62 protein-coding genes, 1 pseudogene and 1 riboswitch (2 of these 64 only partly in view) are annotated in these 57671 nt (G+C 42.5%); of the genes and pseudogenes, 12 read left to right on the forward strand and 51 right to left on the reverse strand.

What is annotated here, in order from left to right; all coding sequences use genetic code 11:
- The 10 genes from RsY01_RS07110 to pfkB form a co-directional block, all read right to left on the reverse strand.
- On the reverse strand, positions 1-1034 hold the 5' end (the start) of the coding sequence (locus RsY01_RS07110) for a beta strand repeat-containing protein (protein WP_274519420.1). The gene continues 2578 nt to the left of window position 1, outside the view; the window shows 1034 of its 3612 coding nt (coding positions 1-1034); it begins with the start codon at positions 1032-1034; its stop codon lies beyond the left edge, outside the window.
- Positions 1035-1601: 567 nt separating this feature from the next.
- A complete protein-coding gene (locus tag RsY01_RS07115) occupies positions 1602-3116 on the reverse strand; it encodes a bifunctional metallophosphatase/5'-nucleotidase (protein WP_094784866.1) in 1515 nt (504 codons plus the stop codon).
- Positions 3117-3123: 7 nt separating this feature from the next.
- Positions 3124-3933, reverse strand: a complete 810-nt coding sequence (gene phnE / locus RsY01_RS07120) for a phosphonate ABC transporter, permease protein PhnE (RefSeq protein WP_094784867.1) — start codon at positions 3931-3933, stop codon at positions 3124-3126.
- A 10-nt stretch (positions 3934-3943) separates the two neighbouring features.
- The gene (phnE, locus tag RsY01_RS07125; RefSeq protein ID WP_094784868.1) at positions 3944-4759 is read right to left on the reverse strand and encodes a phosphonate ABC transporter, permease protein PhnE; all 816 of its coding nucleotides are present in this window, start codon (positions 4757-4759) and stop codon (positions 3944-3946) included.
- A 1-nt stretch (position 4760) separates the two neighbouring features.
- Positions 4761-5501 (reverse strand): phosphonate ABC transporter ATP-binding protein, encoded by a 741-nt coding sequence (phnC, locus tag RsY01_RS07130; RefSeq protein ID WP_094784869.1) that lies wholly within the window; start codon positions 5499-5501, stop codon positions 4761-4763.
- Positions 5502-5655: 154 nt separating this feature from the next.
- Complete coding sequence (locus RsY01_RS07135) at positions 5656-6708, reverse strand: phosphate/phosphite/phosphonate ABC transporter substrate-binding protein (protein WP_094784870.1); 1053 nt, start codon at positions 6706-6708, stop codon at positions 5656-5658.
- A 258-nt stretch (positions 6709-6966) separates the two neighbouring features.
- Positions 6967-8322, reverse strand: a complete 1356-nt coding sequence (locus RsY01_RS07140; protein ID WP_094784871.1) for a UDP-N-acetylmuramoyl-tripeptide--D-alanyl-D-alanine ligase — start codon at positions 8320-8322, stop codon at positions 6967-6969.
- 228 nt (positions 8323-8550) lie between these two features.
- Positions 8551-9534, reverse strand: a complete 984-nt coding sequence (gene lacD, locus RsY01_RS07145; protein ID WP_094784872.1) for a tagatose-bisphosphate aldolase — start codon at positions 9532-9534, stop codon at positions 8551-8553.
- Between the two features lie 7 nt (positions 9535-9541).
- Positions 9542-11464 (reverse strand): PTS fructose transporter subunit IIABC family protein, encoded by a 1923-nt coding sequence (locus RsY01_RS07150; protein ID WP_094784873.1) that lies wholly within the window; start codon positions 11462-11464, stop codon positions 9542-9544.
- Positions 11465-11478: 14 nt separating this feature from the next.
- On the reverse strand, positions 11479-12417 hold the full coding sequence (gene pfkB, locus RsY01_RS07155) for a 1-phosphofructokinase (protein ID WP_094784963.1): 939 nt from the start codon (positions 12415-12417) through the stop codon (positions 11479-11481).
- A 169-nt stretch (positions 12418-12586) separates the two neighbouring features.
- Here pfkB and RsY01_RS07160 point away from each other — a divergent pair, with 169 nt between their 5' ends.
- Entirely contained in the window at positions 12587-13336 is a 750-nt protein-coding gene (locus RsY01_RS07160) for a MurR/RpiR family transcriptional regulator (protein WP_094784874.1), read from the forward strand.
- Positions 13337-13408: 72 nt separating this feature from the next.
- Here RsY01_RS07160 and RsY01_RS07165 read toward each other — a convergent pair whose 3' ends face one another.
- The 13 genes from RsY01_RS07165 to RsY01_RS07225 all read right to left on the reverse strand — a co-directional run bounded on the left by RsY01_RS07165 (position 13409) and on the right by RsY01_RS07225 (position 26673).
- On the reverse strand, positions 13409-14458 hold the full coding sequence (locus RsY01_RS07165) for a D-alanine--D-alanine ligase (protein WP_094784875.1): 1050 nt from the start codon (positions 14456-14458) through the stop codon (positions 13409-13411).
- A gap of 141 nt (positions 14459-14599) precedes the next feature.
- Positions 14600-15199 (reverse strand): recombination mediator RecR, encoded by a 600-nt coding sequence (gene recR, locus RsY01_RS07170; RefSeq protein WP_094784876.1) that lies wholly within the window; start codon positions 15197-15199, stop codon positions 14600-14602.
- A gap of 23 nt (positions 15200-15222) precedes the next feature.
- Positions 15223-17346 carry a penicillin-binding transpeptidase domain-containing protein gene (locus RsY01_RS07175; protein WP_094784877.1) on the reverse strand — a complete coding sequence of 708 codons (2124 nt, stop codon included), beginning with the start codon at positions 17344-17346 and terminating at the stop codon, positions 15223-15225.
- Positions 17347-17436: 90 nt separating this feature from the next.
- Complete coding sequence (locus RsY01_RS07180; protein ID WP_094784878.1) at positions 17437-18198, reverse strand: sortase domain-containing protein; 762 nt, start codon at positions 18196-18198, stop codon at positions 17437-17439.
- Between the two features lie 97 nt (positions 18199-18295).
- Positions 18296-19177: a hypothetical protein gene (locus tag RsY01_RS07185; protein WP_094784879.1), complete on the reverse strand. Its 882-nt coding sequence runs from the start codon at positions 19175-19177 to the stop codon at positions 18296-18298.
- A gap of 708 nt (positions 19178-19885) precedes the next feature.
- On the reverse strand, positions 19886-20581 hold the full coding sequence (locus tag RsY01_RS07190) for a phosphoglycerate mutase (protein ID WP_094784880.1): 696 nt from the start codon (positions 20579-20581) through the stop codon (positions 19886-19888).
- A 203-nt stretch (positions 20582-20784) separates the two neighbouring features.
- Entirely contained in the window at positions 20785-21690 is a 906-nt protein-coding gene (locus RsY01_RS07195) for a LysR family transcriptional regulator (protein WP_094784881.1), read from the reverse strand.
- Between the two features lie 166 nt (positions 21691-21856).
- Positions 21857-22138 (reverse strand): helix-turn-helix transcriptional regulator, encoded by a 282-nt coding sequence (locus RsY01_RS07200; RefSeq protein WP_094784882.1) that lies wholly within the window; start codon positions 22136-22138, stop codon positions 21857-21859.
- A 404-nt stretch (positions 22139-22542) separates the two neighbouring features.
- A complete protein-coding gene (gene msrB, locus RsY01_RS07205) occupies positions 22543-22983 on the reverse strand; it encodes a peptide-methionine (R)-S-oxide reductase MsrB (RefSeq protein WP_094784883.1) in 441 nt (146 codons plus the stop codon).
- Between the two features lie 52 nt (positions 22984-23035).
- A complete protein-coding gene (locus tag RsY01_RS07210; protein ID WP_094784884.1) occupies positions 23036-23713 on the reverse strand; it encodes a methionine ABC transporter permease in 678 nt (225 codons plus the stop codon).
- The gene (locus tag RsY01_RS07215) at positions 23710-24753 is read right to left on the reverse strand and encodes a methionine ABC transporter ATP-binding protein (RefSeq protein ID WP_167373243.1); all 1044 of its coding nucleotides are present in this window, start codon (positions 24751-24753) and stop codon (positions 23710-23712) included. The genes RsY01_RS07210 and RsY01_RS07215 overlap by 4 nt, the downstream gene beginning before the upstream one ends.
- Positions 24754-24886: 133 nt before the next feature.
- Positions 24887-25729 (reverse strand): MetQ/NlpA family ABC transporter substrate-binding protein, encoded by an 843-nt coding sequence (locus RsY01_RS07220; RefSeq protein ID WP_094784886.1) that lies wholly within the window; start codon positions 25727-25729, stop codon positions 24887-24889.
- Positions 25730-25842: 113 nt separating this feature from the next.
- On the reverse strand, positions 25843-26673 hold the full coding sequence (locus RsY01_RS07225) for a lactate/malate family dehydrogenase (protein ID WP_094784887.1): 831 nt from the start codon (positions 26671-26673) through the stop codon (positions 25843-25845).
- Positions 26674-26768: 95 nt separating this feature from the next.
- Positions 26769-26861, forward strand: a riboswitch (TPP riboswitch).
- 54 nt (positions 26862-26915) lie between these two features.
- Between RsY01_RS07225 and thiT the strand changes: the two genes are divergently transcribed.
- The 5 genes from thiT to RsY01_RS07250 all read left to right on the forward strand — a co-directional run bounded on the left by thiT (position 26916) and on the right by RsY01_RS07250 (position 30083).
- The gene (thiT, locus tag RsY01_RS07230; RefSeq protein WP_094784888.1) at positions 26916-27458 is read left to right on the forward strand and encodes an energy-coupled thiamine transporter ThiT; all 543 of its coding nucleotides are present in this window, start codon (positions 26916-26918) and stop codon (positions 27456-27458) included.
- A 74-nt stretch (positions 27459-27532) separates the two neighbouring features.
- Positions 27533-28372 carry a DUF368 domain-containing protein gene (locus tag RsY01_RS07235; RefSeq protein WP_094784889.1) on the forward strand — a complete coding sequence of 280 codons (840 nt, stop codon included), beginning with the start codon at positions 27533-27535 and terminating at the stop codon, positions 28370-28372.
- Positions 28369-28836 (forward strand): aminoacyl-tRNA deacylase, encoded by a 468-nt coding sequence (locus RsY01_RS07240; protein WP_094784890.1) that lies wholly within the window; start codon positions 28369-28371, stop codon positions 28834-28836. Before RsY01_RS07235 ends, RsY01_RS07240 begins: the two co-directional genes overlap by 4 nt.
- Before the next feature lie 196 nt (positions 28837-29032).
- Positions 29033-29650: a biotin transporter BioY gene (locus RsY01_RS07245; protein ID WP_094784891.1), complete on the forward strand. Its 618-nt coding sequence runs from the start codon at positions 29033-29035 to the stop codon at positions 29648-29650.
- A gap of 88 nt (positions 29651-29738) precedes the next feature.
- On the forward strand, positions 29739-30083 hold the full coding sequence (locus RsY01_RS07250) for a DUF3397 family protein (protein WP_238594961.1): 345 nt from the start codon (positions 29739-29741) through the stop codon (positions 30081-30083).
- Between the two features lie 36 nt (positions 30084-30119).
- On the opposite strand, the gene RsY01_RS07255 is transcribed toward RsY01_RS07250, so the two are convergent.
- Entirely contained in the window at positions 30120-30332 is a 213-nt protein-coding gene (locus tag RsY01_RS07255; protein ID WP_003138959.1) for a YdbC family protein, read from the reverse strand.
- A gap of 135 nt (positions 30333-30467) precedes the next feature.
- Here RsY01_RS07255 and RsY01_RS07260 point away from each other — a divergent pair, with 135 nt between their 5' ends.
- Positions 30468-30746, forward strand: a complete 279-nt coding sequence (locus RsY01_RS07260; RefSeq protein ID WP_133063197.1) for a hypothetical protein — start codon at positions 30468-30470, stop codon at positions 30744-30746.
- Between the two features lie 8 nt (positions 30747-30754).
- Here RsY01_RS07260 and RsY01_RS07265 read toward each other — a convergent pair whose 3' ends face one another.
- From RsY01_RS07265 to RsY01_RS07275, 3 genes are all read right to left on the reverse strand, one after another.
- The gene (locus tag RsY01_RS07265) at positions 30755-31897 is read right to left on the reverse strand and encodes a nicotinamide-nucleotide adenylyltransferase (protein ID WP_094784964.1); all 1143 of its coding nucleotides are present in this window, start codon (positions 31895-31897) and stop codon (positions 30755-30757) included.
- A gap of 182 nt (positions 31898-32079) precedes the next feature.
- Positions 32080-33369, reverse strand: a complete 1290-nt coding sequence (locus RsY01_RS07270) for a peptidase U32 family protein (RefSeq protein ID WP_094784894.1) — start codon at positions 33367-33369, stop codon at positions 32080-32082.
- A gap of 402 nt (positions 33370-33771) precedes the next feature.
- The gene (locus RsY01_RS07275; RefSeq protein WP_094784895.1) at positions 33772-34701 is read right to left on the reverse strand and encodes a peptidase U32 family protein; all 930 of its coding nucleotides are present in this window, start codon (positions 34699-34701) and stop codon (positions 33772-33774) included.
- A 191-nt stretch (positions 34702-34892) separates the two neighbouring features.
- On the opposite strand from RsY01_RS07275, the gene RsY01_RS07280 reads away from it, so the two are divergent.
- Positions 34893-35183, forward strand: a complete 291-nt coding sequence (locus tag RsY01_RS07280) for a DUF3270 family protein (RefSeq protein WP_094784896.1) — start codon at positions 34893-34895, stop codon at positions 35181-35183.
- Positions 35184-35272: 89 nt separating this feature from the next.
- Here RsY01_RS07280 and tpiA read toward each other — a convergent pair whose 3' ends face one another.
- From tpiA to RsY01_RS07300, 3 genes are all read right to left on the reverse strand, one after another.
- Positions 35273-36031, reverse strand: a complete 759-nt coding sequence (tpiA, locus tag RsY01_RS07285; protein WP_094784897.1) for a triose-phosphate isomerase — start codon at positions 36029-36031, stop codon at positions 35273-35275.
- A 334-nt stretch (positions 36032-36365) separates the two neighbouring features.
- Entirely contained in the window at positions 36366-37193 is an 828-nt protein-coding gene (locus tag RsY01_RS07295; protein WP_167373244.1) for a putative RNA methyltransferase, read from the reverse strand.
- Positions 37194-37538 carry a hypothetical protein gene (locus RsY01_RS07300; protein WP_094784899.1) on the reverse strand — a complete coding sequence of 115 codons (345 nt, stop codon included), beginning with the start codon at positions 37536-37538 and terminating at the stop codon, positions 37194-37196.
- A gap of 544 nt (positions 37539-38082) precedes the next feature.
- Here RsY01_RS07300 and RsY01_RS07305 point away from each other — a divergent pair.
- Positions 38083-39564: a helix-turn-helix domain-containing protein gene (locus RsY01_RS07305; RefSeq protein WP_094784900.1), complete on the forward strand. Its 1482-nt coding sequence runs from the start codon at positions 38083-38085 to the stop codon at positions 39562-39564.
- Positions 39565-39667: 103 nt separating this feature from the next.
- Here the strand turns inward: RsY01_RS07305 and RsY01_RS07310 are convergent, their stop codons facing one another.
- Genes RsY01_RS07310 through RsY01_RS07335 form a run of 6 tightly spaced genes read right to left on the reverse strand, consistent with a single transcriptional unit; the run spans position 39668 to position 45571 of the window.
- Positions 39668-40636 carry a glycosylasparaginase gene (locus RsY01_RS07310; protein WP_094784901.1) on the reverse strand — a complete coding sequence of 323 codons (969 nt, stop codon included), beginning with the start codon at positions 40634-40636 and terminating at the stop codon, positions 39668-39670.
- A gap of 18 nt (positions 40637-40654) precedes the next feature.
- Positions 40655-41167, reverse strand: coding sequence for a GrdB-related putative oxidoreductase (locus tag RsY01_RS07315; RefSeq protein ID WP_094784902.1), 513 nt, complete (start codon positions 41165-41167; stop codon positions 40655-40657).
- Between the two features lie 21 nt (positions 41168-41188).
- A complete protein-coding gene (locus tag RsY01_RS07320; protein ID WP_094784903.1) occupies positions 41189-42592 on the reverse strand; it encodes a PTS sugar transporter subunit IIC in 1404 nt (467 codons plus the stop codon).
- A gap of 33 nt (positions 42593-42625) precedes the next feature.
- The gene (locus RsY01_RS07325) at positions 42626-43957 is read right to left on the reverse strand and encodes a Sapep family Mn(2+)-dependent dipeptidase (RefSeq protein ID WP_094784966.1); all 1332 of its coding nucleotides are present in this window, start codon (positions 43955-43957) and stop codon (positions 42626-42628) included.
- 15 nt (positions 43958-43972) lie between these two features.
- On the reverse strand, positions 43973-44701 hold the full coding sequence (locus RsY01_RS07330; RefSeq protein ID WP_094784904.1) for a GntR family transcriptional regulator, LSA1692 subfamily: 729 nt from the start codon (positions 44699-44701) through the stop codon (positions 43973-43975).
- Positions 44702-44716: 15 nt separating this feature from the next.
- Positions 44717-45571, reverse strand: a complete 855-nt coding sequence (locus RsY01_RS07335) for a YitT family protein (RefSeq protein ID WP_094784905.1) — start codon at positions 45569-45571, stop codon at positions 44717-44719.
- 256 nt (positions 45572-45827) lie between these two features.
- Between RsY01_RS07335 and RsY01_RS07340 the strand changes: the two genes are divergently transcribed.
- On the forward strand, positions 45828-46460 hold the full coding sequence (locus RsY01_RS07340) for a copper homeostasis protein CutC (protein ID WP_094784906.1): 633 nt from the start codon (positions 45828-45830) through the stop codon (positions 46458-46460).
- 45 nt (positions 46461-46505) lie between these two features.
- Here RsY01_RS07340 and RsY01_RS07345 read toward each other — a convergent pair whose 3' ends face one another.
- The 3 genes from RsY01_RS07345 to RsY01_RS07355 form a co-directional block, all read right to left on the reverse strand.
- Positions 46506-47144, reverse strand: a complete 639-nt coding sequence (locus RsY01_RS07345) for a carbonic anhydrase family protein (RefSeq protein WP_094784907.1) — start codon at positions 47142-47144, stop codon at positions 46506-46508.
- Between the two features lie 222 nt (positions 47145-47366).
- Complete coding sequence (locus tag RsY01_RS07350) at positions 47367-48392, reverse strand: ABC transporter permease (RefSeq protein ID WP_157905799.1); 1026 nt, start codon at positions 48390-48392, stop codon at positions 47367-47369.
- Positions 48385-49128, reverse strand: coding sequence for an ABC transporter ATP-binding protein (locus RsY01_RS07355; protein ID WP_094784909.1), 744 nt, complete (start codon positions 49126-49128; stop codon positions 48385-48387). Before RsY01_RS07355 ends, RsY01_RS07350 begins: the two co-directional genes overlap by 8 nt.
- Before the next feature lie 79 nt (positions 49129-49207).
- On the opposite strand from RsY01_RS07355, the gene RsY01_RS07360 reads away from it, so the two are divergent.
- Together RsY01_RS07360 and RsY01_RS07365 are read left to right on the forward strand one after the other, a co-directional pair.
- On the forward strand, positions 49208-49609 hold the full coding sequence (locus RsY01_RS07360; protein ID WP_094784910.1) for an HIT family protein: 402 nt from the start codon (positions 49208-49210) through the stop codon (positions 49607-49609).
- A 62-nt stretch (positions 49610-49671) separates the two neighbouring features.
- Positions 49672-49902, forward strand: coding sequence for a hypothetical protein (locus RsY01_RS07365; RefSeq protein ID WP_094784911.1), 231 nt, complete (start codon positions 49672-49674; stop codon positions 49900-49902).
- Positions 49903-49929: 27 nt separating this feature from the next.
- Here RsY01_RS07365 and RsY01_RS10920 read toward each other — a convergent pair.
- From RsY01_RS10920 to RsY01_RS07425, 12 genes and pseudogenes are all read right to left on the reverse strand, one after another.
- A pseudogene (locus tag RsY01_RS10920) lies at positions 49930-50409 on the reverse strand (IS630 family transposase); the annotation flags it as partial.
- Positions 50410-50423: 14 nt separating this feature from the next.
- Complete coding sequence (locus RsY01_RS07375; RefSeq protein WP_094784913.1) at positions 50424-50786, reverse strand: IS630 transposase-related protein; 363 nt, start codon at positions 50784-50786, stop codon at positions 50424-50426.
- A 100-nt stretch (positions 50787-50886) separates the two neighbouring features.
- Positions 50887-51213 carry a hypothetical protein gene (locus tag RsY01_RS07380; protein WP_094784914.1) on the reverse strand — a complete coding sequence of 109 codons (327 nt, stop codon included), beginning with the start codon at positions 51211-51213 and terminating at the stop codon, positions 50887-50889.
- 408 nt (positions 51214-51621) lie between these two features.
- Positions 51622-52308: a 50S ribosomal protein L1 gene (gene rplA, locus RsY01_RS07385; RefSeq protein ID WP_094784915.1), complete on the reverse strand. Its 687-nt coding sequence runs from the start codon at positions 52306-52308 to the stop codon at positions 51622-51624.
- A 172-nt stretch (positions 52309-52480) separates the two neighbouring features.
- Positions 52481-52906, reverse strand: coding sequence for a 50S ribosomal protein L11 (gene rplK / locus RsY01_RS07390; protein ID WP_003139488.1), 426 nt, complete (start codon positions 52904-52906; stop codon positions 52481-52483).
- 191 nt (positions 52907-53097) lie between these two features.
- On the reverse strand, positions 53098-53667 hold the full coding sequence (locus RsY01_RS07395; RefSeq protein WP_094784916.1) for a hypothetical protein: 570 nt from the start codon (positions 53665-53667) through the stop codon (positions 53098-53100).
- Between the two features lie 2 nt (positions 53668-53669).
- The gene (locus RsY01_RS07400) at positions 53670-54179 is read right to left on the reverse strand and encodes a hypothetical protein (RefSeq protein ID WP_094784917.1); all 510 of its coding nucleotides are present in this window, start codon (positions 54177-54179) and stop codon (positions 53670-53672) included.
- A 39-nt stretch (positions 54180-54218) separates the two neighbouring features.
- On the reverse strand, positions 54219-54752 hold the full coding sequence (locus RsY01_RS07405; RefSeq protein WP_133063198.1) for a hypothetical protein: 534 nt from the start codon (positions 54750-54752) through the stop codon (positions 54219-54221).
- A gap of 16 nt (positions 54753-54768) precedes the next feature.
- Positions 54769-55368 (reverse strand): PA14 domain-containing protein, encoded by a 600-nt coding sequence (locus RsY01_RS07410; RefSeq protein ID WP_094784919.1) that lies wholly within the window; start codon positions 55366-55368, stop codon positions 54769-54771.
- Between the two features lie 24 nt (positions 55369-55392).
- The gene (locus tag RsY01_RS07415; RefSeq protein ID WP_094784920.1) at positions 55393-55965 is read right to left on the reverse strand and encodes a hypothetical protein; all 573 of its coding nucleotides are present in this window, start codon (positions 55963-55965) and stop codon (positions 55393-55395) included.
- A gap of 73 nt (positions 55966-56038) precedes the next feature.
- On the reverse strand, positions 56039-56608 hold the full coding sequence (locus RsY01_RS07420; RefSeq protein WP_094784921.1) for a hypothetical protein: 570 nt from the start codon (positions 56606-56608) through the stop codon (positions 56039-56041).
- Between the two features lie 65 nt (positions 56609-56673).
- Positions 56674-57671, reverse strand: the 3' portion of a protein-coding gene (locus RsY01_RS07425) for an RHS repeat domain-containing protein (protein ID WP_094784922.1). 4663 nt of this gene lie beyond the right edge of the window; 998 of the gene's 5661 nt are visible here — the last part of the coding sequence; its start codon lies beyond the right edge, outside the window — the gene reads right to left on this strand; its stop codon occupies positions 56674-56676.

The raw sequence follows: 57671 nt of genomic DNA on the forward strand, positions 1-57671 counted from the left end.
ACATTGATTGAAGCACCATTATCATACTTATCGGCATCAGAGGTCGCCATAGCGATGCTATTGGCCGTGTAATTGGCCGATGGTAGATAGATATAGACCTTACCCCCATCACGAGTTACAACATCATTCATGCCATAATTTTTGCTAATCTTACCGTTCAACCCATATCCTGCAGCAGTGAACTCTAATCCGTTTGTACCACTCCCCACCGTGAGCGTTGTAAGATAGAGGTTATCTGTGCCATTTGTTGCTTGGGTCGATGTACGTCCCTTGATGCTACCGCCATTAATAATAACCTGGCCATTAGGAGTCATAAGATCTCCAGAACCTATATTTTTTTTATCACCACCCGCAGATGTAACTGTCCCACCATTGATAAGGATGGTACCCCCTGAACCAGCACCTCCGCCACCGATATCTGCGCCAAGCACACCACCTCTAGCTGTAATCACACCGCCATTAATGGTGATTGAATCATTTGAGCCGTTAGCACCTCCACCAATACCCGCACCATTACCAAGTGTCATACCTAAATAACCAGGAATAGAATCTCCAGCTAAGGCTGTAACTTCACCGCCATTGATAGTAATGTTTCCTCCCGAGCCTCTATTTCCTCCACCAATACCCGCACCAAATCTAGCACCTTCCGCTGTAATCTTTCCACCATTAATGGTGATGATACCACCCTTATCATACTCATTGCCACCTATTCCAGCGGCACCAGTTCCAGAACGAGCTATTGCGGTCAGTCTACCAACATTACCTTCTATTGTGAGATAATTATCTGAGCCACATTCTATGCCACCACTTATCGTGACATTAGCATCATCATTCAATATGAGGTGGACATCACCACTGATAGTCAATCGGCCGTTATTGGTAAAATTTCCTTGCAACTCGTAATAACCAGAGGTCAGTGTTGCTTCTCCTTGGTCAGCATTAAGAATCGTCGGGTTATCACTAGTTCCGCCTGTTGCTGCATAAACTGGTATGGAAAAACCAGATAAACTACCGAAAAGTAATATAAGTACCATGAGTACCTTACCTAGTTTTTGTACAAGCATTCGACTCGTCCTCTTATTATTTTTCATATGATGTTCCCTTTCCTATGACTATTTCTTATCCTGTTTACTAACAAATGATACCTCTCAAAATAAACCGTTAAACTTTTTCTATGTTCCTTAGGAGAATTCAAAAAATACAGATTTTTTTGTGTTCGTTACTTAAATCCACCTCTCCTTACAATATCTAAAAAAATCCAAAGGTTATTTTATTTTTTAATATAAAAACTCTAACTATACTATTATAGTATAGCATGATGTCCTTAGCTTACAAAACAATATGGAAATTATATTAATTTTATTAAAATCGTAGTCCAAGTAGCGTCTCAAAAATATCTGAATGAAACAAAATAGGTTGTTTTTGTGCGAAATTGATATTCTTTTGCCAAAACAATACGAAATTGGTAAAAATAATGTGTTTTCTCGATAAACTCGTACTCTTCCTACGATACAATACAAAAAAATAGAAAAGCAAACCGGTAGGTTTACTTTTCTATTTTCTTAACTGAGGACTTTTGTCCCAGACTTTATTTATTTTATTTATGATGATACAACTTCAAACTGCAACACTTCATCCACCTGCAACTGACCTGTTTTTTCCAAATAGGTAATCATCAAGTCTTGAATTGTCAGACCTGTGTCTTGGACAACTTCTGCTACTTTATAAGCATTGTACTCGCCACCACCGACTGCTCGATAGTTATTGAGCGCCACACTCAAGACATCCGTGTCTTGAACTGGCTGACCTTTGTAAGTCAGCTCACGCACACGACTACCGACTGGCTGTGACACATCCAGTGTATAGTCCAGACCGTAATAGAAATCGTAATTATAATGCTCCGTTTTCGGCACCAACCACTTAGGATTAATGACGATTTGACCCGCTTCTAAAGCAAAATACTCCGCAGTCTTCTCAAGATTTTGCTTGAGTTGCTCCCCTGTAACCTTCATCAAAAAGAGGGTATTATCATAGGGATAATTTCTCAGAATATCCCGAACTTTCACGTCTTGCGGCAAATACAGGGTATTGTTATTCATGCTGACGATTGAAAGTTCAGCCCCTGTCGCAAGCCTTTGAACATGGGCAGTGAGCGCGAGGATAACGTTGCTGGTTTGCGCCAAGTCCAAATGACTTTGCGCCGCAACTTCGGTATCGAGATGAACGATAGGTCTATCCAAGTAACGATTGACCTCAGTCTGGAGGTCGTCCAAGGCTGCTTTCAAGTCAGGAGACTGATTAACCCCTGGCGTTTTCAGCTCACTCGTGATGCTCGGTTGCAGCTTATCGTCAAAATTCACGGTAATCTCGAAGTATTTACGTGCCATGTTGGGTGGCTGTAAAGTATAAGTTCCGTGGATAGATTGTCCCTCGATTGTTGCATGCTGATGGCCAGTCAAAAGCAGGTCAAAATTTAGTTCTTCTAGGAGTTGATAGCCGACATTTTCGCCGGTATCAGACAAGCGCTCACCTGTTGCCAAGTCAGCCTCAAAGCCACCGTGATAAATCCCAATGACAAAATCAATTTGTGGTTTCAAGCGTTCAAGCTCAGCTTTCATGGCTGGAAAGACTGGTGTGATTTGAATATCTGCGATATTTTCTGGATTTTCCCAGATATTGACATAATCCGTGACGGCACCTATCAAACCAATTTTCAAGCCATTGCCAAGTGTCTTAATCTGAGCTGGAAAGAGTTGCACACCAGACTTGTCTAAGATATTGACCGCTGTGACTTGGGCATTTAGGTTTGAGAGATTTTCTTTTAGAAAATCAAAACCGTAGTTAAAGTCGTGATTGCCTAGTGTGATGAGATCATAGCCACCGGCATTCATGACTTTAGCGATGCCATTATCAGACCGTTTTTGATTTTGAAAATAATTGATAAACGGCGAGCCTTGGAAAATATCGCCGCCATCAATCACGAGGGTATTCTCATCTTTGTCAAAGTCAATAATCGCCTGCATGAGCCCCATGCCTTGTGCCTCATCTGAGAGGTAATCGGTTGGGTAGAGATAGCCATGCACATCACTGGTATAATAAATCTTCATTTTTTTCATGAAAAGATTATCCTTTCAACAAATAAGACCGAATTTGATCAGAAATTTGCTCAATCACAAGGATTAAGACAAAGAGACCAATCAAGATAGAACCAACCTGTGGCCACTTATAAGCACTCATGGCGAAAATCATCGGTGCGCCGATACCGCCCGCGCCAACAAGACCTAAGATACTGGCATCCCGCAAGTTCATATCTAAACGATAGAGCAAGATAGACAAGAAATCAGGCATGAGCTGAGGCATGACGCCAAAACGGATTTTTTGGAAGGTTGTTGCACCTGCTGCCTCCATGGACTCCAAAATTCCTTGGTCCAAGTCTTCAATAGTCTCGATAAAGAGTTTAGAAATCATCCCGATTGACATGAGTCCTAAAGTCAAAGCACCAGCAGATGGTCCAGGCCCTGTCACACGGATAAACATCAAACCATAAACGAAAGGTGGAACAGTCCGCAAAGCCATAATGAACAGACGAATCAGATAAGCAATCCAGTTCGGCATCATATTGGTTGCTGATAAAAATGATAAAGGTATGGCGATAATCGCGCCAATTAAAGTCCCCAAAATGGCAATGGCAATGGTTTGGAGCAAAAGGTAGCCAACGCCAGATGTATCAAGGGCAAAGAGGAATTTTAAATCTGGGTGAAAAATTCCCTTGAAGATATTGCCTGCAATCGCTGTGCCTTTTTCTGACATTCCTGACATCTTCATCACGGTCATTGACCAGACGAAAATGCCTGCCACAATGGCGAAAATCAACAAATAGTAAGGCCAGCGACGAGGACGCTGTGCATATTTTTCTTTGATTAAATCTGTCATGTCAGCCTCCTTAGGTCAATTTCCGACGAATGACTTGACTCACCAGCTCAATCGTCATTACGGTCACAAGTAAAGCAAGTAAAATCATGCCCACACTGGTATAGTCTCGATTATTCACTCGGTCATTCAAAATCATCCCGATACCGCCGGCACCGACATAACCCAAAATCGCAGCATATCTGACGTTTCCTTCAAAGTTAAAGAGGGTTGTTGACAGATAAATCGGCATAATTTGTGGCACAATGGCAAAAGTGAAGGCTTTAATTTTAGTCGCCCCCATTGATTCCATGGCTTCAAAGGCACCCATATCAACGGTTTCAATGACTTCAAACATCTGTTTACCCATGTAAGAAAATGAGAAGATGAAAATGGCAAGCGTTCCTGCAAAGGTGCCCAGACCAAAGATATAGGTGGCGATTAAAGCCGTCACAAGCGTTGGCAATGTCCGCAAGAAAGTAAAAATTACCCGCACAATTTTGTTAAGCCAAACGTTATGCACGATATTGCTAGATGCCAAAATCGCAAATGGAATCGCCAGAACACTCCCAATAATCGACCCGATAAAACTCATTTTTATCGTGTCAAGCAAGGGTTTGATGACCTTAGGCAAGTAACCTGTATCAGGCGGCATCATTCTTTTGAGCATATCAAAGAAGTTTGAGCCACGCTCAATGAGTGCCGAAAATTGAAAACTCGTAAACTTGAGCGAAAAAATCAAAAGACCAATGACAATAAGCCAGATAATCGGTGTGCGGGTCGCTTTTTCGTAAACGACCTCGCCCGATTCCAAGACTAATTTTTTAGGCTTAAAAATTTTATCATACATCCTAAGCCTCTTTTCTGTAAACTTCATCTAAAATGGCTTGCGTCACGCTACTAGATGGGCCGTCGAAAACGATTCTACCTTTTTTCACAGCGATAATGCGGTCTGTATATTCAAGCGCCAACGCCACATGGTGGATATTGATCAGGACTGTTTTATTTAACTCTTGGTTGATGCGTTTGAAATCATCCATGACTTCCCGGGCTGTCACGGGATCAAGTGCAGCAACCGGCTCGTCCGCCAAAAGAATGTCAGCATCCTGAGCCAAAGCCCGTGCCAATGATACCCGTTGTTGTTGGCCACCAGAAAGCTGGTCTGCGCGGATATAAGCCTTGTCCAAAATACCCACACGATTTAAAGCATCGAGAGCCTTGAGTTTATCCTCTTTAGAAAAGAGACCAAAACAGACTTTGAGAAAAGACATATTGGGCACACGAGAGCTGAGGACATTCCGGATAACGGACACACGTGGCACAAGATTATAAGACTGAAAAATCATCCCGACATGTTTACGGAATTCACGCAGTCCCTTACCTTTGAGTTTGGCAACATCAGTATCATTGACGATAAGCGTCCCTGCTGTGATATTATTTAAGGCATTAATCGTGCGGATAAGCGTTGACTTCCCAGCACCGGACGTACCAATAATCCCTACAAATTCACCCTGTTCAATTTCAAGATTGATATCTTCGAGACCGCGGGTGCCGTTGGGGTAAACTTTTGAAACATTTTCGAACTTAATCATTTAGCTGATTGCTCCTTATTAGTAGGGGGATAAGATGACTGCTTTGCTAGTATCAACAGAGCGATGAAACTGTCCTAGACACGAAAAACAAACAGTCAACGCTTGTCTGACTGCTTGTTTTTTTGCGTTTTAGTTAGTCACGCTAATATCTAGCTTATTTAGCGTTTTTTTGCAACAATTGTTCTGCTGCAAATTCTGATTTGTAATCAGATTCTTTTGCATCTTTATATCCTTCGTGTGAATAGACAGCGAGTACTTTTTTACCTGCGTCAGTTGTTGCCATGTCTTTAATCGCTGCTTGCAAGGCTTTTTGGAACGCAGGTGTCATGATTTTAGACTCTTTCGAAACCAAGATACCGTCGTTGTAAATCGCTGGTGTCACCCCAATCACGTTTGTTTCAGCCCAGATTGATTCTTTTTGACCGTAAGTTGATGTCCAAGCTTCAGCGTAATCACGACGCGCATCTGCATACATTGGCAAGACATCGATTTGACCTGACGCCAGACGTGCCAAACCAGAACCGTAAGAATCGATTGTCACTGTATGCGCTAAGTCCATAACAGTGTGCTTGAAGTTATCGTTTAACCAAAGTGATGGGTAAACATATCCTGCAGCTGAGGTTGTTGATGAAAGACCCCAGTTGACATCTTTTAAATCTTGCCATGTTAATTTTTCGCCAGCATTGACTTTTTTAGCCAAGGCTTGGCCTTTTTCTGATGGACCAGTGACCAAGATTGAACGGTAGCTTGTCGCTTGTTTATCCGTTGGCTCAGTCGCTTTGCCATCATTCCAATCTTTCGCGTCACTTGAATCTTTATTGAGACCCGCACGTGTCGCTGTCAAGATAACATTCACGTCGTCTTTATACAAGGCATAAGTTGAACCTGGAACGCCGTAACCAACATCAGCAGCACCAGAGGCCAAGGCTTCTCCGACTGCTTCAAAGTTTGTACCGACAGTCACGTCAACTTTCTTCACGGTATAGCCTTGTTTTTTAAGCGCATCTTGTAACAATGATGCCATCGGCTTTGTTGCAACAGCAATGTCATCCGGGTTTCGAGATGGGACAAACGAAATTTTCAAATCGTCAATTGTCTTATCCTCTGATTTTGTATCAGCCCCTTTACTCCCACAAGCTGCCAATGCTACAACTGCGAACAACGCAACACCTGCTGTAACAAGACCACGTGCTAATCCTTTTTTCATGAAAATGGATACTCCTCAATATTTTTTATAGCCTGAATATCAAGGACAATTCCCTGATATTTGTTTACCTGTCTATTATATAATACTTTTGCCTTTTTGGTAACTCATTTAAGCAATTCTTTTAATCTTTTTTCAAAGTATTTTTGGCGATATAGAGCTATTCTGTTATTTATTGCAAACAATAAAAACAAGCTAGCACCTTAATTAACAGGTGTTAGCTTGTCATTTCAATCATTTCTAAATATATAATAACTTATATTATAATTGTTTCACAATTTCTGCCAAACGCATGGAGTTGCTCCCTTTGAGCAAGACTTGATCCGTAGGTTTCAGGTCAGCAAGCAAGGTTTTCGTAAGCACGTCCAACTCATCTTTTTCGTCATCCTTACGGAAATATTTGACAGTTTCAGGTGGGAAAATCTCCATCGCTAACTGTGCCAAAGGCAACATGTCTTGCCCATACAGATAAAGCAAGTCTAATTTTTCAGGATTGAGTGCGGTAATCATTTCAGCATGGAGCTGCGCTGATTGCTCGCCCAATTCTTTCATATCTGCCAAGACAGCGATTTTTCGCCCTTGCGGATTGGGCTCAATCGCTTGAAAGGTTTCCAAAATCAAGCGCATGGCTGTTGGATTGGCATTATAGACATCTGATAAAACATCCGCGCCATTGCTTGCTTTGAGCCATTCGACACGATTTTTAGTCAGATCGAGATGGGCTAGGGCTTTTTTGATATGTTGCGGTGAAACGCCCTCCACTGTGCCAACATAAGCTGCCACCATAGCGTTAGTCGCGTTAAATTTCCCGGGAACTGGGATGGTCAAATCTTCATCTAGGAAATTAACCGTGAAAGTCAGGTGGTCTTTATGCTCATAAAGAGCTGTCAGGTAGATATCCGCGTCTGCACCGAACCGCGTGATTTTCTGATTATCAGGTAAATAGGCGTTGATGATTTTGTCAGCAGGTGCGATAAGCCCACCGCCATTGACCAAACCGTCGACGATCTGCATCTTGCCTTCAGCGATTTTCTCGCGCGTGCCGAAAAACTCCAGGTGGCTTTCGCCAATCAAGGTGATGACCGCAAGTTTCGGTTTAGCGAGAGTCGATAACAGGTGGATGTCGCCCATGTGGTCCTGCCCCATCTCCAGCACCAGCTTTTCAGTGTCGTCGGGCATGTGGAGGACGGTGTAGGGCAGGCCGATTTCGTTGTTGTAGTTGCCCTGCGTTTTGTAGGTCTTATAGGTCGTCGCCAAAATCTGCGCGGTCATGTCCTTGGTCGTCGTTTTGCCGTTGCTGCCGGTGATAGCGATGACATCGACCGCCGTTTTAGCCAGATAATAGCGGGCTAAATCTTGAAACGCCTGTTCTGTGTTGACGACCAAAATGTGAGGAAAGGCCACCGTTTGCTCTGAAAGCGTGACAACAGCGCCATTTTCGAAAGCCGTCGAGATAAAATCGTGGCCATCACGCGCCCCCTTTAGGGGCAGGAAAATGTCGCCAGACTTGATGAGCCGACTGTCAAACTCGATCTTGCCAAGCACACAATTCTCATATTTTGAGACATCGTTTTGCGCCTTGACGGCAGTTGCGATTTCATGTAGGGTTAAATTCATCCTTGCACCTGATTCTTTTTCATATCTTTTATTTTATCAAAAAAATGCCGAGATTACTCAACATATATCACAACCTCAACATCCAAAGAAGTCATTGAGTTTTTCTTCCCCTTATTTTTTCTCTTGATACCCTTGTTCATCTAACATTTTAAGTGTTTTTTTCAAACTCACACCTCTAGAAAAGTCGTCACCATCAGAAATCACGCCACTCCAACTTATAACGCTTCTCTAGCACACCTTATCATACAAAGAACTCGCTGTTAGTGCCAACACCTGATTCAAACGCTCAATATTGGCTTTACCAGTTTCTTTAAGCCATGTCCGACAACCAGCAGCTCCTGCTGTTATAAAGGGTTCAACCGCATTGGTCCATGTGGCACGACCGCACAAGACGCCATTAAAAGTCGAACCGGATGCTTTGGCAAAGTGCAAGGTCTCTTGGAAAAGTTCAGCACTGACACCGGCACTTAAAAAGATAAAAGGAAGCTCACTTGCTGCTGATTGTGCCGCAAAATGTTGCGCTGCTTCTGCCTGTGTGTAAACAACCTCAGATGTCGCAAAGCCTTCAACATAGGCCATATTAACGGGTACTTCAACTTTCAAGACATCAACTTGATACTGAGGTTCAGAAAAAATGCGCATCATCTCGTTGACTTTATGGGGTTTCACTTTGGCATAGTCTGCACTTGTCGGATCTGCTATCTGTGCATCATAAGAGACTAATTCTAAGAAGAAAGGCAAGCCTTCTGCTTCACATTCTGAGCCCAATCTTTCGATAAAGGCGTGTTTTCGGTCATTAATGGTAGCCTCTTCAGCCACATCATAATACAATAAGAACTTACAAGCCTCGGCACCCGCCGCTTTCAGCCGCTTAACAGACCAAGTTGGCAATAAATCCGGCAAGCGCCCCGGCGTTGTGGCATCATAACCTGTTTTTTCATAAGCGAGTAATAAGCCAGATGTTTCAGCACGCGCATGGGCTGCTGGCAAACCATACTCAGGGTCTAGCAAAATGGCAGATGCAAAGGGTGTCAGTTCTTCTGAAACCATGACTTTAAAAGTTTCAATATCCTTTGCTGTGACCTCATCTTTATAATTGGCAATCATTTTCTTTAAAGCACCACGTTGATCAATGGCAAGGGCACTAATGATACCGTCCTTAGTCGTTAATTTAGCCAAGGCGAGTCGTTTTTCAGGTGACAATTTTTTCATTTTTCGTTTACTCCATCTCTGTCAGTTGTGCATTGATATAGTTGGCAATATCTGCCGAATCCTTTAAGACATTGAGTTGCTGTTTAAAGTCATCTTTCATGAGCAAGGTGGCCACTTTAGATAAGAGTTGCAGATGCCCACGGCCAGCTTCTTTTTCAGGTATCAATAGTGAGATGACCGTCCTAATCAACTGACCATCTAAGCTGTGCCACTCAATGCCCGCCTCCAATTTCACGACCAAAATACTCGGTGTCGTAATGGCAGCGCTTTTGGCATGCGGAATCGCAAAACCATCAATCATCCCTGTTGACCCTTCTGCTTCTCGTTTCTTCAAATCTTTAAAGACAGCAGCGCTATCATTGGCGATGCCGATGGTCACGGCTTGTTTGGCCAAAAAGCCAAAGACGTCATCTTGGGTTTTAAAATTCTGATTTACCAGCACTTGATTCTCTTTTAGAAGCTGCTCGGTTGGCAGCGTCATGACGTCAGACTTTTTTTCAGGCGTAGCCTCACCTTCTCTTTCAGCTTTAGCCATTTTTTCAACACCACGTTTTTGAATCATACCCAGTAAGCAACCACCAACGACAGAGCCGATCAAAATCGAAATGACCCATAAAGCGCCATGTGTCACGACTGGTAAGACTAGGAAGCCGCCATGAGGTGCGGGCACTTGAACCTTAAAGGTATAGGTTAAAATCGCCGCAATCGACGAGCCAATCATAAAACTCGGCAGATTGAACAAGGGGTTTTTCGCAGCAAATGGAATCGCCCCTTCCGTGATGTGCGTTGATCCCAAAATAATATTGACCAAACCAGCATTTCGGTCGCTCGTGTCATAATATTTGCGGAATAAGAGCACGGCAACTCCCGTTGTCAATGGTGGTGCAATACAAGCAGCGGAAACACCTGCCATAAAGGTTGTATTGCCTTGTGCTAACAACGCTGTTCCTGTGACATAAGCCGCTTTATTCACCGGACCACCCATATCAAAGGCACACATTGACCCAACAATCAGACCTAAAATCAAGGGATTAGAATTTTCAAATCCTGACAGGAAACGCATCATGCCTGCATTGACCGACTGCATCGGCCCTGCTAGGAGATACATGAGCGAACCCGTGATAAAGACACCCAATACGGGATATAAGAAAATCGCTTTCAGACCGTCCAACTGTTTAGGCAGTCCTTTTAGTAGGCGTATCAGACCAAGCACCACAGCTCCAGCTAGGAAACCTGAGACAATCCCACCTAGAAAACCTGTGCCACTATTGCTAGCGACCAAACCACCAACAAAGCCGACAACCAAACCGGGGCGTTTCGCCACACCCTCTGCGATATAGGCTGATAAAATCGGTACCATCAAGCCCATGGCTAGCCCACCAATATCTTTTAACTGGGCAGCAAAAGCATTGTACTGGCTACTTTCAGGGTCGTAAGAATAAATCCCAAACAAGAAGGAAATGGCAATCAGAACACCACCTGCCACAACAAATGGTAACATATGCGAGACACCATTCATCAGATTCTTATAGATAAAACGCCCCAGTCCTTCGCCGTGTTCTGTTTCATTTTCCAAGCGTTCAACTTGTTTTTCTGAAACGACACCACCCGCAATTTTTCCTTTGCCTGCAAGTGCATCAGCTATCAACTGATCAGCCTCCTTAATACCCTTCGTCACCGAAACATTAATCAGTCTTTTGCTTGCAAAACGTTCTGGGTGGACATCCTTATCGGCTGCAATAATCACCGCATCTGCTGCTGCAATTTCCTCAGCCGTTAATTCGTTTTCAATCCCCACTTGCCCGTGCGTTTCGACCTTAATCGTGATGCCTTTTTTCTTCGCCGCGGCTTCTAAAGCCTCTTGCGCCATATAAGTATGCGCAATACCTGTCGGGCAGCCTGTCGCTGCAATCAATTGATAGTTCGCCATCTCATTTCCTCCTATTAAACAAATAAATCTACCTGTGATAGTTGAATCTGTGCCATTAAGTTCGGAACATCCTGAAAGTCCGTTAAGCCTTGTCTAAAGGCAGTTGAGCTACCTGCCGCAATGGCTTTCTTTAAACTTTCTTTAAGCGGCTGCCCTGTAATAAGCCCCTGCAAGAAAGTTGCCAACAAGGTGTCGCCTGCACAAGCAGTGTTGACAACTTTTCCTTTAGGCGAATTCCCGCGGATAATCTTTTCTTTATCCAAATATACAGCACCATCTGCCCCTAAAGAAAGTAGAACTCGTTGCGCCCCCATGGCGATTAATTTCTGAGCACTTGCGATACTCTCCTCAACCGTCATCGCCGTTTTACCAAACCACTGACAAATTTCTTCCTCATTTGGTTTAATCAAGTAAGGCTCGTCCTTTAAGCATTCCAAGACACAATCGTATGAAGTATCCAAAATCAAATGGAAACCATTCTCCTTAGAAATTTGACTAATTTCTAAAAGAATTAATTCTGACACGCCTTGAGGTAGGCTGCCCGATACGATTAAGAAAGCATCCTTTTCAATCTGACGGCACAGTGTCAAGAACTCTTTCATTTTTTCCTGGGAGATGTTCGGCCCTTTGTTCACTAACTTATACTCAGTTTGTTGGTCTAATACCTGTGTGAAAACATTGATCCTTGTAAAACCCGCCACATCGACAAATTTTGTTTCAATCCCCTTGTCTTGCAAGTAATCTGCAATATAAGCACCTGTAAAGCCCGCACTAAAGCCTAAAGCTGTCGACTCTGCGCCTAATTGTTTCAAGATGAGCGACACATTGACGCCTTTCCCATTTGCTTGAATATCATCCGCATTCGTTCGATTCACAATTTCCGGATACATTGAATCTGTTTCAATGAATAAATCAATTGCTAAATTCATCGTACAAGTATATAGTTTCGTCATGACACGCATTCCTTTCTGTTTATTAGCTTATAGACCAATTATAGCCGTTTTCAGGCTGACAATGTTGACAAGATTTGCCCTAACTCCTGAAAACATTGTCAAAAGTATTTTTGATACCATTTTCTGTGCTTATTTTTGTATAATGAAACTAAGGAAAAAGGACGACAATATGCAACCACTCAGCGAATCTGAAAGCTATCTTTGGCATTTTATCCAAACACATTTGGATGATATTTCAAATTATTCGATTATTCAATTAAGCGAAGAGGCGATGGTCTCTACAGCAACCATCATTCGAACCATGAAAAAGCAAGGTTATGATGGTTTTTCGTCATTCAAACATCATCTGAGAACGGATAGGCAGACCAATATTCAGTCACACGTTATTGAAAACATGGATGCCAAGATTAAACGTGCCATTTTGAAAAATGAACACGAAGTCGTCCAAACCATCAATATGATTGACTACCAAAAATTTGATGACGCCATTAACAGCATCCATCGTGCGAAAAAAATTATGATTTTTGCCAGAGGCTTAACTGAGTATACTGCTCACGAAGCTCAGATCAAGCTTCAGCTTTTAGGTAAATATACAGAAATTTATACCGACCCCAATATCATCACCATTATCAGCAAGCGGCTAGAAAAAAATCAAGTTGCGATTTTTCTCTCACTCAATGGTGAAACTGAAGAACTGGTCACGGCTGCCAAAAATGCGAAGAATGATGGCATTAAAACGATTTCCTTCACAACAAATAGTCACTCTCAACTTGCCAAATTATCTGATGTCACCATTTTAGGCTATAAATCTCAGATATCATCAATCAATGACTATGAAGTTCACTCTAGGTTGCCACTAGAAATATTGGTTAGGATTTTGATTGATGCCTATGTGATTACTTTTGTGTCGAAGGATTAAGACAAAACAAAAAAGACTAGGCAATCTCAGGTGAGCCTAGTCTTTTTTGTTTTGTTAGTCTTAACACGATACTTAATCCGCTAGCTTACTCTCCCGAATGGCAAAGGCTTCAAGTCCTAAGTCGACCAATTTTTCAATCAAGTCTGCATAAGTCAGCCCCATGTTTTCCCACAAGAGAGGATACATGGAGAACTGCGTGAAACCAGGAATAGCGTTGATTTCATTCAGATAAATCTGATGATCCGCCGTCATGAAAAAGTCGCAACGTGACAAGCCAGTGCCCGCAACCGCACGATAGGCAAGCTCTGCATATTTGCGCATGGCTACTGCCGTCTCATCCGGAATACTGGCAGGAATCGCCATGGTAATCTGGTTGTCGATATATTTGGCATTGTAATCATAAAACGCCACATCTTTAACGACTTCGCCGGGCAAGGTCGTCATCACATCAGCATTGCCCAGCACCCCGACTTCAATTTCACGCGCTTCAACACCTTGCTCGATGAGAATGCGACTATCGAATTTTAGGGCTTCTTCTATGGCAGGACGTAAGTCAGATTCAGACGTAACTTTGGAGATGCCGACAGACGACCCCATATTAGCTGGTTTGACGAAAACAGGATAAGTCAAAGTCGCTGTCACTTCCGCAATTTTGGCGTCAAGCTCAGCCACATCCGTCAAGGCAACATAAGGCACTTGAGGGACACCGACCGACTCAAAAACGTGTTTCGCCATGATTTTATCCATGGTCACGCTGGCTGACGTGATATTTGGCCCCACATAGGGCATCTTGAGCACCTCAAGAAAGCCTTGAATTGAGCCATCTTCCCCCATTGGGCCATGGAGGACTGGAAAAACAACCGCATCTTTTTCATAAATGCTAGCTGGTGACACGACATCTGCCGTTTTGACCGTCTCGTTCGTCATCAACTTCGTTCCCTGAGCTGGTGTCTCAGTCAAAACCTGCGTCTTGACAACTTCACCTGACTGCGTGATAAAAAACGTCTTGACCACAAACTTGTCGTAGTTGACCGCAAACATCACACTCTCCGCAGAAAGTACCGACACCTCACGCTCAGCACTCCGACCGCCATATAATAAAATCAAACTTTGTTTCGCCATCTTGTCTCCTTGAAATAATCTAATCAAACTTATTATATCACAAAAGCGGCAGTGCGATTTGATAAAAAATTTTGATCGCGATGACGCAAAAAACGCCTCCCAGACACCTGTCCCAGAGAACGTTTTATTTTTACTAGCTTGTCAAATCTCCTGCCGATTCTCAACCGCCTTACTGAGCGTGACTTCATCAGCGTACTCAATATCACTGCCAACAGCGAGACCACGTGCCAGACGCGTCACCTTAATCCCAGCTGGTTTAATAATGCGCGCCAAATACATGGCAGTCGCCTCGCCATCACTCGTCGCATTGGTTGCGATAATCACCTCCGCGACCTGACTATCCATCAGCCGCGTGATTAAGGTTTTAACATTGATATCATCCGGGCTGACACCATTCATCGGGCTAATGGTGCCATGCAGGACATGGTAGAGACCGCTATATTCTCGGATTTTCTCCATGGCAAGGACATCCTTTGATTCCTCAACCACAAAAATCGTCGTTCGATCCCGCGATTCGTCACTGCAGATATTACAGGGATCCGCATCCGTCAGATTACCGCAGACACTGCAGAAATGTAAATCTCGCTTGGCTGACAAAAGATTAGCCGCAAACTGATTGACATCGTCATCCGACATGCCAATCGTATAGAAAGCCAGACGTGTCGCCGTTTTTTGACCAATACCGGGCAACTTGGCGTAAGACTCGATCAGCTTGGCAATTGGTTCTGGATAATAAGCCATATTTGAGCCTTTCTGATTAACAGTTATTTAAAACCGTACATTGAATGATAGAGATTGACAATATCTCGTGTGATATTTTGATTGACATGTGTCGTTTCAGCATTATTGCCCTCTACCTTGATAATCGTATCCGGCACCATCACACTAATCGCAATCTGTGGATTGGCCGATGGGGCATAAGCGACAACGTTGTTGACTGAGGTATAAACCAGATTACCATTCCTATCATTAACGTAAGTTTCTGATGTCCCTGTCTTGGCAGTGATGTCAACACTCGCATTGGTCATGGTATCTTTCCCCGTCGCCATGCTGCCACCATGGGTCACTTGGTACATCCCTTGCTGAAGCAAGCTCATATTCTCCAGCGAAATGTCGACCGTGTTAAGCGTCTTGGGCTCAATCTTTTTGGCGAGCCCACCTAACGAGCCATCCGTATTAGTATCATAAATGCCCTCTACCAGATGGGGGGCAACACGTTTGCCGTCATTAGCAATGGTTGCTGCATACTGGGCTAACTGCAACGGTGTATAGTTATCATACTGACCGAAACTCTCATCCAAGTAATTGGCTGCCGTTTCATCTACACCATAATAACCAGTCGATTCCCCCGGAATATCAAGACCAGTCGAAACGCCTAAGCCATATTCGCCATAGGTTTTACGGAATTTTTGAAATGATGCGCCTAATTTGGAGGTATAGATAATCATATTAGGATGGTAGGGCTGACCTAGAATATCTAGCGCAGTCTGAATCATATAAGTATTAGAGGAATATTCCAAAGCCTGAACAGCTGAAATCGGGGTCGACATCCCATTGGTAAACCAAGACTGCTTGACTTGCGACCCCTGAATTTGAATCGGTTGGTCATTGAGCACCTGATTACCTGATAAAACACCATTTTGCCAGCCAGCAGTAATCGTCCCCATTTTGACCACGGATCCTGGAACAAAGTTATTTTGAATCGTTCCTAGCGTATCATCCGTGATTGCCCCGGTTTTAATATCATGCGCAATGCCACCCATGGCATAGATAGCGCCTGTTGAGGGATTCATGACGACAGCATAGGCACCCTTAGAATACGGCGTGTAGCCCTCTTGAGCCGCTTGCGCAAAGTTATTTCTCAAAATATCTTGCACACCTTTTTGAAATTTGGAGTCAATGGTCAGCTTGAGGTTCTTACCTTTTTCGCCTTGTTTGACGACTTTTTCACCTGTCACTTTACCATTTTTATCGACGATAACTTGCTTCACAGCATTGGTCCCATGAAGTTCATCTTCATAACCTTTTTCCAAGTATGAAGTGCCGACACGATCATTGCGTGAATAACCTTTTTTCAGGTACTCGTCAAGATACTTTTCAGGAATACCAGCTTTCTCACTGGTCACTGTCCCTAAAATGCTGGTCAATGGTGAATCTGCGTACTCGCGCTCCCAAGTCGTGCCAACCGTAATCCCTTTAAATGATCGCTCATTTTCAGCAATCGTCGCCTGCTGCTCCGCCGTGAACGTGCCTGAGGCAATGATTGTCGTCGCAAAATTAGACGTGGCATTCATCCGTTTATAGAGTTTGACTGCTAATTCTGTATCCGCATCATAGGCAACTTCTTCATCGGTCACTTTTTTGACGTATTTGGCATAGAGATCGCCCTCAGACAACTTCTCACCCGTTTTCGAATCAATGCGATCTTTTGATGATAGGCGGTCTTGAACCTTGGCTAAATTTTCAGGGTCAGCTAAGAAGAAATCCCGTTTATCACGCGCCGTCAATGTATCCGTCTTGACAGAGTCAGGAATGACACTAACCAGCTTAATCGCTACTTGTCGCATTTCTTCAGCCGTCATCGTATTGCTACGCGTGAAATTAATGGTCTGAACCGCTTGATTGGACACCAGCGGGCTGCCTTGGGCATCATAAATTTGCCCCCGAGCAGTGCCTTCAGTAACCGTTGACAAAGAGCCAGATGTCTCAAGTTTCTTATCATAAAAACTTTTATTGGCAATCTGCATCTGATAAAGTCTACCGACCAAAATCAAGAATAAAGCAAAAATAACGAAAAAGAGGACATTAACACGTTTCAAGATCGCTTTTGATGGATTATCTAAGGCTTTAGAGGATTTATTTTTTTGAGGACTATTTTTTGATTTCATTACCTTCCATTATACGATACTTTTGCCTAAAAAAAAACTGCCAACCTCGTTAAAAGTTAGCAATTTAAGTTAAAGTTCAGGGGCTCAAGTCTAAAGCGACTGTTTAGCCACAAAATTCGCCTGAATCACCAGCCGTTTCTCACCCACGACATCTGAACAGGTATAGAGGGTCAGCTCTGCTTGCCCAGACTTATCCCCCATCGCCTGATAGGTCGCAAGAAAATTTCCCTGACCGTCATCCATCAAAATGTTGCTAATCTTAAAGCGATAACGCATCTGATCTGAATATTGGTCAATCATGATCTCATCACCCATTTTTAACTTCAATTTATCAGGCTCAATTGACCGTGTCAAATCAAAGCTATCATCGTCATAAACTAAAAGCGGACTAAAATAATCCGTTGCCGATAAGTGGTTGCTGTGGGCAGATAAGACATAATTATTAAGACCTAAAATTTGATTTTTCTTATTGGTACAAGCATAAATCGCCTTATCAAAACCAGTGCCGTCTTCTTTGCCTCGACCTTTGACAATCGGTAAAGTCATGCCAACTTTATCGACAATCACCTGACCAATCCTATCCAGACTTTCATCAAAATCAAGGTCTTCTTCTTGCATTGGAATGCGCTGATTTTTGACGATATCCGATATTTTTGAACTTGTTTGACGCTCATGCGTCACAGAAGCGTCAGACCTTACCGTTTTAAGTGACGGATTTGTTTTTTGAGTCGTATCATTTTTAACCAGAAAAATGATGGTTGAGACCATTACCAGACTTGCAAGCACCAAAACTAGCGTACTCACGCGATTTTTAGCATTTTTATTTTTTCGGACTAATTGTCTTTCTGTCACATCGATTTCCCACTTTAAATTTTATCTCTATAATGCTATTATATAATAAAAAACCAAGCAACAGCCAAACTGTTACTTCGTTTTTAACACGTCATGTTTAATCTGCTTTGCGAATTTTATAAGCGACAGATCCTAACATGGTTACCGCACTGACTGCCAAAAGTGCAAAAGGTGCCAATGTTGACGCTTTTTCAGTTTTTACCAAATTAGTTTTAGCTACCGCACCTTTAGGCGCTGATGTCGTTGGCAAATTGTTGGCGACTGTTGCCGTAGGTTGTGTCGTTGCACCCGCTACTAACAAGTCAATGCTTTGATTGATTAATGCTGCATCGTGGTCAAGCGCTGCTTGAATTTCAGCGGCAGTTGTACCAGTCAGTCTTAGCAAGTAAACCAATTCGTCTGGTGTCAAACTTTCCAAATCAGCGATTTCTGCTGCATAGCTATTGACATCAAATGGTGCACCATCTCTATCAACTAAACTAGCTTTGAAGGCTGTCCATGACTCAGGCGTATAATCAGCTTGGTTCAAGGCTTTATAGCGCGCAATCGCTGCTTTGATAGCTGTGAAGTTAAGGCTTACAACTTCAGATTTTTTAACCAAAACAGTATCAATCGCTTCATCCAACTCCTTGGCAAATTGATTTAAATTACTTTGTACGTCTGAAATGCTTCTGCCGTTTTCTTTAATTTCTGAATCTGTTTGCGTTTTCATTTGTGCGACAGCCGTTTCAATTTGTTTAACTGTTGCATCCTCTTGTTTCAAAGTCTGCCATGAAGTCGCTGTATAATCAGCTTCATTCAGAGCATTATACTTAGCAAGCGCCGCATTCACTTGACTAAAATCAAGCGAATTTGACGATGCAGCTTGTGCCACGAGTGTCCCAGAAAAATCTGTCGGTGCAGCCACTGCTACTGCCCCAGTTAATGCAGTTGCAATTGTAACCGCTGCCAATACTTTTTTACATTTTGAAAATTCCATAACTTCCTCTTTTTCCCTTAAATTATTCCGATGCCAAACTTTGTCTGACACAACCACCATATGATGTCCTAGGCTTACGAATCATCATACAAGTTGTGACTGCAACAAAAGACACCTCTCACCTTGACATGTGTTTGATGATCACACATACTTGCCCCTTTCTTTTTCAAAACTTAATCTATCAAGCCCCTCAACCTTAGATTACACGTTAAATTTCTCATGCTCACGCATAAGAGATTACATGAATTATTTTAACAAAAAATTGCTCAAATTAAAAGGTTAAATCAAAAATTAAAGCATTTTTTTATTTTTAAAATCCCATAATTTCCTATTTTTTATCTTTTTACAATGTCCGAAATTAAGGTTAAATAAAAATTTTAATCTTCAAGCCATGGCACATGATAGAAATCAACGTGGCGATATAGCGCAGCATCACTCCGTGCTGTACTATGTAATTCTCCCTAACCTACCCCTTTCTCTCACATTTTGATTGTCACACTAGTAACACCTTTGAAAGACTTAAAAGGTTACAGCTTTTTAAAATTAACTTCATTATATCACAGCTTAAATTTTACGTCGCCTCTTTTTTTACCTCCATTAAGAAAAAAAAAACGGTATTTTGAAAATTTTTAAGTCTGTTCTAAGATAGCGTTCTTAAACGCCTTGAACACTCAAAAACCATCGCCCGTAAGCAATGGTTTTTATCTATTATTTGTCTTCTAAGTAATATTGCGCAGTTTTGTTCAAGTTATCGTCAAATTCGAATACCAATGGTGGGAAGTTTGGAATTTCGAATTTCAAGATTTCGTCAGCGCTCATTTTGTTGATGTGTTTGACGAGGGCACGAATTGAGTTACCGTGTGCACCAACGAAAACGTTTTTGCCATCTTTAAGTGCTGGTGCGATTTGGTCTTCCCAGAAAGGCAACGCACGTTCAAGTGTCAACTCAAGGTTTTCAGCATCTGGGACGATTGAATCTTCAAGGTGTGCATAACGACGGTCACCATGTGACGTGAATTCAGCATCGTGAGCCATTGGATCTGGGCTGACGTTGTATGACCGACGCCAGATGAGGACTTGATCATCACCATATTGAACAGCTGCGTCAGCTTTGTTAAGACCCGTCAAAGCACCATAATGACGCTCGTTCAAACGCCAAGATTTTTCAACTGGCACCCAAAGTTGGTCAGAATATTCAAGGACATAGTTAGTTGTTTTGATCGCACGTTTAAGAACTGACGTGAAAGCGATATCGAATTCGATACCCGCTTTTTTGATTAACTCACCAGCTTTTTTGGCTTCTGCAACACCTTGCTCAGCAAGATCGACGTCAGCCCAACCCGTAAAGAGGTTCTTTTCGTTCCATTCAGACAAGCCGTGGCGTGCGAATACTAATTTTACCATGTTTTTAATTTCTCCTGTAAGATATTGCGTTTTGATTGACTTGCCAAATTGTGCTAGATGACGCTTAACCGTCACATGACCAAGCAGCTAGAGTAGATCAAAACGCAAATGATTTTAAAACAATACCCTATTATTTTACACTATTTTTGTGTGATTTTCCACTATTTTTAAACTGTATTTTCATGATTTTTTCAAGACTTGTCTCAAAATTTATTCTGCTCAAAATAATTTTCCAGACTGCGTTTATAAGATTTGGCAACTTCTGATAAGACCTGACCTTTTTTCTTGATAAAAATCAGCGTGTTAGCATTGCCATCCTCTAATGGAATCACTCGGATACCATGGACACTTTCCTTATCAATAAAGCCAGACCCTGTAGCATAGGCATCTGTCCGTTCCAAGATCCCATTAAGCGACGCGCGGTCAGTCACATTATAAATCTTGGTATTTTCAAAAGTTTCAACCAAATCTTCCGAGTAATAGAGAAACTGTTCATTTTCTTGCGTAAATCGTGCCCGGCTTAAATGTCTCAGGTCTTCATTGGTCACAAAATCTTTGTCCGCCAAAGGATGCGATTGACGCAAATAGATATGCGTTTTAAAGGTCATCAACTCTTCAAAGTCAAGGTCCAATTTTTCCAACATCCGCGTGATGCCTAGACGGTTGTGGTTATTTAAGTAAGCAATGCCAACATCAGACAGACCGTCAGACACCTCACTCAAAATGTTATAGGTTGTCGATTCAAAGAGTCGAATATTTTTAATTTCAGGATTTTTTTCAGAAAACTCGACAGAGACCGGTGCCAAAAAATCATAATGCTGACTGGCGACAGAAAAGCTATGTGGCATGGCAGTTGGCGCTAAATACTTAGCTTCAAAGGTATCGAAATCACGCAAAACGCTCTGAGCCTGTTCATAGAAACGCTCTCCAGAAATCGTCAGATTGACCCCTGTATTCAGGCGCTCAAAAATCTTGAACCCTAATTCCGTTTCAAGGTCTTTCACTGCGATGGACATTGACGGCTGGCTGACATAGAGCTGCTCACTGGCCTCTCGAAATGTCCCTGTATTAGCGATGGCGACGACATATCTTAATTGCTTAATATTCATATTTACTCCAATAAAAAGTGTATAACTCATATTATACACTTTTTTTACTTATTTATCAGTTAAATCTGCTGTTTGACAGATACTACCTCTCAGGTGCATCTGACGCTAACTCCGCGTAAGCACAAATATCAGTTTCCTTCATCTGAAAACTCCTCTTTACTCAGCTTTATGAAACAGATGGCTTTTGTTTTTGATTTTTCCACAGCTCACAGCTGTATTTTTCACACCATAGCTCGAAATCGGCTTCATCAGACTTAGTTTTCTTGATGAAAATCTCATCCACTTCAACGTTTAAGGCTTTGGCAATTTTGAAAGCCAAATCTAATGACGGGTCATACTTATTATTTTCGACTGCATTGATCGACTGTCGAGTAGAATGCGTCAAACGTGCCAAGTCTTCCTGAGAAAATTTCATCGCCTTGCGCAATTTTTTGATATTATTCTCCATGGAACCTCCTTAATCTAGTTTATAAACCGCAACACCAGTCAACGCCTAAGCGATTGTTCAGCGACTAAGATTTTTTTCAAAAATCAAGTCTACTGTACATGGCGTGGCACCTAATGCGCTAAAGCGCTAAGTGACAATGGCAAATCGCCAAGGCACGTTGCCTCTAGCTTTTCCGTAAGCCACTAAAGTGGCAACGCCAATGCCATAGTGAAAAAGATAAATCACAGAACCGGCGTAAACGCCGAACCATGTGATTACCTATTTTCATACAGAGTTAAGCACGGTTTAACACCTTTTGTCTCTTAATTCTTAATTTCAGATGTCTTGTCAAAAGACCTTTAGATATTTTAATTGTAGTATAAATTCACAGTTTTGACAAGGCATACAGTTCCATAGCTACTCATTTAATCAAATAAAGCCAGATAGTCCGAGTAGCCCGCTTGAACCAAATCAGCTTTCGGAATGAAACGTAGCGCAGCTGAATTAATACAATACCGTAAACCACCTGTTTCTTTAGGGCCATCTTCAAAAACGTGCCCCAGATGGGAATCCGCATCAGCCGACCGAACTTCTGTTCTGTCTCTGCCAATAATAGAGCGGTCTAGCTTTTCAATGATTTCTAAATCATCAATGGGTTTGCTAAAAGCCGGCCAGCCACATCCTGCATCAAATTTATCCGTTGATGAAAACAGAGGTTTCCCCGACACAACATCAACAAAGATACCCTCTTGCCACCAATCATCATATTGGCCAGTAAATGGTCGCTCAGTTGCTGACTCTTGCGTGACAGCATATGCTTCTGGCGTCAGACGTTTCTTGAGTTCTTTTTGATCGTATTTGGTCATCTGGTTATCCCTCTCCTGTATCTCTAGATCTTCAACTTGACAGCATTTAAAATTAACGCCCTTTAGACGCTGCTTTGACAGCTAAATTACCAAGCACTTGACTAATGAAAACAATCACCAACACAAAGACAAGGGATAAGAACGTCACATCACCACGCCCACGTTGGTAACCTTGTTGCAAGGCCATGGAGCCTAGACCCCCGCCCCCAACTGTACCAGCCATTGCCGTCAAACCAATCAGATTAATCATCGTAAAACTTGACGCTCGAATAATCGACACTAAACCTTCTTTTAAGTAAACACGGTAAATAATCCCGAAATTTCCCACACCCATGGCGCGCGCTGCCTCAACAACACCTGGATCCACTTCAAGCAAGGCATTTTGAATCTGACGGGCAAAAAAGGGAATCGTACCTAAAACTAAAGGAACTGTAACGGCTGCCGTGCCAACAGACGTCCCAACAATAAACCGTGTCACAGGCATAATCACTGCCAGTAAAATGATGAAAGGAATCGACCGCCCAATGTTCACAAGCTTATCAAGAATCATGTAGATGAAACGCTGCGGTGTCAGACCATCTTCATCTGTCATCAGCAAAATCACACCCAAAATCAAGCCAAGAATACCCGCAATAATTCCCGTGACAAAGGTCATCTCTAACGTTTCAAGCGTCGCTTGCCAAAAATCTGGCCACAAATCAGCTGCATTTGGAAAAAATTGATTAATCATTTTGGCACCTCTGTTTCTTTTACTTCCCTGCGCTTGATTTCAGAAATCCGCACTTGACGTTCTACTAAATAAGTCGCAATCGCTTCTAGATCAGGCTGACTACCATTTTCTCCCTCAAGCGTGACAATCATCGTGCCAATCGGCACATTTTGTAGAAACTCGATATTGCCATAGAGAATATCCGCCGTCACAGCAAACCGCTTGTAAAGCTCGATAATCACTGGCTCAGTCGCATTTGAAAATTTGAGTTCATAAACTGGTTTATCTGTATGTGCTAACAATTTCTTCTCAGCCTGCTCGACATGCGTCGCCGTTCTGATGAAATCACGCGTCAAATCCGCTTGAGGCGCATTGAAAATATCAATCACATCGCCACGCTCAATGACCCGACCATTTTCCATGACCGCCACCTTATTACAAATTTCCTTGACCACCTGCATCTCATGGGTAATGATAACAATGGTGATGCCAAGTTTTTCGTTGACCTCTTGGAGCAACTCCAGGATTGACAAGGTTGTCTTTGGATCGAGAGCAGACGTCGCTTCGTCACAAAGTAAAATTTTAGGGTCATTGGCAAGCGCTCTAGCAATCGCCACACGCTGCTTTTGACCACCCGATAATTGGCTTGGATAGGCATCTTTTTTGTCTAAAATGCCGACAAGTGCCAATAAATGTGCCACTTTAGCTTCAATTTCAGATTTACTCAAGCCTGACCCTTTTAAAGGGAAAGCAACGTTATCCGAAATCGTCCGTGATGCCATCAGATTGAAATGCTGAAAAATCATCCCAATTTTTTTACGTTCTTCACGCAAGTCACGTTTAGACAAGGTCACTAAATCTTTGCCCTCGATGCTGACTTGACCTTGTGTTGGTTTTTGGAGGAGGTTAATCACTCGAACAAGCGTTGATTTTCCTGCACCCGAATAGCCGACAATCCCGTAAATATCCCCTTTGTCAACTTTCAGTGACACATTATCCACCGCCACAACGTCGCGATCTTTCTGTGTAAATTTTACACTAATCTCTTTTAAATTTATCATATCCATTATTTTACCATTTTCTGAGCCAATCTGTCGCCCTTTTTTACAAGCCTACCGTCATTCGCTCCCCAAGCAAAAAGCCTGAGTCTCAAACTCAAGCCTTAGACACTAACGGTATGACATTTGACACGTCTTATTTTGCGCCATCCCAAGCTGGGTAGTCGTTTGTTTTCTCAATCAATTTCGCAATTTCTGGCGTTTGATAAGCTTTGACGATTTTCTTGAAGTCTTCCTTGTTTTTATCTGCTTTACGAACAGCGATGACGTTTTTATAGAGATTGCTGACCTTGTCAAGATGATCCGTATCAATATAAATCGCTGATTTTTTAGGCGTTGTATGCAATTGATCCGTCACAAAGTTTGTATTGATGAATGCCGCTGTGACATCAGGTAACGTCGAAACCAATTGGTCAGCTTGAATTTCTTTGATTTTGATTTTGGTGTTATAAGTTTCAATGTCCTTCACTTCTGGTGAATCAGGCGCATCTTTTTTAAGTTTGATAATATCAAGTGCCACAAGCGCTTGAAGGGCGCGCCCCCCATTCGTTGGGTCATTTGGAATCGCAACCGTATCGCCATCTTTCAAGTCTTTGGGATCTTTAATTTTTTCAGAGTAAAGCCCAAATGGCGAAATCAACGTATAACCAATATAAGTCAAATCCTGTTTATTTTCTTTATTATAGTTATTCAAGTAAGCCACGTGTTGGAAACTGTTCAAATCAAGTGAGCCATCCGCAAGCGCTGGGTTTTCTTCCGTATAACCACTAAATAATTTCACGTCAATTTTAATCTTGTCAGCTTTCAAGGAATCGCTAACTTTTTCCCAGATTTCTTTTTGTTGGTCACTTGTCACACCGACAACATAGGTTTTAAAGCCATCTTTGCTCGCCCCCTCTTTTTTCGCACCACAAGCTGCGAGTGTCCCGACTGCCAAGACAGCGACAAGTGCTGTTAAAACTTTAGTCCATTTTTTCATATCTTCTTCCTCCAAAATTTGCTATTCAAATTAGTAACTAATCATTAGTATACCACTAACTTGACCAACCTCGTCTTATCAATTTTTTATAACAGACTTCAAATTTTTCTATATCAAAATGCTTGACCATTGCGTTTGATTGTCTGGATACTTTGCTGTAATCGGTCAGCTTCTAGCTTATTTAATAATGGCAAAACACGTCGGACAACACCATTTTCCAAAGTAAGTTCTGTCAATGTCGCATAATAACAGCCTTCCGCCTCATCATAAGTAGAGACCGGTAATAACTCTCCCGTGTCAGTTTTTAAAACACGAATAATCCGTGCCACACTGGACGCAATCCCAAAAGCGGTATGATGTTTGGCAGCATAAATCTCCCAACCTGTGCCAGTTGCCAGTTTTTCAATTTCTGGAGAAACATTGAGGGCGACTTGGCTTTCACCATGCTCCCCAATAACAAGCACATCCTCGCGTTCTGCCCGATTTTTCAAACGATTGGTATCAATCAAAGTCCCACTTCCGATGACCTTTCTTTTATCAAAGCCAGTCAAATTGGCCAAATGCAAGGCAATGACATCACAGGGATTGGTAACTGAGATGACAATGCCCGAAAAACCAGACGCTTTTAATTTTGGCGCGACTGCTTCGACCATTTTAGAAGTCACGCGCAGTTCTGCTAGTCTATCCGTCGCCGTTGCTAAGACAGTAATATCGCCTGCACAAAAAACAACAAGCGCAGCATCAGCGAGTGCGGCATAGTCATTTTTCACCAATGCAACATCCTGATTTAGATTTTGCAACGTATCAGATAACTCCAGATATTCTGCCTGAACTTTTGCAGCATTTGTATCAATCAAAACCAGTTCTGCTGCTAGCCCTTGCAAACAAAGGGTGTAAGCTAATGTCGACCCGACGTGTCCCATCCCGATAATGCCAATTTTCATCCTATTTTCTCACTTTCGACTTGTGTGATGCGCGCTTTTCAAATAACAGCGCTTGCATTTCCTTTAGTATCATGATAAACTAATGGTGTCTAAAATACAAACACAAGGGGTACCGCACACGCGGTTGAGATTTACCCTCAGAACCTGATGCGGTTAATACCGCCGTAGGGATGTGTCAATTTGATGAAATGATCGAATGACTTCTGATGACCCCTCCTTGTGAACTAGAAGGAGATTTTTTTATGTCACAAACGCAAGTTTTCAGCATTCGCACCTTAGCAGAGGTGGCGATTGTCGCTGCGCTAGCCATGGCGCTCTCACTCATCCCACTCCAAGTCGCCTGGTTTGAAATCAGCCTCGGTACAACGCTCATCGTCTTGATTTCCCTGCGTCACGGGACGCTAATTGGTCTGATCACTGGACTCATCTGGGGACTCCTTCACTTCGCCCTTGGGACAGCTTACTTCCTGAGTGTCCCACAAGTTTTGATTGAGTACGTCCTAGCCTTTACCTTTGCGGGATTGGCAGGACTAGCACAGAAACCTTTTGCCAAAACAGGTAAGGATCGTTATCTTATCCTTGCGGTCATCATTGGTGCTTTCGCTAAATACTTCTGGCATTTTGTTGCCGGTGTGATCTTCTGGAGCGACTACGCATGGAAGGGCTGGGGAGCGGTCAGCTACTCCCTGATTATCAACGGTGTGAGTGGTATCCTGACAGCTCTTGCTGCCATCCTTATCCTCATTGCGGTTAAGAAAGCCTATCCTAAATTATATAAGTCCTAAGTCTGAGTGCCGATTAGGCACTTTTTTGATATAATGAAATAACACAAACTAAATTTAAGGTGGTTACATAGACGATGTCATGGTTGATTAGACTGATTAAAGGAGTGGTGATTGCCCTCGGCTTCATTTTACCGGGTGTCTCAGGGGGCGTCCTTGCAGCGATTTTAGGGATTTACGAGCGAATGCTCACATTTCTTGCCCATATTCGCCGAAATTTCAAGGCAGATTTTCTCTACTTCTTACCTGTCGGGATTGGCGGCATTTTAGGGATTGGTCTCTTATCGCGACCGCTCGAATTTCTCTTAGAACATTACCAAATCATCGTCCTCTGGGGGTTTGCGGGGGCTATCGTCGGGAGTTTACCTGCCCTTTGGGCAGAGGCGGAAAATCGGTCTACTCGTGATAAAATCGACTGGACTTGGTTGCTTGGCACCTTTGTCGCAAGTCTTGTCATTTTATATGCCCTGCCCTATCTCTTCGGCACGCTACCTGCTAATTTTGCCACCTTTATCTTGGCGGGTGCCCTGATTGCCTTGGGCGTCTTAGTGCCGGGGCTTTCTCCCTCTAACTTACTTTTGATTTTAGGGCTTTACTCGCCGATGTTGACCGGCTTTAAAAACTTTGATTTGGTTCATGTTTTTCTACCGATTGCCATCGGTGGTGTGCTTGCCATGCTCCTTTTTGCCAAAACGATGGAACATTTGCTGGCACACCATCATTCACGGGTCTTTCATTTTATTTTAGGGATTGTGGCTGCCTCTACCGTCCTGATTCTCGTGCCAAACGGCCAGAGTGCTGAAAGTATCAGCTACGCCGGAAGTGGTGTCCTAACTTTTGTGCTTGCTGCCATTTTCACAGCCCTTGGGCTGTGGTTAGGTCTATGGATGAGCAAACTTGAGGAGCGCTACAAATGAAAAAAGACAAGTTGAAGAAAACGCTGGTCGAACAGATTTTGGATAAGGCAGGGATTGCCTATGCCCCACTCGCTTTAAACGCTTTAAAAGACGAGCTGCCGGACGGCATTGCTAAGGCTGATATTTACAAGACCTTGGCTTTGACAGGCAACAACGGACCGGTCATCGGCATTATCCCGCTGACCCAGCATTTATCGGAAAAGAAACTCGCCAAGGTGTCTGGCAATAAAAAAGTCAGCATGATCCCCCAGAAAGACTTGCAGCAAACAACGGGTTACATTCACGGCGCTAACAATCCTGTTGGCATTCATCAAAAACATCCTTTTCCGATTTTTATCGATGAAGTTGCACTCAAAAAGGACTTCATGATTGTCTCTGCTGGTGAAGTTGGACGCAGTATCCGGATGCAACCGCAGCTTTTAGCTGATTTTGTTGCTGCCAATTTTGCAGATATTTCAGAATAAAAAAATGAGGCGAGCTTGCTGGCATCAAATTGAACGCAGCCACTCGGTTGCTTTTTCTTTTATGACTCGCTATTGCCAAAGCTTCATTTTTATTGTATACTAAAACTTAAGTTAAGGTTTACAAATAACCTTGATGCCATTTAGAAAGGAAAATGTCCTAAAATGTTCAGCATTTCAAGACATCAAACAAGAAGACATGACAAACAACAAAGTTCAAAGATTAGCGATTATCGCGATTTCGACAGCATTTCTAGCCGTCGCAAGTCAACTCACTATTCCACTACCACTTGTCCCACTGACACTTCAAACGCTAGCCGTTGGGATTATGGCAACCTTACTTAAACCGCTGGATAGTATTCTAGCCATTTGTCTCTATCTCATGCTCGGTGCTATTGGTATGCCAGTTTTTGCTGGCGGTGCAGCTGGTTTCGGTGTCATTCTTGGGCCAACAGGTGGCTTTTTGATTGGGTTCTTACTCCAATCGCAACAAGTGTCACTACTCGGACAAACAGCTTTCATGGTCAAAAGCACACGTGGGAAATTAATTTTATATAGCGCAGCTAATATCATCGGTGCAGCTTGGTGTCTGGCTTTAGGGACAGTTTGGTTATCACTCGTCGCCCGCCTATCGCTTCAAGCTGCCTTTAAGTCTGGTTTCCTGCCTTTTATTATTCCTGGTCTTGTCAAAGCAATTCTGGCTGCACTTATCGGTTATGCCCTCCGTCGCGCCTTAAAGACACATCCTTATTTTGCAGCTGCGCCTGCCAAACAAGCTGAGAAAGTTGAAGAAACAGAGGTGGCTGAAAAAGTTTAACCTATCTTTTTAAAAGACGCGAACGTGACGAGAAAATGGCTATCGAGTTGTATTTTCAGATTAAAAAAGTTAAAATAGTCCTATGCTCATGAAACTATTGATTACGCTCTATCCAATTTTAATCTTTACGATTATCGCGATTCTTTTTAATTTTTTCCGAATCAGAAAACATCTGCCGCTGAATGTACCAGATGTCGTGACTTTCTTTTTGATTTTCGGCCTTCATTATTTTTCACGTCAAGTCACACACGTGAGTATCTTGCCCTATTTCTTGTTACTCCTGTCAGCTTTAGCGCTTATCTTGCTCTTGCTCGATTTATTCTACTATCGTGAATTTAGCGCTAAAAACTTTCTCCATTTTTTCTGGCGGGTGACCTTTTTTATGACCTTACTGCTTTATATTTGTATGGTTTTCGTCATCTTTACAACTTAAAAAATGCGTTAGATGATCGACATCTGACGCATTTTTTTATTTCTTGAGTTCGTCCACTAGCTTTTGAAATTCCTCGTTGGTCAAGGTGACCCCCTTGCCCATTTTGGTATAGTCTGGCGACCATTGACGGATGTCAAATTTGGCTGGCGCACCGTTCCAAGAAACGCGGGTCAGTTCTTTTTTCCACCCTTTTTCGTTTTCCGACAGGACAATCAAATGTTCTTCAATTTCAAATTTAAATTCGCTCATTTTCTAGCTTAACTCCTTTATTTTTGGTTTCTATCTTATTATACGAAATCTGGGACAAATTATCTCAAAATATGTTATAATTTTTGTATGAAAACTATATTGAAGGGCATTCTCAACTTCTTTTCTGGGCAGTCTATGCGTCAAAAAAAAGATGATACGGCCATTAATCTTGAAGTTCTGGCCAATCTCGAACTTGCCCACTCCTTTAATCATGCCGTTTATCTTCATTTCAACGAAAAAAATGGTAACCTTGTGAGTTTTACAGGTAGCATTTCCAGCATTACCGAGCGACAGGTTGTCGTCAAAGATCTCCAGTCCAATCAAATTCGGATTATTCTCTTGAGCAAAATCAAAAAAGTCACCTTTGTGCCTGAGAATGTCAGACAATCAATCATAGATAAGAAAAACGCCTAGCATTCAGTTTAGAATTCTAGGCGTTTTATTTCGATGCCAGTTCGTGCTTTGACGGCATCAATCGCATGGTGATAACGACTGAGATAACCACCTTGATCACGACCGTCACCTGTGTCATCTAGCAAGACAACTTTATCCATGAGGTCAAACTCAGCCAACTGACGCATGAGTTCCTCATGAAAAGCCTGGCGAGAGGTTTCCCAAGCCATGTTCCGAAAGCCATCATTGCCATCAGGCGTCATCGGTGGAATGACCAAAATCAAATCCATCTGCTCATTGCGGATGGTTTGTTGAAATAGTGGCTCTAGTTGTGTTTGCTCTGCCTCACTCAGATAGAGTTTGGCATAAACTCGCGTGACAAGGGCATCCGTATCCAGAAAAACAATGCCTTGGTTTGCTGGTGAATTAATCTCGTGTGAATTGGCATCATACTGACCTGTAATCAAGCGGGCATAGTCATCCATCCCCAGCTCGTCATCATCAAGATTTGCTTGTTCTTCATAAACTCTCGCATATTCTTCCGAAAATGGGGCGTTGATAGAGCGTGCCAGTCTGCGCACGAGGGTGGTTTTGCCAGTCGAAGCCGAGCCCATAATCGTCACCACTTTTGAAAACTGCCGACGGAAAACACGGTTAATTTCCTGCCAATAAACCTGCGGATTTTGCCGAATCATGGTAGCAGAAATCTGGATATCTTGACGATCAGCGATTTCGACTGCATAGGTATTGCCGTCGTTTTTAGGGAAACGTTTGCTTAATTCTGTCACGTAATCCGCTTCCCCAACGTAAAATGTGACTTCTAAATGTTCTGACATGGTGTTGGCATGGATCAAATCAAACAGGCGATTGGTCCACTCATCCCAACCATGTGGCATTTCAGGAATACCAGTTTCATCGAGTTTCGCCACTTTAATCACGGGTTCATCATTAAAAGCTTCTCGCAAATAGCGAAAACGTTTCTCCAAATGCAGACCGATTTGCGAGCCACGGTCGCCATCATAACCCGAGACAATCGGTAAAACACCCTCATTTAGAGCGGCCGTTTTATAGATTTGTTGCTGATGTCCGGTATGCAAGGGCGCGAAAGTCCCAAAGTAGACACCAATTTTCTTGCCATTTAACTTGCCTTTTGAGATGTTGTTTGTGATCATTTCTGCCAATTTTCTCTTGATTTTTAAGACTATACTCATTTAAGTAACGAAAGTGAACAACATTTTTGAGCTATTTTTTGGTCAACGAAGAAGTGACGGAAAATAGCCACAAATGTTTGCTTGATTTACTTAATTGAGTATATTATACCAAAAAAAGCGAGGTTTCTCGCTTTTCTAATGTTTTAAGCCCTAACCGTCTTAGCTGTCCCATTTTTACCATAGAGATTAATCAAACCCGACCCATTTTTACGAATCATATCGCCCGGTTCAACTGCTGTTGGCACAGTCATGGTGAGTAATTCCATAGGATTGGGTGCACGGTCAATGCGTTCACCGGCTTCATTTTTCAGATTGTCTACTGTGGCTGTGAAATGACGGAAACCTGGCCCGTAAAATTCGATTTCATCGCCTTCTGTGATGACATTTCGCTGACGAACAGTTGCGGTCATGGTTGGCGCATCAAAAGCGACCACTTCGCCGACAAATTTGTACTGTGGAATTTTCCGACGCGCACCGAACAGCTGTTCTTCTTCACTTGGTGTCTGATAATAAAAACCTGTCGCCAATTCACGTTGGGCAACTTTCCAGAGTTCATCGACTAAAGCAGGCTTAATCGCTTCAAAGGCTTCGGGACTTTCCAAGTAAGCATCCACTGCTTTTTTATAGACATTGCTGACAGTTGAGACGTAGTGAATAGACTTCATCCGACCTTCGATTTTAAAGGAATTGACACCATTTTCAATCAAATCTGGCACGTGCTCAATCATGCTCATATCAACGGCACTCATTGAGAAATCTTCAGGGATTTCGCCTTGAACCGAACGGCGTTCAGCCCCAAAAGGCATATCATAGAGGTCATATTTCCAGCGGCAAGACTGCGAACAGCCACCACGGTTAGCATCCCGATGGCTCATATAGTTGGAGAGGACACAGCGACCAGAGTAGGAAATACACATGGCACCATGAACGAAGGCTTCGATTTCAACATCTGTATGTTTACGAATTTCAGCCAGCTCTGCCATTGAGACTTCACGCGCCAAGACGACACGTTCCAGACCGAGATTTTTCCAAAATTCTAGGGTTTCATAATTGGTGGCACTTGCTTGTGTTGACAGATGAATCGGCAAGCCCGGTGCTTCACTCGCTGCAATGGCAATCAGCGCAGGGTCACTGACAATAACGGCTGAAATGCCAATATCACGCAGGGTGCGGAACCACTCGCCCGCACCGACTTCATTGCCCTCGTGTGTGACCATGTTGGCTGCGACATAGACTTTTGCGCCGTGTGCTTGCGCAAAAGCGACGCCTTCGCGCATTTCATCAAAGCTAAAATTGCCCGCTCTCGAGCGCAAACCATAGGCATCGCCGCCGATATAGACAGCGTCTGCGCCATAACTAATGGCAACCTTTAATTTTTCCAATGTCCCAGCAGGTGCTAAGACCTCAGGACGTGTAAGTTTTGTGTGTGGCATCAAATATTTCTCCTATTTTCAAGATAGTGAGTAAGTTGAAAAGATCTTTAAGGGCATCTCTAAAAACTGCTTTTGATAACTTTTGAGCTAAATTTTTCTAGTTGAAAGCAATGCTTTCAATCAACCAATGAGGACAACATAGTTGTCTTCGGCTAGGCATTACGACAAGGCTTGCTAGTGCAAGGTGCGAAGTAATAACGACGCGATAGGGAAATTTAGCCAAAAGTGGCAAATCTGAGTTTTTAGAGGTGGCCTTAACAAGACCAAAACTGTTACTTTAACTCAATTATTATACCACAAATCTAAATCTAGTGTGACCCAAATCTGTGTAGTTACTCCTGCTCGTCAAAAAAATCATCTTGCAGTTCTCGCAAAATGATTTGAGCTTAAGTCATCAATCGTTTACTGAATCTCATCCGGATCTAGGTCATAGAAGCCATGTCCTAAGGTACGACCTGCTGGATGCAGGCTGCGAATTTCTTCATCAAGGGTAAAGGCTTGAATAGGCGTCAACTCGCCTGCTTCTAACAGCTTTCTCGCTTTAACAAAGCATTCAGCAATCTTGACAAAGGTATCGCCTGACGTATAGATGCCGTCTAACTTCCAATGCGTATAGTTTAGCTCTGTCAGGGTGGCAAGTTCAGTCATCATGTCAACATCATCAGAAGCAAAAATATGGGTGCCGTGGCTATCTTCATAGATTGAATAATGGGTCGATTCATCCTTAGGTTCGCTCAAAAATAAATTGCGAGCCTTGGATTTTTCTTCGTCAGTTTTGATGAAATTATAGTAATTTTCCAGAAGGGGGCGTTTCGACTGATGAATAATCGTTGCACCATAGACTAGAATTTCGCCAAAAATTTCAAGGTTTGCTGCCATTTTAATCAACTCTTCTTTTGGCAATTCCCGTGATAAAACAGCACCGATGGCGCCTTGTTGCCCCCAGAAATTGACTTGACGACTGCTGGTTACCATAGTCGAGGCATCATAGATGTAAGGCAGTTGATAGTTATCGCGATTCAAAACGAAAATCACGCCCGTATCGCCGACTGCGATTTGATCCACTTGAATGTCTTGTAAAAAATCAAGATAAGGCTTAATGGTCGCCATTTTTCCAGGATGCATGATGGCATTTACCGCTACTGTTACTTGCGCACCTGCTGCGTGTGCCAGTTTGGTCAATTCCCGAATTTCGTCCCAAGTGAAAGCATGAGGTAAACGAAGGGCATAGTCCCTTTCTCCGATATAAAGGCTATCAATCCCCAAATCAAGTAAAGCCTGGGCTTGGGCTATATTTTCTACTGTTGCAGTAATCTTTATTTTCTTAGTCATACCTCTTATTATAACAAGAAATGGGGGTTTCGGCTGATATTTTTCTCAAAAATTCTAGAAATCGGTTTCAAATCGTCAGAAATTTTATAAACAACACCATTTTGTCATCAAGGTGTAATATTTTAACTGAATTGTAAAATCTATTTTTCCCTAAGCATGGTATCATAAGAAAGTACGATAAGGGAGGCAGTATGGAAGCACCTAAATACGACGAGGATTTAAATTACTGGCAAGCGCCGACGCGCGACTATTACAGAGAAGAAAAGGCATCTGAAGATAAGATGATAGCCGAAAGATTTAACGAGATTGCCTTTTTCTTCAATATTGCTGTTTTTTCAGTCCTCATGATTTTAAGTTGCACCATTCTTTCGGCATTTATGCCAAGTGTCCTGAATGTACTTTTATCGATTGCATTATCCTTTACGATGTTACAAGTTTCACGACAAGCAATCAAAACATTCCTACGGATTATAAAAAAATAAGCCTTGCGGCTTATTTTTTTGATTTCTGGTCAGATTATTTCTAAAACAAAAAAAGTCTCAGTAATCTAAACCGAGACTTTTTTGATGCATTATTTAACGAAGTCCAAAAGTGCCAAGAAGCTGTCAGCTTCAAGTGATGCACCCCCGACAAGGGCACCGTCAACGTTTTCTTTGCTCATGTATTCAGCAACGTTTTCAGGTTTAACTGACCCACCGTATTGGATACGGACAGCTTCAGAAACAGCTTTACCGTAAAGTTTTTCAACTGTCGCACGTACAACGCCACAAGTTTCATCAGCAGTGTTGGCATCAGCTGATTTACCAGTACCGATTGCCCAGATTGGTTCGTAAGCAATAACAAGGTTAGAAACTTGTTCAGGTGTAAGGTCTTTCAAAGCTGCAGTAATTTGACCTTCAACCCATTCAGCTGTTTTACCAGCTTCATAAGTTTCAAGTGTTTCACCACAACAGATGATTGGTGTCACGCCGTTTGCGATGATCGCTTTGGCTTTTTTGTTGATGTCTTCATCAGTTTCGTGGAAGTATTCACGACGTTCAGAGTGACCGATGATGATGTATTTGATACCAAGGTCAGCAATGGCTGCTGGTGAGTTTTCACCCGTGAATGCACCAGCATTTTCAAAGTAGGCATTTTGTGCAGACAGTTGGATAACATCATCTTTCAAGATGTCAGCAAGTGGTGCAAGGAACAATGCTGGGCTACCGATAACAGTATCCACAAGGTCAGCAGATGGTGCTTTCCCTTTGACTGCTTCAGCGAAAGCTTTTGCTTCAGCCAAAGTTTTATTCATTTTCCAGTTACCAGCGATAATCGGTTTACGTGACATGAGTTCACCTCTAAAATTTTATTATTTGGAACTATACTTGACCTGCGTCAAGATAAAATCCATGCACTCTTATTTTAACACAAAATGGGATAATATTCACAATAAATCACGAAATGCCTGAAAATCTACTGAAAATTTACTAAAATTCTCGTTTGACTGAGATTTTTGACTGGGGGCGTTCAAGTATCCAATCGCAACACAAAATTTTGAAATCATTTGAGATAAATCAAAGAAACCATTCTGAGCGAATAGAGATAAAATAAGACTAGCTGATGACAATTTGGCTGAATCTCCCCTCATCTGCTCTCATTTTTACCTAGACACCAAAACTATGTCAAGACTTTTTGCCTTGTAAAATTTTCACATGAATCGTTGCGGTTTCGGGTGGCTGTTTGGCAATTTCTAACTTATCTGCTTTTGAAATCTGCCATTCTAATGGGCTCATAGATAAAAAGTCCTGTTGCAGATGTTTAGGGAGGGCAAATTCATATTTGATTTCTTTATGCGTCAGGTCAGGAAAATTTTCAGCAAATTTTGCTAGGACAGCCCCATTATCGTAATCAATCGGCAACCCAAAGGCTGAGCGCAGTTCCTGTAGATAATAGCGATCCGGAATGACCTTCATCACCTGACCACCATGGGCCAAAACGCGATCAAACTCGCGGTAATTAGATGGCGTGAAGATATTTAGCACAGTCGCCATGCTTTGATCCGCAAAAGGGAGGTTGGTCAGATCTGACAGGCTAAAGAAGGCCTGCATATCGGTAAGCTCAGTCGCCATATTGACCCCGTCGAGGGCGATATCAAAGCCAAATTTATGTCCGGCAACATCAAGCAACTCTAAAAAACTCCCCTCGCCACTGCCCACGTCAAGCAGATTACCAGGCGTGAGCATGGATTGCATCTCGCTCAGCACGGGCGCATACATGCCGGCTTGAATTAGCTGACGTCGCGGTTCAAACATCTTACGTGTGTAGTGGGTCGTATCTGGCTTAATCGTCAGGAAATTCACCACGCCTTTTTTGCTGATGTTATAGGTATGGCGGTTCTCACAAATCAGCGCATAACCGGCTAACGTAAAGGAAGTATGACACAGCGGACATCTTAGCAAGTCAATATTTTGCGCCAAATACTGAGCAGACTTATCAATTTTCTTTAGCATTTATTTTCTAGCACCTTCTAATTCTTGCTCGAGACAGTCTCGAAGCTTTGGGAGCAACTCGCTCAACACCAGCATCTCATCGCTCACCGTCTCAATCACATCTCCCAGCTTAAAGTGATAAACTTCATAGTTAATCAAGTCACGAAGTCTGCTCAAACAAGCCCAGTTCATCTCTGGCAATATCTGCTTGGTTTTATCTGAAATCTCACTCAGATGATAGGCGATATGCTCTAAATGAATCATATAGTCCGTATCGATTTGCCTTCCGACTGTCTTTTCCACCAGCTGAACATGGTCTAGCATCAGATTAACCAGATATAAATCAGCTTTCAAATAATTATACAACGAGACTGACAACCTTTCTAACTTTCTACAATTTCACTTCATGAACTTTTGAAACTGACCTACGCTATTCTCCGTCCAAGCGGAATCAGTTGCGAATTTTATCCGCTCAAAATCTTTTTAATTGATGTTTTTGTCTATTATAACATAGAAGCCGCTCTCTAGCACCTACTTGTATAGGCTGAATCAAACAGGATTTCCGCCACTATTGTTTATGAGACAGGTAGCCATCATAAACACCCTTAATCCTTTTTTATTTACGTTTATTTATATATAATAAACGTAAATAATTATTGTTTTTTTATAATTAGATAAAATTAAAAAACATAGTTAGAGTTTTTTGTTTTTTAACAGTCGTTTTAACAAAAACAAGTAACTTATAATTAGAACTTTTAAATGACTTACGATATAATAGAAACAAGCGACAATAAGCACACACTTGAGATCAATTCCGATTGATTGCGTCGGTATGCCATCTATGCTATCAGCAAGGGCGTTATTTTCCCTGATAGCCATTCGCCAATAAAAAACAAGGAGAACATTAGAAATGAAAGACTTTTTATTAGATAAAGACTCACACTATATTTTAAAAATTATCAGCTTGCTTAATGCTGCCCCAAATCACGAGCTGAGCTTGAGTGATTTAGAGACAGAACTCGGTCTTGCCAAACAAACCGTTAAAAGTTATTTCAACAAGCTACTGGACTATTGTCAGACGCAAGGCCTGAACACTTTTTCCGTTGATGCCAATCACTTTAAAATGGTTCCTGGGACAGCTTTTAATCTCTATAAACTTCACCATTCCCTCATTCAAAAATCAACCAAGTATCAGATGAGCTATCGTATTTTTTCCGATACGACGACAACTTTCACAAGTCTTCATCAAGATTTAGGGATTAGCCGTAGTAAATGTTCTGTCCATATCAAACAAATCAACGACTATCTAGCCCCTTACGGTTGCCACATTAATTTCTTACAAAGAAACCCGATGCATGGCAAGGAACATCAGATCAGATTTGTCTACCATAATCTCTTTTGGGGGCTAGATTTGGAAGAAATTATTCAAAAATCGCCTAGTCTTGAGGCGGTCAGTCAGCTCTTACTTGACTTTGTACCAAGCCTAGATTACACGACTTTTTTAAGAATCAAATTGAGCTTTTATATTTTTCAAGTGAATACGCGACATGGTTTCTTTTTGCCTCCAGAAGAAGATGTCTTTGCGACACCCGATTCACCTTATGTCACCTATGATGAATTCTTCGATAAAGTTGAAGCGATTGGCTTCCTAGATACCTGTCCTGACTTCGAGACGAAACAGCGGGAAGGTCGCTACCTCTACTTTATCTTTTGCCGCGCCAATTTAATCTCCCTTGAAACTTGGCAGACAACTGGCTTCCAGATTAATCGCTCACTGTCTCTTGAGGTGCATGATCTGATTACCCAATTTCAAAATAGTATTACCTTTCGCTTATCAACAGAAGAATTAAATTATCTTTCCTACAACCTCACGCTCATGAATCAAGAGGCAGCGATTTTTACAGGCCGAAACAAAGTCTTTGACCTCGGAGAGACAGCTGCTTTACTTCACCGTGCCACAGCCCAAACCTTTGAATTTATCAATACCTTTATTCAAGATATTAGAGATCACAATCCCAACATTCAAAAACTGATTCTTAATTTCCCCAATCTCTATTATCACTACATCGTCCTCCTTAAAAACATCCTCAAAAAACACATGGCGCCACTTAAAATATTGGTTCAAACCAATTCATCACCAATCCATCGCGAAATGCTGATTTCTCAAATTCGTGATGCATCACCTGTGCCTGTCATCGTTTATACCTTTAATCAGCTTAAAGGAAAGAAACCAGATGCTATCATTTCAAACTGGATGCCTGAAAACAAATACGCCGATGTGCCGTTCTTTTCAACCTCTTTATTTTACTCCGACTGGAACAAAACGGATCTGGACCATTTCCTCAATCAACTCTCCGATCGTAAAAACAATTTTTGTCGGTTGAACGATTAATCAGAAACGCTACCTCCTAAACACGAATGCGTTAAAAAGCTCACTCTGATTTATATGGTCAGAGTGAGCTTTTGTGACTTGTCCCATTTTTTAATGACTTAGCTTATTTTTCAATCAGTGGTGCCGTTCTCGTCTGGATATAGTTTTCCAGCCATGCCTTATTTGCTTGTTCATGATTTGTTTTACCCGCCACACGATTAGCAATGAAAACAGTCGGTTCTATTTTATCAGTCGCCACGACAAAAGAAAAATTAGCAATCGTTGTCGCACAACCATAATCCCCATTTTTATCAATCGCCACAACCGACAAATCACCCACTGTGCCTTTCCGTTTGATTAGCTGTGTTTCTAAGGCATTAACAGCTTGCTCACAGGCTTCTTGTGGTGACAGACCGTCTCGCATCAAACGGACAATTTCATAAGAGATACAGCCTTTCATCAAGTCCTCGCCAAGACCTGTTGCACTTGCTGCACCGACTTCACTGTCCGCATAAAAACCGCCACCAGCTATCGGAGAATCGCCAACCCTACCGGCGCGTTTCATAAACAAACCGCTGGTAGAAGTCGCTGAAACAATGCTCCCCGCCCTATCAAGGCCAACGACGCCAACCGTATCGTGCCCACGATAAGGGACAATATCAGGTTGAATCGTTTGACTATTTTCCTTAAAGCGATTTTTATAATGAATCATCGCCCGATCCGTCAGCATGTTTTTCCGCTCAAAACCTTTTTTCTGAGCATACTTTGCTGCGCCTTCTGCCACCAAAACATTGTTCAGCCTTTCAGTCGAAAGTGCCCGTGCGATTGAAACGGGGTTGGCAAAATCTTGAATCCCTGCAACAGCACCAATATCTAAATTATCACCATTCATAAAACCAGCGTCTAATTCGACAATCATTTCTTCATTAGGCAGTCCGCCATAGCCGACTGATTTGTAAAAAGGAAAATCTTCGATATTTTTGATGGCTGCCTCAATATTATCGGCAATCGTGCCATTATTAGCCAAATTTTTAGCGGCATCACTGACACCCTCTAATGCCATCGCCCATGTGGCAATGATTCCATATGTCATTTGTCTCCCCCTACTTTCTTAATAAATCAACGCGGCATCAACTTCTTGCTGATTGCCAACTTGTGCCACAACCTGACAAATATTTTCCAAAGCTTCGTTTAAACCTGCGCCACCTTTTTTAGGCATTTTGACAATTGGCAAACTTGCTCGACACGTCGCAATCAAGTCAGCCATTTCGTCTGACATGGCACAGACAGCTTTTGCCTCTGATTCTTTTTGAATAACTTGGGCAATCTCGACACTCATTTTAGAAAAGTCAAGATAGTCAAAGGAAGGGCCACAAATGACGATGTCTGCCCCTAAACGTTTGACCATGCCGACAATTTTTCGTGTCGTAACGGCTTTATCTTCCTCGTAAAGTCCAGTCCCACAATAAATGGTTGCCAGTAATTGTTCGTCATATTTTATCATCATCGGTTTCATCATGCTACCAGGACCAACCGGATTTTGCGTTGCGGTCAAGGGGATATGCGTGTCATCTTTTGTGCCAACACCCGCTTGAATTTGATTTAACACCATTATTATTTTCATGATTATCGGCCACTCCTTAGTTTACAAGTCATCAAAGCTCAACATCTCATCTGTAATGCCATTGCCCATCGTTTTAGCAAGTTCTGCTTCATGTTCTTCATTCAGATATTGTTTATCCATAATTTTGATAAATGGCATATAGATAAAGACACCCAAAATCAAAAGAAGAAATTGTAAGACAGCACCTGCCCAGTTTGTCGCGAGAAATCCTGAAATAATCACTGGCGTTGTCCATGGAATATTGACCCCACTACAAATCGGCACCAGTTTAGCCGCCATGGCAGCGTAAGCGATTAAGATATTAAGCGCGGGCACGAGAACAAACGGCACGAGCAAGGTTGGATTTAAAACGATTGGCAAACCAAAGACAATCGGTTCATTAATCCCAAAAATACCCGGAATGAGCGCCAATTTACCGAGTTCCGTTACCCGTCTTGATTTACAGAACAAGAGCATAGCAATGAGTAGGGACAAGGTTGACCCCGCACCACCAAAAGTTGCAAATAAATCTTGAAACTGGTGGTTAATGATATGCGGTGTGCCCACACCTGTTTTTAAGAATTCAACATTTTCAAGAGATAAGGTATCCAAAATCGGGTTGAAGACCGCGCCGACAACGCTACCACCATTGACCCCAAGAAACCAGAAAATATGCAAGAAGAGATAGGCAATACTCATCGCACCTAAGGTATCACCCAGTTTTAGAATCGGTATTTGAAGCCATTTGTAAACCAAATCAAAAACATTTGTTCCTGCAAAACCAAAGCCAAGATTGACGAACCAAAAAATCGCCATGACGACAAAAGCTGGAATGAGTGCTGCAAAAGATTGGACAACCATTGGTGGCACGCCTTCAGGCATTTTAATGACCCAACCTCTTTTTTCTGCCCAAGCATAGAGCGAAACGGCAACAAAGGCACAAATAATCCCAATCAGAATCCCTTTGGCCCCCACCCAAGCCATGTTAATGCCACCGATTTCAACATCAACACCACCCTCAGCGCCAGCCAAGGGAACATTGCCGGTCACACGAAAAGGCATGAGAATGAACCAGCTCATCAATGCCACTGCGGCACCAAAAATTTGCGAGGTTTTGATGTGTTTGGCGTAAGAATAACCAATGCCCATAACAGCGAAAATTGCCATGAGTGAGAAAGTAGAATCCGATGCTTTTTCGAGATAGGCCATCAGCGTTCCCGCATAAATCGGATTCCCATTGATATCAACTAAGTTATGATTGACAACGGTTGAACGTAGGAAATTCAACCAGCCCTCAATTGGAAAATTGGCGATTAATAGGAATACCGACCCAGCAATCAAAAGCGGTGTCGAAACCATGAAGCCATCTCGAATGGACATCAAATACTTATTTCGCCCTATCTTCGTCGCCAAGGGAAGCATGAGTTTTTCTAGTTTATTGAACATTTTCAAATCTCCTCTTTTTTATTTGCTAATGATTTATGGCTGATAACTATCTGATAGGCACAGCTCATAAATCGCTAGCGCATAGATGATTAAATTTGTTTTTAAATCATCTTCTATAAAGTACTCATTTTCTTTATGCGCGATACCTTTTTGCCCTGGAAATGATGGCCCAAAGGCAACTGTATTGGGCATATATCGCGCATAAGTTGCCCCTGTCGTTGTGACTGGTGTGGCATCTAATCCCGTCACTTTGCCATAAATAACACTTAACAACGTGACATAAGCATTGTCCTTAGGAAAATTTGTCCCTTTCAAGGAACGCGTGACGCTCACTTGAGCATTTTGAGGTAAATTCTCCTTAATTTTCGCGATAATCCTGTCTTCTGTCACTGAAATCGGATACCGGATGGCTAATTCTAGACACACTTCATGCTGGTCTGTCTTCTTGATTAGAACGGGCGTTAAAATCAATTTCCCTGATGCGGCGTCGGAATAGCCAATCCCTAATTTTTCGCCATAATGCTCATCCGATAAATAATCGTCAAGCCAAGAAAAATAAGTTTGTAGTTCACCAGATGGCAAAATGTCTCGGAGCTCGCGCGCTAGTTTGGTAATGCTATTGATGCCCATTTCTGGGGCGTTTGATGGACTAGACTTGCCAAGTGCAGTAATCTGTTGCCCATCAAAAGTCACACTGAGCTCGCTCGGCACAACACTTCTGGACATCTGGCCTTGGAAATCACCCAGTCGATCAAGTGCCTTGTCCACTATCGATGTTTTAATCGCCAGATTGACAATGCCACGTTCGCCGTAAACAACGGGATATTTACAGTCAGGCGTAAAACCAAACATAGGCGGCACTTCTTTTTCCAAATAAAGCGGGATATCCTGACTACCTGTCTCTTCGTTGGAACCGAATAGCACACGGATAGGGATTTTAGGCTGAATGCCTAGATCTTTGATGAGTTTCAAGCCAAACAGACAACTCATGATTGGCCCTTTATTATCCAAAATACCTCTGGCATAAAGCACGCCATCCCGCTGACTTAAGTCAAATGGCGGACTATCCCAACTGGGTTCATTTGCTGGCACAACATCTAAATGACCGATAATCCCAAAATACTTTTGATCCGCACGACTTTCACCAAACTGGGCATAACCGATGGCATCATTAACCAACTTGGTTTCAAAACCGTAAGATTTGGCAATATCTAGTGCTTTAAGTACCGCTGCTTTAGGTTCACCCCCGAAAGGACAATCCTCTTCTGGAACACCTTGGACACTTGGAATACGGATAACTTTTGCCAAGTCATTTAGGAAAATCTCCCAATTTTCAGCGACAAGCTGTTTAATTTCTGTTTCCATTTTCATCGCTCACCTCTAATTTTTACTTCTGACTAAGGTATTTGAAAAGACATATTCATCACTGCGATAATAGGAAATATCGTGCATGATTGGCACACCCGTTACTGAGAAAACATTTGACGTTGCCCGAAACATCGGCTGACCAACAGGTATCTCAAAGGCAATGCTCATCATTTTATCCACCAAAACCGCTTCAATTTCTTGATGTGAATAGGCAATCGCTATTTTTTGTTCAATCAATTCAAAAATTGAATTTTCAAAGGCTGTCTCTTCAATAGCCTCAGGTAAAAATTTCTGTCTGATATACAAATCTTCAACCGTCATTGGTAAATCATCTAAATACCTAATGCGATTGACATTGATAATGATCTCTTCCGCCTTAGCTTCAAGTTCTTCCCATAATTTACCGTCATAATCAATCTGGTAAACACCCATCACTTCGGTTCGCGGTGTTTTACCATTGGCTTTAGCAACTTCATTAAAACCCTGCAAACCCGATCCGCCACTTGCTAATTTGTGATGATTCATGACGTAAGTGCCTGTATTTTGATGTTTAACCAGCACCTTTTTCTCAATTAAAAGATTGATTGCCTTTCGGACGGTCAGTCTACTGACATTAAATTCTTGGGCTAATTCTGCTTCCGATGGTAATTTTTGAGCGGTTACGTAAATACCAGCTTTAACTTTATTTTCAACTTCTTTTGCGACTTGTTTATAAATCGAAACACCTTTTTTATTTTCCATATCATCCCCTTCTTTTTAACCCCATTGACTTGTACTGCGATTTGTTTCGATGCCTTTGGTAATGCTCATAAAGGCTAGCTGATCGACTTTTTTGACCACGTCAGCAATCTTGTTCAACTCATGACTGGTGACAACTAATAATAAAATATCTTGTGCCTCATGATAGTAGCCACCTTGTGCATGATTAATGACTGTAATGCCGCTTTGATGGCTCGCTTGAATGCGCCGCAACATCTCACTTGCATGCTTGGTCACAATCAAAAGCTGCACTTTTTTCTCTTTCGTATTGACAAAATCAATGACTTTACCATTGATAAAGATCGTCATCGCTGAATACAAGGCGTAGCGCCAACCAAAGACAAAACCTGCGGTAAATTCAATCACTAAGTTAAAAGCCGTAAAAATTGTACCAATACTGCGCGTCGTTACTTTTCTAACGAGGATACCGATGATATCTAAACCTCCCGTTGAAAAATCACTGTTCAAAGTAATGCCAACGCCTAGACCATGAATGACACCACCAAATACCGTACAAATCACAGGATCACTTGTCAGTGCCACAACAGGAATGAGCTTCATAAATACCGATGTCAGAAAGACCGCAACAATCGTAAAAATGGTAAACTTACGATCAATTTTAAACCAAGCAAGAATTAAAAGCGGCACATTGATAAATAAGACCAATGTTGCTAAATCCAACATGGGCAAGTTAAACTTACCTGATAAAGCAACGACCAACTGGGCAAACCCCGTCACACCATTGGCATAAATGCCACCCGGTAACCAAAACAGATTAACTGAAATAGCTGAAAGCAAGGCATAGGCTGCCGCTATGACCAGTTTTTTAAGGTTGTCATTTAAACCTGCCATTTTCCACTTCCTTTCTGCGATTTCATGTCATGAAATCTTGAAACTTGACCTGCGCTAGCGCTTCGTCCAAGCGGGATCATTCGCGACCTTTGCTCGCTCAAAGGCTTATCCAAAACTTTAAAAGTAACCGCTTTCAAATCATTTAGCACATTCATTATAACATGTATATATAATTTTGTATATACTATTTTTAAATTATTTTCAAGCTAGATATGGTATAATCAAAGTAATCGAAAAACAGATTGGAGACTTAACTTTGTTAATCAGAGAATTTTGTGCTGAAAACTTTACCGATATTCCCCGCGCTGTGGCGGCTGGTGCTGAGCGCATTGAGCTTTGCGACAACCTCGCAGCGGGCGGCACGACCCCGAGCTACGGCGTCATCAAGGAAACCGCCGACTACCTTACGGATACGAAAACAACCTTTGCCAGCATGATTCGCCCACGGGGTGGCGACTTCGTCTATAACTCGATGGAGCTTCGCATCATGGAGTCTGACATTCTCAAAGCCGTTGAAGCTGGCACAAGTGAGCTGGTATTCGGTGCGCTGACAGGTGATAATACGCTAGATTTAGAAGTTTTGGAAACCTTGATGATTGCGAGTCAAGGACTGCCCGTGACGTTTCACATGGCCTTTGACGAGATTCCAGCAGACTTGCAAAAATCTGCCATTGATGAACTTGTCACACTTGGCTTTGACAAAATTCTCATGCACGGCGACAGCCTTGACAAACCTGTCAATACTGACAAAATTGCTGAACTCGTCCGCTATGCTGATGGTCGCATCCAGATTTTAGCAGGTGGTGGCGTGACTGCTGCCAATGCTGAAACAGTGGCAGCCCAAACGGGTAGCGCCTATGTTCACGGCACAAAAATTGTGACCCTTTAAGACAAAACCCCTCAGATTTCATTTACGAAATCTGAGGGGTTTTACTTAATCTTCAATACGATAAACATCGCGATCTTGCGTTGCTTGGATATTGCGGTAATTGCTGCGTAACTTATCTTGTAACAAATCTTTTTCAGCTGGTGAAATTTTAATCGGCTCCTCTAAAATCAGCCAAGTAATCGTTTGGTTCAATGGCGGTGTCGTCATGGAGCCTTTATACGTCCAGAAAGTCTGATTTTCAGGTAACAATTTATTAATATCAAAGTCAACCAATTTATGGGGACTATTTAACAGCGTCTGAATACTGTCATCTGTGCAAGCTTCATCGACATCCGCAAAAACAGCCAGAACGAGCTGGTTAATGTCCACACTCTCAAAAGCAAAATGAATCTCTGCTGCGTGCCTTTTACCATTGACCAAATGCTCTGCGCCGTCATGAAAATGGAAACGGTTGAGCATATATTCATGGCCACGCCACTGCAAATCGCCATCGGCATAAATCTGAATCCCAATCGGCGTATCTTTGACGATGACTTCCTGATCACTCGGCAAATTAATCTGCAAAGACGTATCAACCTTAGCCAGCAACTGATCCGTCCGCACATCAATCGGCGACTGAGGAATCAAAGTATGATCAGCAAGCGCCCATTTTTCCTGGTGCCTGTAATCGAGATGTTTCATCATGGCAACTCCTTTAATGATGAGCGGGAAACCCGCTAATAATTTCAATGCTTAACGTTTAATCGTGTCGAAAGCAAGCACTGAATGACGCTTTGTCTCGCATTTCTCAAGCGCTATCTTATCTATCATACCATATTTTGAGTTAATTATTCGGCAGAGAAGTCCCAAATATTTGCTGCCCTGCCTCCTAAATCTGAACAACAATAGCGAAAGGCGCGCTATTGGTCATTTTAATTTAAATTTTGGATATAGCACACCCAGAAAGACAGCAATTGGCACGAAAGCAGCTGCCAGCAGTTTATTCTGGAAAGTGAGCAAACTCACCACCAACTCAACCAGACACACCACAACTGTCAGATGTCGAATCAACTTGCCCGCCGCCAAATTTTTAGCACTTGCTTTGAGCGGATAAAGATGGGTCAACATTTGATAATCCTGAGATTGACGAATCGGCAACAGTTGAAAAACGAGTAAGTAATCAAAAACTAACGCAAGCAATAAAGCAAAAATATCCGAATCAATAAAGATGAGCGACAGTACCGCAAGCCCTAGCAAACGCAACATCAGCAGCCAATAATCTCCACTCCGCAAAAAAGTTCTGATAAAAAGATAATCATAGGTCATTTTTGACTTGGGCAGCAAGATATCCAGATACTTGCGCCGTTTGGCCTGTTGTTGTAAGCCCTTGACATCTGTAAACTGGCTAAATATCTTGAGCACTGCATTTTGGCGATTTTTTTCATAATTAATGAGCGCTTGCCACTGAATCAGCTCATTTTGGACAAAGGACTGTGCTTTTTTCGCGAGCAGGACATACTTGATAACGATTAAGACGATAGCCCAGACCAGCGTGAAAGGAAGGGGACTTTTGACAAGCGGACTGATGATAAGCGTCACCAAAACAATCACAAGCGCTGGAAAGACCAGCGATTTTTTCACAGTGCTTGTCAGATAGGCTTGAACAGCCTTTTCTTTTGCTAAGAGAAACTGTTGGTCTGCACGTTCGACAAAGGTTGCTAGTCGTCCGAAAAAGAGCACCATGAGAGAGACCAGAATAGCGATGCCATAGCCCGGCAACCAATGCTCAGGTAAATTTTTCAAGAAATCAGCGTATTGATAGGCCGAAAAACCAATGAGAAACATGAGGACGAGGACAAAATGGTCGTTGAACACATAACGGAGGTATTTGATAGTTTGCGCCCGCCAGTTTCCACGCCGTTTGGCAAATAAATCATTGATGTCTTTAGCCATGCGCCTGCCAACTTTCATCTGTCAAAGCAACATAAATCTCATCAAGACTTGCCTCAGGCAGGTTAAACTTCGTACGTAAAGCTGCTAAATCACCATCTGCGATGACTTGCCCCTCATGTAAAACAATAAATTTGTCACAGAATTTCTCTGCTGTTGACAAAATATGGGTCGACATCAAGATAGACGCTCCCGTTTTTTTCATCTCTAACATCAGGTCAATCAAATCGTTGATGGCAAGGGGATCCAGCCCCAAAAACGGCTCATCGATGATATAAAGAGATGGCTCTGTCAAAAAAGCACAGATAATCATCACTTTTTGCTTCATACCTTTAGAAAAGTTCGCTGGAAACCAGTCCAATTTATCAGAAAGTCTGAAAGTTTTCAGCAATTTTTCAGCACGTGCCATGGCCACCTCTGGTGCAACATCATAGGCAAGCGCCGTGACTTCGATATGTTCACGTAGGGTCAACTCCTCATATAAGGCTGGCTGCTCTGGAATAAAACCAATTTTCTTACGGTAGCTTTCTGCATCCTCACGAATGGTCAAACCATCCAGCAAAATCTGTCCTTGATAAGGTGTCAGCAGCCCAATAATCTCCTGAATTGTCGTCGACTTTCCAGCTCCGTTTAGGCCAATCAGCCCAACAAGTTCACCATCATTGACCGTCAAATCGACCGATTTCAAAACGGTCGTTCCGAAATAACCACCTGTTAAATTTTCTATTTTTAATGTCATATGCGCTCTCTATACTCTTTTTGCCATAAAATGCTATAATATGATTATAACAAATTCTAGTAAAGAAACGGTGAAATTCATGACAGATTGCATTTTTTGTAAAATAATCGCTGGGGAGATTCCCTCATATCAAATTTATGAAGATGACGATGTCCTTGCCTTTCTTGACATCACGCAAACGACAAAAGGCCATACCTTGGTGGTTCCCAAAAAACATATCCGAAACGTTTTAGAAATGTCCGCTGAAGATGCCGCAACCTTGTTTGCTAAAATCCCGAAAATCGCTGCCCACATTACCCAAACACTGGGCGCAAGCGGGATGAATATCCTCCAAAACAACGAGACTATCGCAGGTCAAACTGTTTTTCATGCGCATGTTCACTTGATTCCGCGCTATCGCAAAGATGATGGTTTCACGGCTAGCTTCACCGAACACGAACTTGACTTAAAGGCACTTCAAAGCACTTTAACCACCCCTTAATCCCTAGAACAATGGTATCAGACACCTGGTACCATTAACTTAAAGCAGAAAGGAAAGTTGACATGAGCATGATCGACTATTTCAAAGACTTAAAAGCAATCGGTGGCGACTTGATTTCAGAAACCGCCGAGGCTAAAAAACATTTAGATACCGTCAAGTTTGAGCTTGGCTATGCACAGTTTGTCCTAGCAGACATCAAAAAAGATGTCAAAGCCTATCAGTTTCAAGCGCAACCCCGCATCGATGCCATCAACACATTATCGACTAAAATTCAAAACGAGCTCTCAAAGTGAGAACTCGTTTTTTATATACTCTTTTAGTTAAATAAAAACTACACTTTGTATTGCCTCGGAAATTGTCTCAAATTTATTTGAACACCGCTTAATTTTCTCTTTCATAACACCAAAAAATTTTTCAATAGGATTTAAATCTGGCGAATATGGTGGTAGAAATAAGAGTTGAATAGCTGTGCCATACCAAGCGTTAAACTGTTTGATTAACTCAAACAAAACAGCTTTCCGATGAAATCTAGCGTTGTCCATCACAACCACTGCACAGGGGTCTACTGACCATAGGAAAATTGTTTCAAACCAATGTTCAAAATTATTTGAATTACAATTTTCTTCTGTCAAAAACTGGGCAAATGGCTTGAAATTAGAATCTAAAGCACAAAAAATATTAGTTCGCTTGAAACGTTTGCCACTACGTTCTCCAATCGTTGGTTGACCTTTAAGCGACCATGATTTCTCTTGGACAAGTGTCTTTGAGATGCCACTTTCATCTAAGTAAACGATGCGGTCATCTGAGAATTGCGCTAGTTTTTCTGTGTATTCTGATCGTTTTGTTTCATCTCGTTCTCGGTAGAGAAACTTCTTTTTTTAAAACTGAAATTAAGTTTCTTCAAAGCCTTCCAAACAGAAACATGACTTACTTTAAAGTGTTCACCCATTTCTTTGAGTGTCCTATCTGGATTTTCAATCACAAACTGTTTTAGTTTAGTGGGATCTAACTTTTTGAAATAAGTTTTTCGACTAGGGCTTATATAATCGCTACTAGCTCGTTTTTTAAAATTATAGTATGCTACCTGAGAAATATCGAATTTGCGCAATGCCTTGCGTACGCCATGCTTTTCGCCATAAGCAAGAACTTTATTTTGAGTCGTTTTATCATAGGTCATACTTCTAGTATAGCATACGTAAACTATCTTTAGTTAAACGAGTATATCGTTCAAGTTTCACCTTGAAATTTTTTATCGTTATCGTGATAATAGGGTGTGTTTAAAGCTGATCCCGAGCAAACTTACGTCCCCATAATCCCCCGAATAATTCAGCGATTAGCATCGCACCAATAAAAATCAATAACATACTCGTGTTTTGAATATAGCGAAACGTATGGTTAGAAAACCAAAGGATTACTATAATCGCCAACAAACAAACATTTGATGCGATGATCTCTTTGATTTTACCGTCTTTTCTCAAGATAAAGGTTAAAACTAACATGCCAACAAACATCGCATAGTCACCAATTTCTATCATTTCAAGTAACTGAAATGTATATAAAACAGTAAAAGCAACTGTGATGTAGCCTCCTATGAATTTCAACATAACATAACCCCCTTAACATTAATAATATCAGAATTCTAAATTCAGGTCAAGTGATATTAAAAACGCAGAAAAATACGATTCACTCACGTCTCAATCTATAGATGGCAACGAGCAAACACACACGAATATTAGCCCGGCATCAAAGGTTTAGCTTGACATCTATCTATCTTATTCTAAATCTTATCCAAACTTTCCCCCAATGTCAACTAAAATAAAAATAAAAAACAATATTATTTTCTTATTATGACAAGATTAATTAAAGCAAATACGGCCTACCCTTTTCAATATAATACTACCAATTTCTTTTAATAACAATCTGTTATTTTCAATTCATCCTCACTCATTTACCAAAACTCGCCAAACAAAAAAACCATTCATAACGGAATGGCTTCTTAAGATTTGCTCGAATTAGAAGTTTGGATCTACTTTGATACCAGGACCGAAAGTCGTTGTGACTGTCAAGCTTTGGATGTAAGTTCCTTTAGCAGTTGCTGGTTTCGCAGCAGCGATAACCGTGTTGATGGCTTTAAAGTTTTCAACCAATTTTTCAGTTTCGAATGACACTTTACCGATAGCAACGTGTACGATACCCGCTTTTTCAGCACGGTAAGTGACTTTACCAGCTTTAACTTCTTCAACTGCTTTCGTCACGTCCATTGTAACTGTACCCGTTTTAGGGTTAGGCATGAGGTTACGTGGTCCAAGGACACGTCCAAGACGACCCACAACAGCCATCATGTCAGGTGTTGCTACGACAACGTCGAAATCAAACCAACCACCGTTGATTTTTTCAACGTATTCCATTTCACCAACATAGTCAGCGCCAGCAGCTTTCGCTTCTTCAGCTTTTTCGCCTTTAGCGAAAACCAAAACTTTAGCTGTTTTACCCGTTCCGTTTGGCAAGACCATTGCGCCACGGATTTGTTGGTCAGCTTTTTTAACGTCGATGTTCAAGTTGTAAGCCACTTCAACAGTCGCATCAAATTTAGCGAAGTTTGTTTCTTGCGCCAATGCCACAGCTTCTTCAACTGTGTATACTTTAGTCGTCTCTACTTTTTCCAAAGCAGCACGTAATTGTTTGCTTTTTTTAGCCATTATTCTTTCTCCTTGTGGTTTTAGCGGTTGCAAGCAACCTGCCACCGCTTCATCATAGTCGATCGGTGGTTGACATCATTCAGACCTCAGTCTGAAAGCAGTATTTTTGATACTCTCTATCATTCAAAATGATCCAAAGTCATGTCTGAAATTATGACAGAAAAATCGAAAATTAACCTTCGACAGTGAAGCCCATTGAACGTGCTGTTCCTTCGATCATGCGCATCGCAGATTCGACAGATGAAGCGTTAAGGTCTTCCATTTTAGTTTCAGCGATTTGTTGTACTTGTGCTTTGGTAACAGTTGCCACTTTAACAGTGTTTGGTGTACCAGAACCTTTTTCAACGCCTGCTGCTTTTTTAAGCAAAACAGCTGCTGGTGGGGTTTTAGTTACGAAAGTAAATGATTTATCTTCGTATACTGAGATCACAACTGGAATGATCATGCCAGCTTGGTCAGCTGTACGCGCATTAAATTCTTTTGTGAAGCCCATGATGTTGATACCCGCTTGACCAAGTGCTGGTCCTACTGGGGGAGCTGGTGTTGCTTTTCCGGCTGGAATTTGCAATTTAACGATGTTTTGTACTTCTTTAGCCACGATAATTTCCTCCTAATAATGATTTCTTGCGAAATCTCTTCTCGTGATGTGGTTTAATGGGCGAATGCCCTCCCACGCAGTCTGCTTCTTATTAAAGCATACCGTAATATTCTACCGCTATTTTTGTCGTTTGTCAAGTTTTTCGGTCAATCAAAAAAATCTGTCACCTAACGCGACCAGATTTTTTGCTTTTATCGCTCGCCTTGAGTCGCACGACGGCGTTTGCTGGCAATAAGCACCAGACTAAACACCAGCCCTAAGCCGAGTAAACTGAGCCAAACACGGTCAGTCTCTGACAGTTGAGGGATTGTCGCTCCTTGCCCTTGTGTAGGGGTTGCTTGGGGAGACTGTTGCGGTGATTGCGGACTAGACTGACTTACGACTTTTTCAAAAGTCAGCGTGACCGTCCCATCCGTCCGGATTTTCGACACTTTCATGCCACCCGCCTCTAGCTGATAGGCTGGCGTTACCTTGGCAAAGTCTAAGGCCGCTTTCGTCAACTGCCCATCCACCGGCGTGACCGTTAAGTCACTCGCATAGGGCAGCTCGACTGTCGTTTGATTTTGGTAGGTCTGCGTGCCAATCTTGAAACTCCCGCCCGTCATCACGACTTTGACCGTCACTTTTTCAGGGACGAGCGTTTCCACCGCGAGATTGGCAACTTGATCCGTCTGGCTCTCGTCCAACGTATCCGCTGATGCGAGACCTGAAACGAGAAAGGCTGCCAAAATCACGAGGATACTGATGATTTTCTTTGTCATGGCTAGCCACCTCCCTTCACAACCTTGACCGAATAACTGAAATTGCCCCTGAAAGTGCCGCCCGTCGTGATGCTATCCCAGTCAGACGACTGCACCACTGACACATGCGTCGATTTTCCTGTCTTAAACATGCCGATGATGGCATTATCACGCGTGATTTTACTATCATCTTCAGCGCGTCGATGCTCTATATTTAAAGTCTCTTTACCATTTGTTAAGCCGACTAGCCCATCAGGAGGGGCATTGACCGCTAAGAGCTGAATTTGCTCGTCCTCTTGAAGCATAGCATCCACCGTAATCGCCAAATACTGCTTACCCGTCTCCAAATGTTCTAAACTCAATTTCTGAGGGATAGTCACAGTATAGGTGGATGGCACTGTGACCGCCAGAGGTGCCGAAAATGTTTGACTATCCTGTGTTGCAGCCATGCTCACCACCGAATACACCAATGTCAGCCCCATCAGCATGATACAAGAGAAGAACTGAGCCTGTCTCTTTTTTTGTTTTAACAAAGCTAGCCCCTCCTTTCTACTATTTGCATGAGGTGTGTATTAGCTACCTAGTGTGTAGATGACTGAGAAGTCCACTGTGCCAGCGTGTTCACCCGCAATTGTTGCGCTTGCAAGACTAGGCACATTCACATAGACAGTCTCTGTCAAATCAGTCGTTGCTACACCAATTTCCGCACCTGTTTTTGTAAGAATTGTTGTATTACCGCTAGTATAGGGTGTTTTCGAAGCACCATAAGCAAGGGTGAATGGAATCGTAGAGGTATTTGCGCTATAAGTCTTAATCGCTGCCAATGTACTGGTCATCTTAACCTCTAGGCTGCCGTTCGCGTTCAGTTGTGAGTCTTTAGAGATGGCAACATTCGCATTCTGCTCAGCATTTGCTGCTGTAAAGCTAAATGACGCTGGGATTGTGATGGTATAAGTCGGTGCGACTGTCACGGTCACATCTGTTTTACCATCTTCACTACCTCCCCAAGAACCGTTCGTATAAGTATCCGCAAAAGCTGGTGTCACAAGTAAAGTCACGCCCAAAGCAAGACCCGCTAGGCTAGTTAATTGTTTTTTATTCATCATATCCCTCCTTATGCGCTTATGTGTTATTTAAAGCAACTGTGAAAGTAACCGTACCCGTGTGGGTACCGGCGACATCTGCCTTTTCTGCTTGAGCTGCCGTTACTGCTGCCTCTACATGAGCAGAAAGCGCATCGCTACCAGTCGTAGCATCTAGCGCATCTTCTGATGTAACTGCCGCAATCTGAGCACTCGTTTGTTCCAATACAGTCGTTGCTGTACCGCCAACCGACGTGATAGGCGTTGGCGTACCTGTCGTTGCACCAATTTTACTGGTATATTGAACCGTAAACGGAATTGTTGAGGTCATCCCCAACGTAGCCTCAAAAGTTTGACTAGCGCCCAATGCCACCGTAATCTTTTTGCCGTCCTCAATCGTTGAGTTACTGTTGATAAAGACATTATTGGCAGCACCGGTATAAGTACCGTTTGTCGGTGCAGTCAACGTTCCGGGAATGACGACCGTATAGTTTGAAGTTACGGTGTAGTCAACAACCGTTTTTCCGTCATCTGTTCCCCAAGACCCATTCGTATTCGTATCTGCCAAAACTGGCACTGCCACTAAAGCGCTGGTCAGTACCAAGCCTGCAAGCGATTTGCGCAATGTTTGATTTTTCATCTGCTTACTCCTCTATTTTAGGGACTATGTCCCTTTAGTAACTGCAAACTGAATAGTCCCTGTATGCAGACCTGCAAAGCTAGCAGTGGCGATTTGAGCTGTTGTTGCTTTAGCCTTGACCGTCGCTGACAGTGCTGCCACACCAACAGTAGCAGTCTCCCCAGTACTGTCTTCTGCCCCAATCTCCGTGCCTGTCTTGCTTAACAAGGTCACTTCAGACGCCAGACTGCTAACCTCAGTCGCCGTACCCACACCATTCGCCTGATGGCTAATCGTCAAAGGGATTTCTGATGTCCCATTCACTGCTTTAAACGTTTGAGGTGTCGGCATCGTCACTTTCACTGTCTCTGTCGCGCCCACCTGTGAGCTTGTCTTGATAAAGACATTATTGGTGTCGCCGACATAAGTATCTGCTGCTGTAATAGCTAAAGCTGACGGAATAACCACCGTATAAGTCGATGGTACCGTGTAGGTCACATTCGTTGTGCCCGTAGCTGATGCTCCATTTCCTGGGGTATTAACATCCGCATCAGCCGTACGACTCAACAAGACTGCCGCTAGGCTCATTCCTAGCCCGATTAACATTTTCCGTTTCATCTGCTTTCCTTTCTAAGATTTCACTTGATGAAATCTTGAAACTTGACCTGCGCTTTCGCTCAAAGTCGCTAGTTTAGTTGACGATTAATTTCGTATGCACATCCATGCCATTCATGGCGGTATGACTCTTATCTAAACTCTTGGTGTGGTTCTCGATGACGATCGGATACTCCCCTTGCTCAAAGCCATGGGCGAGCGTCTGATCGTTGATAAATTTGCCCGGGGCAACATCCCCAGATTCATAAAGCACCTCGCCCTTAGCACCCGTTTTCGGGTCGACTTGGCGGATAGTAAACTGGATATAGCACGGATTGCCCTTGGGATTTTCCAAGGCGAGGTGCATGTCAGTGGCTTGTACCTTGAGCTGAACATCAGGATAACCTCTGATTTGGATACTCTCCTGTTTGGCGGGCGTGCTGGCTTTTTCTTGCTTCGTGTCGCTTTGTGCGCTGTCTAAATTCAGCGCATTTTGTAACGTTTGAGGTAACTTCTGTGGGTGTTTCACGAAAAATGCGCTCCCCCCAACCATCAGTAAAACGAGTAGTGTAATCAGTAGTAACAAGCCACGTTTTTTCTTGCGCTTGTCGTCTGTTGACCCCGCTGTTTCAACCAGCGTGTCTGTGTTTTCGGGTTTATTTTCCAAATCCTACTCCTTTCTTTTATTTAAGTTATCAATTAGTCGTTGACTTTCAGCTTCAGCGTTATCCTTCATTCTTCATCCGGCAAAGTCAAGCCAACTTCGAATGTAATAGCGCCGGTATAGTTGCCTGCGACCTGTGGCGTACCAGAGACGATTGCTGAGAAACCTTGCGCTGCGCCAGTAGTCGTCGTTGCTAAACTATCTGCCTGTGCTGCCGTAATTGATTTGACAATACTGCCACCAGTAAGTGGCGTAGTGTCAGTGAGTTTCAGGCTATAAGCCATAGTCGTACCGGCGTTGGTCAGCACCGTACTGTTAGCATTGGCTACTTTAAGATTAATCGTACTACCTTGCGGTATCGTCCGTTGGCTACCATTCCAAGCTTTAATCGTCACATCAGCACTAGTGCCCGAGGTGGTACCTGTGATAGTCGCCGGAATTTCTACCGTATAAGTCAGTGCTTCATGACCTTTCCAAGTCACAAGGCGTGCCAGACTATTCGTGCTATCAAGATTAGCTTTGAAGTTCGTAAACAAGTTGGACTGCGTTGTAAAGTTCGTCTGACTTGCCGCATCGGTCACGACGACTGAGCTACCACCACTTGTAAAGTCTGCAGTGCCCGTATTCATCTGGTGTGACGTCTGAGCGTTATAGCCAATCCGTGAGAAAGTCGCATCCGTAAAGGATGTCGTGTAGGCCTGCGGACTGTCTTTCATCAAATAGAGACTGCCCGCTGCTTCTCTCGTGTAGCCACTGGCGCCGATAGAATTATCGACAACCGCTGCCGATTTCACACGGACATGGTAGGCTTGCGGTAAAAGCAAGACGTTCACTTCTTCTGATGCGAAACTTGAGGTCGTGGCTGGTGTTCGTGCATAGAAAATGCCGGAATACAAGCCACCCTTAGTCGTCGATGGACTACCGTTATAAAGCGCCCCGTCATTTCTGACCTCAATCGCACCTGTACTACTAATCGAGCCAGAGCCATTATAGTAGATTGACTCGCCGTTTGGCGTCAAGTTTGGTTTGGCTGAACGTACATAGATAAAGTCTACCGGCTCACTGG

The organism is Pseudolactococcus reticulitermitis, from assembly GCF_002260845.1.
Lineage (GTDB): Bacteria > Bacillota > Bacilli > Lactobacillales > Streptococcaceae > Pseudolactococcus > Pseudolactococcus reticulitermitis.

Coding starts and splice junctions, on each gene's coding strand:
- RsY01_RS07115 (WP_094784866.1), bottom strand. CDS start 3,116: ATGAAAAAAATGAAGATTTATTATACCAGTGATGTGCATGGCTATCTC.
- phnE (WP_094784867.1), bottom strand. CDS start 3,933: ATGACAGATTTAATCAAAGAAAAATATGCACAGCGTCCTCGTCGCTGG.
- phnE (WP_094784868.1), bottom strand. CDS start 4,759: ATGTATGATAAAATTTTTAAGCCTAAAAAATTAGTCTTGGAATCGGGC.
- phnC (WP_094784869.1), bottom strand. CDS start 5,501: ATGATTAAGTTCGAAAATGTTTCAAAAGTTTACCCCAACGGCACCCGC.
- RsY01_RS07135 (WP_094784870.1), bottom strand. CDS start 6,708: ATGAAAAAAGGATTAGCACGTGGTCTTGTTACAGCAGGTGTTGCGTTG.
- RsY01_RS07140 (WP_094784871.1), bottom strand. CDS start 8,322: ATGAATTTAACCCTACATGAAATCGCAACTGCCGTCAAGGCGCAAAAC.
- lacD (WP_094784872.1), bottom strand. CDS start 9,534: ATGAAAAAATTGTCACCTGAAAAACGACTCGCCTTGGCTAAATTAACG.
- RsY01_RS07150 (WP_094784873.1), bottom strand. CDS start 11,464: ATGGCGAACTATCAATTGATTGCAGCGACAGGCTGCCCGACAGGTATT.
- pfkB (WP_094784963.1), bottom strand. CDS start 12,417: ATGACGAAACTATATACTTGTACGATGAATTTAGCAATTGATTTATTC.
- RsY01_RS07160 (WP_094784874.1), top strand. CDS start 12,587: ATGCAACCACTCAGCGAATCTGAAAGCTATCTTTGGCATTTTATCCAA.
- RsY01_RS07165 (WP_094784875.1), bottom strand. CDS start 14,458: ATGGCGAAACAAAGTTTGATTTTATTATATGGCGGTCGGAGTGCTGAG.
- recR (WP_094784876.1), bottom strand. CDS start 15,199: ATGGCTTATTATCCAGAACCAATTGCCAAGCTGATCGAGTCTTACGCC.
- RsY01_RS07175 (WP_094784877.1), bottom strand. CDS start 17,346: ATGAAATCAAAAAATAGTCCTCAAAAAAATAAATCCTCTAAAGCCTTA.
- RsY01_RS07185 (WP_094784879.1), bottom strand. CDS start 19,177: ATGGAATTTTCAAAATGTAAAAAAGTATTGGCAGCGGTTACAATTGCA.
- RsY01_RS07190 (WP_094784880.1), bottom strand. CDS start 20,581: ATGGTAAAATTAGTATTCGCACGCCACGGCTTGTCTGAATGGAACGAA.
- RsY01_RS07195 (WP_094784881.1), bottom strand. CDS start 21,690: ATGAATATTAAGCAATTAAGATATGTCGTCGCCATCGCTAATACAGGG.
- RsY01_RS07200 (WP_094784882.1), bottom strand. CDS start 22,138: ATGGAGAATAATATCAAAAAATTGCGCAAGGCGATGAAATTTTCTCAG.
- msrB (WP_094784883.1), bottom strand. CDS start 22,983: ATGACCAAATACGATCAAAAAGAACTCAAGAAACGTCTGACGCCAGAA.
- RsY01_RS07210 (WP_094784884.1), bottom strand. CDS start 23,713: ATGATTAATCAATTTTTTCCAAATGCAGCTGATTTGTGGCCAGATTTT.
- RsY01_RS07215 (WP_167373243.1), bottom strand. CDS start 24,753: ATGATAAATTTAAAAGAGATTAGTGTAAAATTTACACAGAAAGATCGC.
- RsY01_RS07220 (WP_094784886.1), bottom strand. CDS start 25,729: ATGAAAAAATGGACTAAAGTTTTAACAGCACTTGTCGCTGTCTTGGCA.
- RsY01_RS07225 (WP_094784887.1), bottom strand. CDS start 26,673: ATGAAAATTGGCATTATCGGGATGGGACACGTCGGGTCGACATTAGCT.
- thiT (WP_094784888.1), top strand. CDS start 26,916: ATGTCACAAACGCAAGTTTTCAGCATTCGCACCTTAGCAGAGGTGGCG.
- RsY01_RS07235 (WP_094784889.1), top strand. CDS start 27,533: ATGTCATGGTTGATTAGACTGATTAAAGGAGTGGTGATTGCCCTCGGC.
- RsY01_RS07240 (WP_094784890.1), top strand. CDS start 28,369: ATGAAAAAAGACAAGTTGAAGAAAACGCTGGTCGAACAGATTTTGGAT.
- RsY01_RS07245 (WP_094784891.1), top strand. CDS start 29,033: ATGACAAACAACAAAGTTCAAAGATTAGCGATTATCGCGATTTCGACA.
- RsY01_RS07250 (WP_238594961.1), top strand. CDS start 29,739: ATGAAACTATTGATTACGCTCTATCCAATTTTAATCTTTACGATTATC.
- RsY01_RS07255 (WP_003138959.1), bottom strand. CDS start 30,332: ATGAGCGAATTTAAATTTGAAATTGAAGAACATTTGATTGTCCTGTCG.
- RsY01_RS07260 (WP_133063197.1), top strand. CDS start 30,468: ATGCGTCAAAAAAAAGATGATACGGCCATTAATCTTGAAGTTCTGGCC.
- RsY01_RS07265 (WP_094784964.1), bottom strand. CDS start 31,897: ATGATCACAAACAACATCTCAAAAGGCAAGTTAAATGGCAAGAAAATT.
- RsY01_RS07270 (WP_094784894.1), bottom strand. CDS start 33,369: ATGCCACACACAAAACTTACACGTCCTGAGGTCTTAGCACCTGCTGGG.
- RsY01_RS07275 (WP_094784895.1), bottom strand. CDS start 34,701: ATGACTAAGAAAATAAAGATTACTGCAACAGTAGAAAATATAGCCCAA.
- RsY01_RS07280 (WP_094784896.1), top strand. CDS start 34,893: ATGGAAGCACCTAAATACGACGAGGATTTAAATTACTGGCAAGCGCCG.
- tpiA (WP_094784897.1), bottom strand. CDS start 36,031: ATGTCACGTAAACCGATTATCGCTGGTAACTGGAAAATGAATAAAACT.
- RsY01_RS07295 (WP_167373244.1), bottom strand. CDS start 37,193: ATGCTAAAGAAAATTGATAAGTCTGCTCAGTATTTGGCGCAAAATATT.
- RsY01_RS07305 (WP_094784900.1), top strand. CDS start 38,083: ATGAAAGACTTTTTATTAGATAAAGACTCACACTATATTTTAAAAATT.
- RsY01_RS07310 (WP_094784901.1), bottom strand. CDS start 40,636: ATGACATATGGAATCATTGCCACATGGGCGATGGCATTAGAGGGTGTC.
- RsY01_RS07315 (WP_094784902.1), bottom strand. CDS start 41,167: ATGAAAATAATAATGGTGTTAAATCAAATTCAAGCGGGTGTTGGCACA.
- RsY01_RS07320 (WP_094784903.1), bottom strand. CDS start 42,592: ATGTTCAATAAACTAGAAAAACTCATGCTTCCCTTGGCGACGAAGATA.
- RsY01_RS07325 (WP_094784966.1), bottom strand. CDS start 43,957: ATGGAAACAGAAATTAAACAGCTTGTCGCTGAAAATTGGGAGATTTTC.
- RsY01_RS07330 (WP_094784904.1), bottom strand. CDS start 44,701: ATGGAAAATAAAAAAGGTGTTTCGATTTATAAACAAGTCGCAAAAGAA.
- RsY01_RS07335 (WP_094784905.1), bottom strand. CDS start 45,571: ATGGCAGGTTTAAATGACAACCTTAAAAAACTGGTCATAGCGGCAGCC.
- RsY01_RS07345 (WP_094784907.1), bottom strand. CDS start 47,144: ATGATGAAACATCTCGATTACAGGCACCAGGAAAAATGGGCGCTTGCT.
- RsY01_RS07350 (WP_157905799.1), bottom strand. CDS start 48,392: ATGGCTAAAGACATCAATGATTTATTTGCCAAACGGCGTGGAAACTGG.
- RsY01_RS07355 (WP_094784909.1), bottom strand. CDS start 49,128: ATGACATTAAAAATAGAAAATTTAACAGGTGGTTATTTCGGAACGACC.
- RsY01_RS07360 (WP_094784910.1), top strand. CDS start 49,208: ATGACAGATTGCATTTTTTGTAAAATAATCGCTGGGGAGATTCCCTCA.
- RsY01_RS07365 (WP_094784911.1), top strand. CDS start 49,672: ATGAGCATGATCGACTATTTCAAAGACTTAAAAGCAATCGGTGGCGAC.
- RsY01_RS07375 (WP_094784913.1), bottom strand. CDS start 50,786: ATGACCTATGATAAAACGACTCAAAATAAAGTTCTTGCTTATGGCGAA.
- RsY01_RS07380 (WP_094784914.1), bottom strand. CDS start 51,213: ATGTTGAAATTCATAGGAGGCTACATCACAGTTGCTTTTACTGTTTTA.
- rplA (WP_094784915.1), bottom strand. CDS start 52,308: ATGGCTAAAAAAAGCAAACAATTACGTGCTGCTTTGGAAAAAGTAGAG.
- RsY01_RS07395 (WP_094784916.1), bottom strand. CDS start 53,667: ATGACAAAGAAAATCATCAGTATCCTCGTGATTTTGGCAGCCTTTCTC.
- RsY01_RS07405 (WP_133063198.1), bottom strand. CDS start 54,752: ATGATGAATAAAAAACAATTAACTAGCCTAGCGGGTCTTGCTTTGGGC.
- RsY01_RS07410 (WP_094784919.1), bottom strand. CDS start 55,368: ATGAAAAATCAAACATTGCGCAAATCGCTTGCAGGCTTGGTACTGACC.
- RsY01_RS07415 (WP_094784920.1), bottom strand. CDS start 55,965: ATGAAACGGAAAATGTTAATCGGGCTAGGAATGAGCCTAGCGGCAGTC.